Origin of the sequence: Vibrio sp. 99K-1 (genome assembly GCF_013114585.1) — a bacterium.
Lineage (GTDB): Bacteria > Pseudomonadota > Gammaproteobacteria > Enterobacterales > Vibrionaceae > Vibrio > Vibrio chagasii_B.
Genome location: NZ_VTXF01000022.1, coordinates 1 through 57,400, shown reverse-complemented (window position 1 = coordinate 57,400; position 57,400 = coordinate 1). Strand labels below are relative to the sequence as shown.

The window sequence follows — 57,400 nt, the reverse complement described above, 5'->3', positions numbered from 1 at the left end:
GAGTGAGCTTCGCCGCCGCTTTCCTGTTGATATTGTTGTGATTGTTGGGTCTGCACTCTCTATTGCTCAACTGATGATTTCATCTGGCTTATCTGAACGTATGGGGCAGATGTTTATGGAGGCCTTTAATGGCTGGGGCGTATTTGGTGCCTTGGTCGCGACTTATCTGATGACTCTGATTCTGACTGAGTTAGTCACCAATAACGCCGCAGCGGCACTCTCTTTCCCAATCGGCTACAGCATGGCGGTAGGCTATGGCGTTGACCCAATGCCATTCATCATGGCGGTATTGTTTGGTGCGAGTGCCAGTTTCATTTCGCCATACGGCTACCAAACTAACTTACTTGTTTATAGCGTAGGTAATTATCACCTCACAGATTATCTGCGCATCGGTATCCCAATCTCGATTGTTTACTCGGGCTTGGTACTGACCCTAATTCCTTACTTTTTTCCATTTTAATGCTGTTTATTTAAAGGACTATTTATGACCGCAGTACTCAAACACAAAGATGAGAATGTTGTGTGGCATCAACACTCGATTGATAAAGGATTCCGCGCGGATCTGAAATCACAAAAGCCTGCTGTGCTTTGGTTTACTGGATTATCTGGTTCTGGTAAATCGACAGTAGCTGGAGCACTTGAGAATCGCTTAGCGCAACTTGGTTACCATACCTATTTACTGGACGGTGATAATGTTCGTCATGGTTTGTGTAGTGATCTTGGCTTTTCTGAGCAAGACCGTCGAGAGAATATTCGTCGTATCGGTGAGTTAGCTAAATTGATGGCTGATGCTGGTTTGATTGTACTGTCTGCGTTTATTTCTCCTCACCAAGCTGAAAGGCAGCTGGTACGCGACTTATTGCCTGAAGGGGAGTTTCTTGAAGTGTTTGTGAATACACCATTAGAGGTGTGCGAACAGCGTGACCCTAAAGGCTTATATAAGAAAGCACGTGCGGGAGAAATTCCTAATTTCACGGGGATTAGTTCGACTTACGAAGCGCCACAGAACCCTGAGATTGATCTACCTGCAGGAGAGAAGACGATCGATGAATTGGTAGAGTTGTGCATTGATGCGTTAGAGAAGCGTAACATTTTAGCCAATTGAGACCGCTGGTATGACTAAGGCTGCCCATCAGCATGTCTGCTTGTTCGCCAAAAGCAGTGCAGCCTTACTCTACCGAGACAAGAAACCTATCCTCTAGATTCTCTTTTTTCTTCTCAATATTTTTCAGTTTTTACACCGTCTATTATCTAGACGGTGTAGTTCACACTGCTTTTCACTTCTGTCTGAACCGTGAATTTTTGGCTCAATAGCGCAATTAATTGGTCGTAATAAGGCATGTTGGGTTTATTGCCAAGCAAGGTACACAGTTCGTTGCCAGTAGGGCTGAATCGGTAGTACACCAACTTCACGCCTTTTGATAGCGGCGCCAGTGACATGCTCTTACCTTGATACGTCAGATGCAATGCAGGGTCGAAGTCGATCTCTCCAGACTCTAGCTCCGTGCCTAGAATAATGCCAAGTTCAATCAAGTGGAGAAGACTAGAGTAGGGCAGGTTATGCCCACCAAGGTTAATGGTGTTGGTGGTGTCTCTTTTACCAAAACTGAACAGCCCTGCGTGAGACTTAAAACCAAGTAGCAGTTTTTTACTGTTGTCACTACCAAAGCTACAACCCAGTGAAGCAGCTCTTTGCAAGGTCAGTGCTTCCTTTGGTGTCATATCTTTTAGGATTTGTAGCGCCTTCATCGACGTAGAGCCTGGGTTGGTGACTTCTCGTTTCAGCACCTGAGCCCACAGCCTTTGCATTGATGTGTTGTGGATCTCTTGTGCCATATCGAAAAAGCGGTACAGCCAGTCCTGATCTGGATCTCCAGCCGCTTCATCTTTACATGAAGAGTGGGCCAGTTTCAGGATCTGCTCTAGGTTCTTCTGGCGCAGCTCCTTACGTTTCTTCTCTCGCAATAACGCTCGCTCAATCAGAGTGCTAGCGGCTTTATCGTTCGTTTTTTCGCTATGACTAATTAAGGAATCTAAACCGAAGCTTTGGGCAATGTGCAGCATTCGACTGGCACTGTCGGCAATATGAGGCTTTTTCTCATGCTTGTGCTGTGTGTCGCTAGCATGCTCAATGATCACTGGCTGTTTGGTTTCTGACATAAGAGTACCGTTAGGAGACGAATCAATACCAATCGTAGTCATTGCTCTCAAGGCTTTTCCCTACGCTATTGCTGATCACTGACTTACTGTGATTGGTATAACTGTCTAAAATGTAACTCTTTATCTGATTGGTGGCTAGATTTTGCGTGCAGAGTTGAAGACTTCAACAAAATTTTACTTTTGATAATGATAATAAAATGTTAAATTTGTTGTAATTATCAAGGAGGAGTTATGAATCAAGTCAATGATAACAAGCTGAAAAAGCAGCTTGGTATAGGTTTATTACTCGCGACTTATGTGGGTGTGCTAGCTTATTTATCTAATTACATTGCGTAATTTAGAGGAACAATATCGTTATTAAACTGTTATTGAATAACTTGGTTTATTCAGTGACGGCGGCTCATCGCTGAGCCACCCTCCAAACGACTACATGTCGTCGTATTCTTCAATTGCAGTACCTTCAATCAGATAGCCCGTTTGCGCTAGATCGTGACTGATAGATTCTGTTTTCAGCGTACCTACCAAATAGATCACATCCCATAGTTGCTGGATTGGCGCGCCCTTAGGGAACTTAACGTAAATAATTTGGTTCGGTGGCGGTGGTGGAACATGGATACATGCACCAAAGTACGGTACTAACAGAAACTCAGTGATCATATTCTCATCGCCTTCCAATGGAATCACAAACCCTGGGATCTTAACCTTACTGCCGTTTAACTCCGGACGAACCGCTCCAAGTGTCGACTGTTGAGGCTTTTCCATACTGTTATGGTCAACCATCGGCATGCCAAACGAATCTAGTTGAGCGCGCTCTGATTCTGGAATCAAATCAATCCATTCGAGTGTTAATACCGATTCCTCATTCTGAGGTGTTTCAGCGTGAGCTGTACTGATAAATGGGAACATCATTAGCCCAAGTATCAGTAGGAATTTGCGTTGCATCGTAGGTTCCTATTTTAGATTCGAATCGTCATGCCATCAGACAATGACTGGCGGTAAGCCCTGAAAGCGGGAATGAAGCCGATAATTATTCCGGCAATTTGCACCAGCATAAGCAATTTCCACTCGTGTGGTGTGATTGCGGATATCGATATGTTGATACCATAACTTTGTTGCACAATAGGAGCAACTACTGCGATCAGAGCAAACAACACTGCAACGCCTAATGTGATGCCTAAGAAGGTCAGAGCACTGGCTTCACTAATCAGCAAACCAAATACATGGCGAGGCCTTGCGCCCATTGCACGCAGGATAGCCATCTCGCGACGTCTTTCTTGCAAGCTCGTTAGTAGGCTACTCAGCATTCCTAGTAAACCGGCAACCACTACAAACCCTGAAACAATGAGCAATGCTTGCTCTGCTACGGCCATCATGCCCCATAATTCATGCAGAGCAATGCCCGGCATAATTGCGCTTAACGGTTCTTGACGGTAGTTATTGATTTCTCTTTGCAGTGCGAAGGTTTGAATCTTTGAGTTCAAACCAAGCATCATCGCGGTGATTTGCTGAGGCTGGAAATCGTAGGTTTTCAAGGTTTCGGCATCTGGGGTATGCCCTAGGTTGGCACCCGACTCCCAACCAACGTGAATTGCTTCGATCGCTTCTAACGATACATGCACGGTTTTGTCTACTGGCGTTCCTGTTGGTGCGAGTATTCCGACAATCTTGAAGGGTAGGTTATCGTGTCGGCTGAACGCCACATCACTGATACCGTGTGCAAGAATGATTTGATCGCCAATCTTGTAATCTAACTTTTTCGCGACATCGGCACCAATCACCACATCAAATAGTTCATTAAACTCTTTACCTTGCTGGAAAGTAAGGGGTTGCTTACTTCCATAGCGGTAGTTTTCAAAGTAGCTATGGTTAGTACCCATCACACGGAAGCCTTTATGAGAATCACCCAATGAAATAGGGATCGCCCACTTTACGGCTTTGTGTTGGCTAAATTCTTGATAGCTTTTCCAGTCGATATTGTTGGTCGCATTGCCAATTCGAAATACAGAATAAAGCAGAAGGTTTACCTGGCCAGAACGGCCACCGACGATCAAGTCAGTACCTGAAATAGTATTGGCAAAGCTGCTCTTGGCTTCGGTTCTCACGCGCTCTACGCCGAGCAATAGAATGACAGACACTGCCACGGTAAGAATGGTCAGAATAGCTGTGGCTTTACGATTGAGTACGCTTTTTAAGGCTAAGTGAGTAATTACTTTCATACGACAACCTTAGCTTGGTTAACGGTTTTTAAATCTATGGTTCGAGTGAACAATTTTTCGAGTGTTGGATCGTGACTCACAAAGATAAGAGTAGAACCAGCTTGGTTAGCTTGTTCTAGCAACAGTTCGATAAAGGCTTCTCGGTTGTCATGATCCAATGCGGATGTTGGTTCATCTGCAATGATGATTTTAGGTTGGCCAATTAGGGCACGGGCTGCGGCGACACGTTGTTGTTGGCCAATACTCAGCTCAGTAACAGGTTTATCCATTAGGGCTTGAGGCAGCTTTAGTCGTAGTAATAAATCTTGAGCAGTGGCTTGTAGGCTGTTCTTACTTTCTGTGACTTGTTGTTTGCGAATAGTTGAGAACTGGCAAGGAAGCGTCACGTTATCGATTACTGATAGGTAAGGAAGCAGATTAAATTGCTGGAAGATATAACCTATATGGTCGGCTCTGAATTTGTCTCTTTGACGAGGTGTAAGCTGAGTCAGATCTTGACCTAAAATAGAGACTTCACCTTGCTCGGCTTGGTTGATTCCAGTCAGCAGCCCTAGCAATGTAGACTTGCCACAACCACTTGGCCCTTTTATGAAGAGGTGCTCTTGAGCTTGGATGTGCAGAGAAGGGATCTCTAGTGTTGGTGGTAATTCAGGCTTCCAACGAAAGCTAATATTTTCGAGTTTGACCACAAGTGATGAAGTGTCAGAAGACATGCGAGCTCCAATAATTAAAGCGGTGTATCTACTGGACAGCAATTAGAAGCATAAATTCCCTAGAGCACACCGATTTGAACAGCCAAGTAAGTAGGCACTTACTTGGCTGCTTATTTACGTTTAATCCGATCTAGGAGTGGTTAGAATCGAAAACTAATGCGCTCTGCGTTAAGAACTTCTTGTACTTGAGCGGTATCTGTTAGTAGGTTCACCGTCATTTTTTCAGTGTTGCTGAACTTAGAGAACCACTGAGTGTTAACTGTGTCTAGCTTAGCTACATCTGAACATTGGTAGTGGTACTCAACCGTGAACTCACCGTGGCCACCTTCAGAGTGGTCATGATCTTCATGATCGTGGTGGTCGTGACCTTCGTGGTCGTCATGATCATGTTCAGCGTGGTCATGGTCTTTGTGGTCGTCATGATCGTGCTCAGCGTGGTCATGGTCTTTATGGTCATCATGATCGTGCTCAGCGTGCTCATGGCCTTCGTGGTCGTCATGATCGTGTTTAGCGTGGTCATGGCCTTCGTGGTCATGTCCTTCATGCTCATTATGATCGCTTTCTAACGTGTTCGACACTGATTTAAATTTCAGAGTACAGTTCGCGTTGTTAAAGCTAAATAGCTCGTCTGGCTTGTTTAGTTGCGCGATAGCTTGTTCAAACACTTTCTTTTGCTCTGCTGTTTCTGGAGCATGTTCAAAGCCAACTACGTCTGCACCCGGGGCTGTCACTTCAACAAGCAGTTCTTGTCCGTCTTGAGCAATGTTTACTTCAACCTGACCATGCACGTGTGCACCGTGAGAGCGGAACTCTTCGTTAGCTAGAACATTAGTAGAGACAGTCATGCCGATAACAACGGCTAAAATAGAAGGTTTCATGTTTTTTTCCTGAATAAAGGTTAATTAAAAAGTAGTGGTAATTAAATAGTTTTGACAGGAGGAGAGCGCGCTAGATAAGCGAAATACAGGCGCTGTAGTGAGGTTACTGACTCCGTGATAACAACAGTAAACTCTGAATGAAACTCTGGAACTTGTGGTAACGAGTGCGAGGTAATGAACTGATTTATGGAAAACAGCTCACAGTGGTGTGAGGTGTGATGCTCTGGGTCAATATCCACCATATGTGTTGCTGCCAACACGCTTAGCATGAGCATAAGCCCAAGCAAGAAGCCTGTTTTTCGTTTCACATTGTTGGGTGTGTCTTGCCACATCAGGATGATTAACCACAGAATTAAAAAAGGATACTGTTATAATATAACAATATCCTTTGATAAGGTCTCGAAAAAGACGAGAATATCTGATTAAAGGCTCGCTTTAATCAATTCAATAACTTGCGTTACCTCTGATTCGTTAAGTGCGCCTTCTTTCACAAACAAGATTTTACCTTGTTTGTCTTGCACGATAATTGCTGAGCTCTCTTCTTTTAGAGCCCATGACGAAGCAACGGTGCCATTTTCATCCAAAACCATAGACGACCATGGAAATTCTTCTTTGCTGCTTTCAGCTGATGATTTTACAAAAGAGCCTGTGCCCCAAATTGCATCATCTTGGTTGATAATGGTGGTGGTTTGGTAGCTATCTTCTGAAAATTTGGATGCTGTAATTGCTGCCATCAGTGGTGCATTAAGCTCTTTAGAGCTGCTGCGGCCAGCAATCGCTTGAACGACACGGACTTTACCCAGAAGATCCTTGGTTGCCCAAGCTTGATATCCTGTAGCTCCGTCTTTTAGTACGATTTCACCATAGTTGCTAACATCAACGGCAGGAAGAGTTGAACCTACAGATAAGTTGTGAGCATTGGCGAAGAGTGGAGAGGCTGCGGCTAATAAAGCCAGTAGAGTTTTGTTTTTCATTATATTTTTGTTCCGCTTGTTGGTTTGCATTGGAAGTATAATATGAAATTTGAAAAATGCCTCTTTAACTTTTTTATCGTACGATGTAGAAATAAGTTGCAGGCTTGTTACCAAAGGGTATAATGCAACGATATCAAGATGAACAACAGATTATCTTGCTGTTTGCTAAAGGAATTAGCGATTAAATGTGCTTAGAATACGGTCGTGTTCAGGTGCGTGACAGTAGTACTCAAATGGAATTGAGGTTGTAATATGTTAAGAAAATTTTCTACTTACCGCCCACATCAGGTGGCGCGTTTCGTTAAAGTCCTATTCAAAGGCCAGTTTGCCATCGAAGGTGTCGGAGAGTTCCGTTTCGACCATGGTAAAGTGCTGCTCCCTGAAGTTTCAGATAAACAAAAGCTCACTATTTTTAAAGAAGTTAACGGCACGATTGCTGCTATGCCGATGTAATTAAGCTTTATTGATTGGTCTTGCTTCAAATAGATTAACAGCGAAAAGGGCTTCCGAATGGAAGCCCTTTTTTATGGATATCGTTTAAGGTAGTACAGCCTGACTGCCCTTTATTGTGGTGGGAAGCAAACGCCTGTTCCGCCCAATCCACAGTAGCCGTTAGGGTTTTTGGCTAGATATTGCTGGTGGTAGGTCTCAGCAAAAAAATATTTCCCTGCAGGCAGAACTTCCGTTGTGATTTCGTTGCCTAAAGAATCGGTAATGGCTCTTTGGTAATCTTGGCGAGATTGTTCAGCAATGGCTTGTTGCTCTTCACTGAAGGTGTAGATAGCCGAGCGGTATTGTGTACCTAAATCATTACCTTGGCGCATCCCCTGAGTTGGGTCATGACGCTCCCAGAAGGTCTCAAGTAGTTGTGCTAAAGACGTTTTCTCGCTATCAAAAATGACACGAACGACTTCAGTGTGGCCAGTTTGTCCGGTACACACTTGTTCATAGGTTGGATTTACTGTGTAACCGCCAGCGTAGCCCACTGATGTAGAAACCACACCGTCCAATTGCCAGAACAGGCGCTCAGCGCCCCAGAAACATCCCATACCTAATAACACTTGTTGTTGGGAACCAGAAGGAGCGGCGAGTAAGTCAGTTTGGTTAACGAAATGGCGCTCAGTAATTTGAATTGGAGCTGCATTTCCCGGTAATGCGGTTGCTGCGGAAACCAGTTGTTGTTTGTTTAGCATGTTATATTCCTTTTCGCATACGTTTACCGTGTCGGCTTTTGTAACTGTAGGCGTATTTAGCTCTTGGTTCGTATTAAATAAGTCTTTAAATTAGACCGTGTTATTACAGGATTTCTTACAGACTCAATGCCTTTTTAGCGGTATTATTTCTTTTTGATTATTAACGTATTGATAACTTCTTCACCAATTAAGCATGATAAGAAAAACTTTACCAGTTCTGTTTGGCACTCTATTGTCATCGACGCTCGCTTTTGCTGACGTTTCCCTTGAGATTAAAGGGCTTGATGGAGCGCTAGAAGATAATGTTGATGCTTATCTAAGTGCTGTGCCTGAAGAAGAATATGCGATTTCATTAAGGTTCCAGTCTCGCGTGGAATCTATGATTAAAGAAGCACTCAATGCGTTAGGTTACTACCAACCGACTATCACTTTTTCTCACTCCCAAGATGAAACTGAACTGACTGTAACTGTTGATCGGGGAGAGCCCGTTCTTATTTACGAATCAGACATCGTGCTGAGCGGGGAAGCCAAAGATGATCCAGATTTTTTAGCCTTGATTGCTAAGAGTAAGCTATCCAAAGGTTCGATTCTCAATCATGGTAACTACGACTCTTTGAAATCATCGATGCGCAACCTTGGATTAGCCAAAGGTTACTTCGACGGCTCGTATGAGCTCAGTAAGCTAGAAGTGGCTCCTGAGTTGAATCGAGCTTACATTCGCCTTCACTACAACAGTGGTATTCGTTATCACTTTGGCACTACCACGGTAACGGGCAGCCAAATAGAAGATGATAGGGTTCAATCGCTCAAGCCGTTTAAAGATGGTGAACCTTACTCGATTACTAAGGTTGGCGAGTACAACCAAAACCTGTCCAATACCGATTGGTTCTCTTCGGTTTTTGTTGAACCAGATTTAAGTCAACTGGGTGAAGGTCGAGAAATTCCAATGAAGGTTAGCCTTGCTCCTCAAGCGCGTAACCAAATTGAAACGGGTATCGGTGTATCTACCGACCTTGGCGTAAAAGGCACCCTGAAGTGGAAAAAACCTTGGGTTAATGAACAAGGCCATAGCTTCAATAGCAGCCTGTCGATTTCTAAACCTGAACAGACGATTACCGCTACCTATAAAATCCCTCTGGATGACGTGCTGAACGACTACTATCAAGTTAAGTACGGTATGAAAAACTTGGATAACCGTGACACCAAAAGTTTGGAATCGAACCTAGCGTTAGAAAGGTATTGGCGCCTTGATAATGGCTGGCAGCGCACCGTGTTCATTCGATACTTGGTTGAAAACTATGAGCAAGGTTTACAAGACGATTTGGCGCAATTCGTCTTGCCGGGTATTTCGTTTTCACGAACTCGAACTCGTGGTGGTTCGATGCCAATGTGGGGGGATAAACAAACCATCATGGTTGAGGCGGCTGATGACACCTTATTGTCGGAAACCAAGGTGGTACGTTTTCAAGGACAAACGGCTTGGATTCGTAGCATTGGTAATAACCATCGTGGTCTAACCCGCCTTCAATTTGGTGGTAACTTTGCCGATGAATTTGAGAAACTGTCTCCCTCGCTCAGATTCTTTGCTGGTGGTGATAACAGTATTCGAGGCTATGGCTATGAGTCGATCTCTCCTCGAGATGAAAGTGGTGCACTAACCGGTGCAAAGTTCATTGCAACCAGTTCATTTGAGTATCAATACCGTTTGGTTGGAAATTGGTGGGGAGCGGCTTTCTACGATATTGGTGATGCATTCAATGATACGCCAGAATGGAAGCACGGCACCGGTGTCGGTGTTCGTTGGGCATCGCCGGTTGGCCCTGTCAGTTTAGATTTTGCTTGGGGCCTAGATGCGAAGAAAGGTGACGAGTTCCAACTGCACTTTAGTTTAGGGCCAGAATTATGATCAAAGTGATGGGCAAATGCATAAAATGGACGTCGATTTTCTTGACGTCTATTTTGCTGTTGTTGATAGCCCTACTCGGTTTTGTACTGTTTACAAACCCTGGCTTAAACACTGTGTTGTGGGGCGCTGAAAAAGCTCTGCCACAACTTAAAGTGGGGAGCACAAAAGGTGCTCTGTTCCCGAACTTCACACTTAATAATGTTCAATTCAAAGATGATAGCCTCCATATCGATACCACAGTGGAAAAGCTGGTATTGGCTATTAATCCTCGCTGTTTACTCGACCCTAAGTTGTGTGTCGACCGCTTAGCGATTCAAGGTTTGGACTTCGCATTTACGGAATTACCTCCAGCTTCTGCAGAAGAGACAGAGCCGACTCCGCCAGTGACATCGCTGAAAACACCGCTACCAATCGTGATCAATCGTATTGCTTTGTCTGATATCAAACTGAATATCTTGGGTCATGAGATTGAATGGGGTTTGTTTTCAACTGCTTTGAGTATGCAGGGTGAAAAGCTGACGGTATCGCCAACCCTGTTCAATGACCTTAAAGTAAAAATTGCTGAATCGACGGAAGAACCACAGGCAGAACCTGTCGAACCAGAGCCTGCGGTGAAAACAGCAATTGAGCTGCCTGAGGTCTGGATTCCGTTACAGATTGTGTTAGAGCGCTTTGATTTAAATCACTTCACCTTAGTGCAAGAAACCCCAATTGTTGTCAATCATCTTGGACTCGAAGCTCAAGCGGGCGGGCATAAAGTGGATGTTTCAACACTTGAGCTCGATATACCGCAGGCGAGCGCGAACCTTTCTACTAAGGTTGAGCTTAAAGATGGTTATCCTTTAGAGCTTTCATTGGATGCTAAGGTGAAGGACACCGACCTTGCTGGTCAGAAGTTATCACTGAAAGCACAGGGGAGTGTGGCTAAGCTGCAGCTCGACTCGCAGTTTTCTGACTTGATAGAAGCCAAGCTCTCTGGAGAACTTCAACCTTTAGAGCCGACGCTGCCATTTGATTTACTGTTAGAAGATGGACAAGCACAATGGCCCCTAACTGGTAAAAGTGATTACCAAGCCGAAATTGAGCGCTTTAAGGCTGATGGCTCATTAGATGGCTTTAATGTTCAGCTCAAGGGCGAAGCCGATGGTAATGAAATCCCAGCTCTAGTCATCGACCTACAAGGTAAAGGTACCACTGAGCAAATAGAGCTTGAGCGACTGAAACTGAACACCTTGGGCGGTGAGCTCAATGGTGCGGTCAAAGCTAACTGGGCAAAGCTCGTTAATTGGCAAGCGGATGTGACCCTTAAAGATATTCAACCTGGTCTGCAGTGGCCAGAAGCTGAGGGCAATATTAGCGGTAGTTTAGTCACATCGGGTGAATTGACTGAGGCTGGGGGCTGGGCCATTGAGCTACCTCAGCTTGATATTGAAGGTATCTTGCGTGATTACCCGTTAGATATCGAAGGTCAGTTGTCGGCATCTGATCGCAGCGCCAGCGGTGAGCCTAAACTGAAAACCAGTGGTTTGAGTTTGGCGCACGGTGTGAACTCGATTAAGGCTCAGGGGCAGCTTGATAAACAGTGGGATATGGGTGTTGATATTTATTTCCCTGAGCTGGTGAAAAGTGTTCCTGATTTGAAAGGACAAGTGATTGGTAACATCCAACTTAGCGGTCCAACTCAAGAGCCTAAGGTCGACCTGACACTGAATGTAAATAAGGTGGACTGGAATAACGAGGCAACGCTTGAGTCATTATCACTTAATGGTTCTGTGGTCCCACTTCCGTTACCCGAAGCGCAAGCTGACCTTGCTTTAAAGGCTAAAAATTTAACTTATCAAGAACAAAACGTCGAAAGCATTGATTTGACCGTGAGTGGCGGTGAGAAAAAGCACACTGTGACTCTAGATGTGATATCTGACATTGTCTCTACAAGCCTAGCAATTTCTGGCGAGTTGATTCAGAAGCCTTCTCTCATTTGGGATGGCTCGTTAGACCGAGTAAAAGTCACCACTCAACAAGGCCCTTGGGTGCTTGATAAACCTGTCTCTATTAAGGCGGATGTCGACAATCAGTTTGCTGATGTTCAAGCGCACTGTTGGAAGCAAGCTGGTTCGAGTGTGTGTCTGGGCGAAGACATCCGTGCTGGGAAGTCGGGTGAGGCTAAGATTGCAATCAATCAGTTCGACTTCGATCAGATTAAAGCCTTTGTTCCAAAAGAGACTGAGCTACAAGGCTTAGTAAATGTTAAAGCTCATGCTAAGTGGTCGGAACAAGGCCAGCCAGAGGTAACAGTAAACCTTGATATGCCAAAAGGTCAGGCTGTACAGCAAGTCGGTGAGCCAATCACAATCGGTTGGGAGAGCATTGCCCTAAATGCTCAATTGAAAGACAACAAGCTAGATGCAGACTTCAAACTGGATGTTTCCGATAACGGTGACCTGTCTGGTACCGTGTCGCTGCCTGATGTTCTTGCACAAGATAAAATGGTCGATGCTGCGATTAAGTTGACGACCTTCCATTTGGATTTCTTACAGCCAATTTTAGGTGAATACAGCTTGTTGAAAGCCGACCTTGCGAGTGACCTGCAGGTGAAAGGTTCTTTGATGCACCCTCAAGTTTTTGGTCAATTCTCTGTGGATGGAATTCAAGTCAAAGGTGATGTAACTCCTATTGATGTGAAGGATGGCCGCATTGCTCTCGACTTTAATGGTTATAGCGCCAAGCTTGACGCTAACGTGGAAACACCAGATGGTCAGTTGGATATCGAAGGCTCTGGTGAGTGGCAAGATCTCCAAGCATGGCATTCGAATGTTAGGGTGTTTGCTGATGAGTTGATGGTGGTTGTTCCACCTATGGTCAAGGTTAAGGTCGTCCCTGATATGACCATAGACGTTACGCCTGAGCTTGCAAAAATTACTGGTGACATTGCATTACCGTGGGGCCGCATTGTCGTTGAAGACTTGCCACCGTCTGCAGTTGGTGTTTCTTCTGATCAGGTTATTTTGAATAAAGACCTGCAACCTGAAGGTGAATCGACCATTCCATTTAATGTGATGACCAATATTAATATTTCAATCGGTGATGACTTTAAATTGTCCGCTTTCGGCCTTGAAGGTGAATTGGTCGGTAAACTGAATGTGGCTCAAAAAGACCAAGGCCCGTTTGTGACGGGCGAGGTCAACATCGTTAACGGTACCTACCAATCGTTTGGACAAGACCTGCTTATCGAAGAGGGAAAAATCTTAATGAATGGGCCACCGGACCAGCCATACGTTGCGATCAATGCGATTCGTAACCCTGACAATACTCAAGATGATGTGACAGCTGGTATTCGAGTGACAGGGCCAGCGACAGAGCCAGCCATTGAGATTTATTCTGATCCTGCGATGCCGCAAGCAAATGCTCTTTCATACATCTTGCGGGGTCAAGATATTGATGGCGAGTCGAATGGCTCAATGACAACGACCTTAATTGGCTTGAGCTTAGCGAAGAGCGGTAAGGTCGTTGGTGAGATTGGTGAGGCCTTTGGTGTACAAGATTTGCAACTGGATACCGCAGGCTCTGGCGACGACTCACAAGTCACGGTAAGTGGTTACATCCTGCCTGGTTTACAGGTTAAGTATGGCGTTGGTATCTTCAATTCGCTTGGTGAGTTTACCGTTCGTTATCGATTGATGCAGGATCTCTACGTTGAAGCCGTTTCGGGTCTCGACAGCGCGGTCGACCTTCTCTATCAATTTGAATTCGAGTAGAACAGTTTGAGCTCGATCGGCAATGTTTTAGCTATTCATTTAACGCGCTTGCGTGAATGGCTTGTGGGGGGGTTATGAAGCATCTTGTTTTTGTTTATGGAACCTTGAGACAGGGTCAATCGAATCATCATTATTTGAAGGGCTGTGATTTACTTGGGCGATTTGATACTCCTGAGGAATACGCTCTTTTTGACCTAGATGCCTATCCCGCGATGATTTTTGGAAAGAAAAGTGTCGCTGGGGAAGTCTATATGATTAACGATGAAGTCTTGGCTTCGCTCGATCGGCTAGAAGATGTGCCTGTCGAGTATCGTCGCGAGCATATAGAGACTATATTTGGGTTAGCATGGGTATATTTGTATCAGCTTGATCTAACAGCTAATAAAGAAATACTTTCGGGTGACTGGTGTCAGCGGAACAATGATTCCTAACTAGTTAATCACCTTACGAGACAACAAAAAGCCAGCACTGAGGTGCTGGCTTTTTTAATGGTGTTTATTTGAGAATGAAGCGAGAGGGTTACTCTGGGTTCAGCTCTAGGAACTCTTCTACTTTACGAACCATGTTTGTTGAACCAACGAAGAAAGGTACACGTTGGTGCAGCTCAGTTGGTTTGATGTCCATGATACGTTGTGCACCGTCTGATGCAATACCGCCAGCTTGCTCCATAAGGAAAGCAATAGGGTTGCATTCATAAAGCAAACGCAATTTACCTTGAGGGTGGCTCTCTGTACTTGGGTACAAGTAGATGCCGCCTTTTAGCAAGTTACGGTGGAAATCAGACACAAGAGAACCAATGTAACGTGACGTGTAAGGGCGGTTATCGCTTGGCTCACTTTCCTGACAGTATTTGATGTACTTCTTAACACCGGTTGGGAAGCGGATGTAGTTACCTTCGTTGATCGAGTAGATCTTGCCTTCGTCTGGAATCATCATGTTTTCATGAGATAGACAGAAAGTACCCAGAGATGGATCGTAGGTGAAACCATTTACGCCAGCACCAGTTGTGTAAACCAGCATGGTTGAAGAACCGTAAATTACGTAACCGGCAGCTACCTGTTTGTGACCTGGTTGCAGGAAGTCTTCTTGAGTCGGTGGTGTTCCGATTGGAGAGACACGGCGGTAGATAGAGAAAATCGTACCAACCGATACATTTACATCGATATTTGATGAACCATCAAGTGGGTCCATCAACACGACGTATTTTGCGTTTTTGTTGAGCTCTTTATTGAAGGCAACCGCTTCGTCTTCTTCTTCACTTGCTACACCACAAACTTGGTCACGAGCTTCTAGAGCCGCTTTAAATTTGTCGTTCGCATAAAGGTCTAGCTTCTGCTGCTCTTCACCTTGAACGTTGTCTGTACCAACAGCGCCAGTAATGTCGACAAGACCTGCTTTGTTGATTTCACGGTTAACAATTTTTGCAGCAAGACGAATTGATGACAAAAGGGATGATAGATCACCACTTGCATGGGGAAAGTCACTCTGTTTCTCAACAATGAACTCACCAAGGGTGCGCATCTCAGACATGTTATTTCCTTAAACTTCTCTGAATATTAGGGGGGATTTGAGCACCATAGAATTTGCCTCTTAAGTGGGCTTTATTCATCTAGACGCTTACCTAAATTCTAAGGCTTAGATCTTTTTAATGGTAATGAACTAAGCGACACAGATCTCACTTACTATGTCGACTCAATTTGTTTTGCATTGCTGCTCGCTTTTAAGCGTCATTTAATGATAATGAGTACAAGCCGTTTTAATTAGGCACTGTTTATTTAGCCAAGCGTTTTGGAAGCAATTTATGCATATTCATATCTTAGGAATTTGTGGCACCTTCATGGGTGGTGCTGCGGTATTGGCTCGTCAATTAGGTCACAAGGTTACGGGTAGTGACGCGAATGTTTACCCACCAATGAGCACCTTGTTGGAGTCGCAAGGGATTGAAATTATTGAAGGGTTCGACCCAAGCCAACTAGAGCCTAGGCCTGACCTGGTCGTTATCGGTAATGCGATGAGCCGTGGTAACCCATGTGTTGAGTATGTTTTGGATAACAACCTTAGATACACCTCTGGTCCACAATGGCTGCAAGAGTTCTTACTGCATGACCGCTGGGTTCTTGCGGTGTCCGGTACTCACGGTAAAACCACAACTTCCAGTATGTTGGCTTGGATCTTAGAAGACTGCGGTTATGCGCCAGGCTTTTTAGTTGGTGGGGTATTGGGTAACTTTGGTATCTCTGCTCGCTTAGGTGACAGCATGTTCTTCGTGGTAGAAGCCGACGAATACGACAGTGCTTTTTTCGACAAACGCTCTAAGTTCGTTCATTACCATCCAAGAACCTTGGTAATGAATAACCTTGAGTTCGATCATGCCGACATTTTTGACGATCTTGAAGCGATCAAACGTCAATTCCATCATTTAGTGCGAACTGTGCCTAGCAATGGTCGTATTTTCTCACCCAAGCAGGATACTGCTATTCAAGATGTTCTATCTCGTGGCTGTTGGAGTGAGACTGAATCGAGTGGCGAAGCTGGCGATTGGGATGCCAAAAAACGAGTTAAAGACGGCTCTAAATTTGAGGTCTACTTCCAAGGCGAATGTGTTGGTACGGTAGACTGGGACTTGGTTGGTGATCACAACGTCAGCAATGCTCTTATGGCGATTGCTGCGGCAAGGCATGTGGGTGTGACGCCTGATTTAGCGTGCGAATCGTTGGCGAAATTCATCAATACTAAACGTCGTCTAGAGTTTAAAGGCGAGGTAGCTGGTGTGTCTGTTTATGATGATTTTGCTCATCACCCAACGGCGATTGAACTTACGCTCGGCGGCTTACGTAATAAGGTCGACTCGAAAAAAATCATTGCCGTTTTAGAGCCTCGTTCCGCCACCATGAAACGTGGTGTGCATAAAGAAACCTTGGCTGATTCGCTTAAACAAGCGGATTCCACCTACTTATTCCAACCGGACAACATTGATTGGTCGGTGCAGGATGTCGCAGATGCTTGTCATCAGCCTGCACATGTTAGTGACGATATGGATGTATTTGTTGCTAAAATTGTCTCAGAGGCGCAAGCGGGCGACCAAATTCTGGTAATGAGTAATGGTGGCTTTGGTGGTATTCACCAGAAATTGTTGGACGCGTTAGCTCTTAAAGGTTAACCCTGTCCACGACTTTATAATTGAAGTAACTGAGAACATGACAAAACACGATAAAGCGATAACTCTTGCTTTTACTGGCGCATCTGGTGCGCCTTACGGACTGCGCTTGCTTGAATGCTTGTTGGCAGCAGACTATCAGGTCTATCTGTTGATCTCGTCGGCAGCGCGAGTGGTGTTGGCTACTGAGCATGAGCTTAAGTTACCTGCTGGGCCAGATGCGGCAAAGCAAGCCTTGGTTAAGCACTTGGGCTGCGATCCAGAAAAGCTGGTGGTATGCGGCAAAGATGACTGGTTCTCTCCAGTTGCATCAGGTTCTGCAGCGCCGAAGCAGATGGTGGTCTGCCCATGTTCTGCGGGCAGTTTGGCATCCATTGCTCATGGGTTATCGGATAACCTGATTGAGCGCGCAGCAGATGTGGTGATGAAAGAGCGAGGCCAGCTGTTATTGGTGGTTCGTGAAACGCCATTCTCAACGCTACATCTAGAGAACATGCACAAGCTATCGACGATGGGTGTGACGGTCATGCCAGCCGCACCGGGTTTTTATCACCAACCTAAGTCAATAGAAGACCTGGTCGATTTCATGGTGGCGCGCATTCTGGACCATCTTGGTATTGAGCAAGGTTTAGTGCCTAGATGGGGCTACGATCAACGTAATTGATCCAAACTTGATAGCTTATTGTTAAAAATCGAATTACAATTCTGAACACTCATCGGGGAGCACACCATTCAAATAATGAATGCGAGCTGAGATCAAGCAGGTGCTTGGGACCCGTAAACCTGAACCAGATAATGCTGGCGTAGGAATTGAGTTAGGAACAACCTCTATCGTTCTCCTCCCTCAAACCTGTGCCGCTCAGACCATGGAGAGCGTCCAGTGAAATTCACATTAACTACCCTTGCTGTTACTACAGCGATCTCTTTTTCTGCCTTTGCTGCAGACGATACGTTAACCGTCTACACCTATGACTCTTTTGCTGCGGATTGGGGTCCTCGTCCTGTCGTAGAGAAAGCGTTTGAAGAAAAGTGTGGCTGTGATGTGAATTTTGTCGCGCTCGAAGATGGTGTCTCTATCTTGAACCGTTTACGCCTTGAAGGCGGCAACAGCAAAGCTGACATTGTATTGGGCCTAGACAATAACCTCATGGCTGAAGCGAAAGCGACTGGCTTACTGGCTGAGCATAATGTTGATACATCATCAGTAACACTGCCAAATGGTTGGGACGACAATACATTTGTCCCTTACGACTTTGGCTACTTCGCTTTTGTCTACAATACAGAGAAGCTAGCAAACCCACCGAAAAGTCTGAAAGAGTTGGTTGAGCAACGTGAAGACCTGAAGGTTATCTACCAAGATCCACGTACTTCAACACCGGGTCAAGGCATGATGCTTTGGATGAAATCGGTATACGGTGATGAAGCGACAGCGGCATGGAAGAAGCTAGCTCAGAAAACGGTGACGGTAACTAAAGGCTGGTCTGAAGCTTACTCTATGTTCCTAGAGGGCGAATCTGATTTAGTATTGTCTTACACCACTTCTCCGGCTTACCACATCATTGCGGAGAACGATTCTAAGTACGCAGCTGCGAACTTTGAAGAGGGACATTACACTCAAGTGGAAGTGGCAGCAAAGGTCAAAGGCAGTAAGAATGAAAAGCTTGCTGATGAGTTTATGGCGTTTATCCTAAGTGATAAATTCCAATCGGCGATGCCGACAGGCAACTGGATGTACCCAGTGACAGATGTTGAGCTACCTAAAGGTTTCGAACAACTGACGGTACCTCAGCAAGCGTTAAGCTTTAGCTCTGAAGAGATCGCCGAGAAGCGTAGGCCTTGGATTCGTGAATGGCAGAGTGCGCTTACTTTTTAATTTACTTTTAAAAGAATGAACGGCCTGTATTTAAAGCCATTCTTTATGTTTGGAATGGACTTTTTACGGTAATAATCAATTTATGATAAAGAAAACGCCTAAGGTCGGTATTTGGGTTGCGATACTCATTACCGCCTTCGTGGTTTCAGCAGTAGGGGCATTGCTTAGCAATGCCCCTTCTCTTGATATCAGCCAAGTATGGTCCGATCCCTACTATTGGCATGTAACGAAGTTCAGTTTTTATCAAGCGACACTCTCAACGGTGCTGAGTGTTGGCTTTGCTATACCTATTGCACACGCCCTGTGTCGCAGACAGTTTTTTGGGCGAGCACTACTGTTAAGGCTCTTTGCGTCGACCTTAGTTCTGCCTGTGTTGGTCGGTGTATTCGGTTTGTTAGCGATTTACGGCAACAGTGGGTGGTTAGCTAAATCCTTGGCGAACTTCGACATTGAGCTCCCATTCTCTATTTATGGCCTGAATGGTATTTTGTTGGCACACGTCTTCTTCAACCTGCCTTATGCTAGTCGCTTACTTCTGCAAGCGTTAGATACCGTGCCTGCAGAGCAGCACAAGTTGTGTGCGCATTTAGGCATGAGTCATTGGAATAAATTCAAATGGGTTGAATGGCCTCGCTTAAGACAACAGTTACCCCATGTATGTGGCTTAGTCTTCATGCTGTGCTTTACCAGCTTTGCAACTGTGATGGCGCTGGGCGGTGGGCCTAAGTCAACCACTATTGAGCTCGCTATTTATCAGGCGATTAAATTCGACTTTGATCTGCAAGCGGGGGCTTTGCTGGCGATATGGCAAATGCTGTTATGTGGCTTGTTAGCGGTGAGTATTCAGCGCCTATCTAAGCCTATCTCAGTGACGGCGAGTCAGCTGTCGGAAGAGAAGTATTTGGTTAAGGACAGCTGGTGGTCAAAAGCTTGGGATAGCTTTTGGATCATCATGGTATCAATACTCGTATTACCGCCACTGTTGATGGTGCTTGTTAGTGGTATTAACGCTCAAGCCTTGACAGTACTGAGCAGTGAGCCATTTTGGGCGGCGCTGATGACGTCGGTGAGAGTCGCTTTATTGGCGAGTGTTATTGCTGTTGGCATAGGTATCGCTATATTGCTCACGAGCCGAGCATGGCGCTTGCAAAATAAGACGATCAGAGCCGATAAAATCGAGCTGATCGGCACTATTATCTTGGTGACGCCGGGATTAGTGATCAGCACAGGTATCTTCTTATTGCTACGTTCATTTACCGATGTGTTCAGCTTGGCTTTCTTTATTGTGATTGCCGTAAATAGCCTAATGGCGCTGCCTTATGTGATTAAGACACTTGCCCAACCTATGTTGCATCTGTCTCAGCAATATCAATATGTGTGTGCCAGTTTAGGTATGACTGGCTTTACTCGCTTTAGGTTAGTGGAGTGGCGTGCATTGCGTAAACCGATGGCGCAGGCTTTCTCAATCAGTTTTATGTTGGCGATGGGCGATCTAAGCGCGATTGCCTTGTTTGGTAGCCAAGACTTTAGAACCTTGCCTTTGTATCTATTCCAATTGTTAGGTAGCTATCAAATGGAAGCGGCTGCTGTGGTGTCAGTGAGTTTGCTGTTACTGAGTGTTGGCAGCTTTAGCCTGATTGAATTTTTGTTTACTCGAAGCTCAAAGCTAAAGAGTTAAGGAACCTATGATGTTAGTGATGAAAGATGTGGATTACCACTACCACCAAGAGTTGTTTAGTTTTGATTTCCAAGCCGAGCAGGGTGATATTGTTGCTCTGATGGGGCCAAGTGGTGCGGGTAAATCAACGCTACTCGCATTGGTTGCTGGGTTTATTGAGCCAACATCGGGTGAGATTTCAGTGGCCGGCCAGTCGCTTATTGGCAAAGAAGCACATCAGCGACCTTTGGCAATGCTGTTTCAAGAACACAACCTATTTGCTCACCTCACGGTACGTGAAAATATTGGTTTAGGGTTGCATCCTGGGTTAAAGCTTACCGCAACCCAAAAGCAATCTGTGGAACAAGCCGCAGCGCAAGTTGGTGTTGCTGAGTATTTGGATCGATTGCCTGAGCACTTATCAGGCGGTCAACGCCAACGTGTCGCCTTAGCGCGTTGTTTTGTTCAGCCTCATGATATTTGGCTGCTTGATGAACCTTTCTCTGCGCTTGATCCTTTGCTGCGAGAAGAGATGCTTAGCTTAGTGAAGCGATTAGCGGCAGAGCGAAATATTACGGTTTTGATGGTGACGCACCATTTAGGTGATGCGCGTAGCATTGCGAATAAATTTGTGTTCGTTGCTTTGGGGAAGGTATTGGTTGAGGATTCAATTGAGGTACTCACTGTCGACCACCCTCAGCCAGAGCTCAGCTCGTTTGTTGGAGCTGGCGAGTAGTACTCAATGAACAACAGAATCAAAAAAGACCTAGCGTGTGCTAGGTCTTTTTATAGGGAGCTGATAACACGATGACGGATTAGTCGTCTTGTTTTAGCTCTTTCAGAATTTGGAAGATCTCACGGAAAGCCTTTGCTGGCTTGTTTGCTTTCTTCTCTTTGTTAGCTTGGCGAGCAAGTTGACGAAGACGTTGACGGTCTGCTTCAGGGTACATTTCCATGACTTCTGAAATAGCAGCATCACCTTCTTCAACGATACGGTCACGCAGTTGCTCAAGCTTGTGTAGCTCTGCTGTTGCTTGTGAGTGCTTGTTACGTACCTTGTCCAAAGCCGCTTGAATCGGCTCTGGGTCGATGTTACGCATGATCTTACCAATGTATTGAAGCTGGCGACGTTTTGCTTCGTTTTTAAAGCGCTGTGCGTCTTTAATCGCGAGTGCCAAATCTTCAGACAGAGGGAATTTCTCTAATACTGATGGCTTTAGGGTAACAAGTTCTTCCCCTAGTTTCTGTAGGGCTTCCATGTCCGTTTTCATTTCGGTTTTACTTACCCAGATGATTTCTTCTTCTGGTTCCCATGGAGCTTTTTGGTTTTTGCGAGCCATCTTTTCTGCCTATGTCACTATCTCAAACGAATATATTGCCTATTTTAGCAAGAATCTTGGGGAGAAAGCGAAATTCTTGTTATCCTACGTAATATTGACCTACAAAATTAGAATAGATATGGATGTAAAACAGCAAGTCGCCCAGCAAAGAGTTGATCTAGAAGCCGCAGTTGCAAAAGCGTTGGACATGGCCTCTGTGAGTGCCGACGCCGCTGAGGTCGCTATTACTAAGTCAACGGGTTTGAGTGTTTCAACACGCATGTGTGAAGTGGAAAACGTTGAATTTAATAGTGATGGTGCGCTAGGCATTACTGTTTATCGCGGCCAGAAAAAAGGCAGTGCATCTACATCTGATCTGAGTGAAAAAGCGATTGCTCAAACAGTCGCAGCTGCACTCGATATCGCTCAGTACACCTCGGAAGATCCGTTCGCTGGCCCTGCAGCAAAAGAATACATGGTGAAAGAGATTCCAGACTTGGACCTTTTTCACCCTGATGAACCAAACCCAGACTATGCCGCTGAGATTGCGATTGCTGCTGAGAAGCAAGCATTAGCTTATAGCGACAAGATCAAACAAAGTGATGGCGCGAGTTACGACAGCCACTATGGTGTTAAGGTCTATGGTAACAGCCACGGTTTGCTAGCAAGTTATGCATCTAGCCGTCATAGCACGAGCTGTTGCGTGATTGGTCAGGGTGCTAATGGTGAAATGGAACGTGACTACAGCTATACCGTTGCACGTCACCGTGATGAGCTAAGGACGCCTGAGCGCGTAGGTCAAGAAGCAGCAGAAAAGACCATTAGCCGCTTAGATGCTAAAAAGCTAGCAACAGGTCAATACCCGATCATGTTCGCCAATGATGTAGCGACTGGCCTTATTGGTCACCTAGTGATGGCGATCAGCGGTGGTAACCTGTATCGCAAAGCATCCTTCCTATTGGATCATCTAGGTCAGAAAATCTTGCCAGATTGGTTCAATATCTTTGAGCGCCCACATATCTTACGTGGCTTGGCGTCGAGCCCATTTGATAGTGAAGGGGTATTTACTCAAGATCGTGAAATCATCACTGACGGTGTTTTAGCCACTTATCTACTAACGAGTTACGCAGCACGTAAAATGGATATGACACCGACAGGTCATGCTGGTGGTATTCATAACTGGTTCGTTAAGTCGACAGGTCAAAACTTTGAGCAGATGCTGAAAGAGTTGGGTACTGGCTTCCTCGTAACTGAAGTGATGGGCCAAGGCGTAAATACTGTCACTGGCGATTATTCTCGTGGCGCTGCAGGTTTCTGGGTTGAGAATGGAGAAATCCAATACCCAGTATCGGAAGTGACGATCGCGGGTAACCTAAAAGACATGTTCAACCAGATCGTTGCAGTGGGTAACGACGTTGAAACACGCTCTCAAATTCAGACGGGTTCTATCCTGCTTGAGTCTATGAAAGTGGCAGGTGAGTAATTCACTTAACGCCAACTTGAAGAACTAAAAAAGGGAGCCGATGGCTCCCTTTTTGTATTCAGTGTTTCGCAGTTAAAGTGACTTATGACGACAACTTAGATAAGTATGGTCGCTAAGCCTAAGAACACCGATAGGCCAATAACATCAGTTACTGTTGTGAGCGCCATACCACCGGCTAGGGCTGGGTCGATATTCATCTTCTTCAGCATCACTGGAATGGTTACACCAGCGATACCTGCCACAATCAAGTTGGTCATCATTGCTGCTGAGATGATGCCTCCCAGTATCCAGTTGCCTTTCCAAGCTACCACAATACCACCAATGATAACGGCCCATAGAACGCCGTTGAGGAAGCCGATAGCTGCCTCTTTGAATAGTAGTTCGCGTTTGTTACTGTCACCGATGTGACCAAGTGCTAAACCACGAATCACTAGAGCAACGGTTTGGTTACCAGCAACACCACCCATCGACGGTACAATCGTCATCAGAACCGCAATCGCAGCCATTTGGTCGAGCGTTGCTTCAAACATGTTCGAAACAGATGCGGCAGCAAGCGCTGCTAGAACGTTAGCACCAAGCCATACGCTACGACGACGAGCCGATTTTACGACCGGTGCGAAGGTATCTTCGTCATCGTCCATACCTGCCATACTCATCATCGAGTGTTCGGCATCTTCACGGATAACATCAACCACGTCATCGATGGTGATACGACCAACGAGATGTTGGTTGCTATCGACAACCGGTGCTGAAACCCAGTTACGACGCTCAAATAAGCTCGCGATATCCGACGCGCTGGTCTCTACTGAGATGGCTTCATCTGCATCGTCCATCACTTCTGAAACGGCGATATCAGGCTGAGTCGTAATCAGTGTCGTCAGTGACAAGTTACCAATAAGGCGCTCTTCTTCATCAATGACATACAGAGCATCGGTTGCATCAGGCAGTTCGCCACGCATACGTAAATAACGCAATACAACATCGACATCGACATCACCACGAATCGTGATTACGTCGGTATTCATGATCGCACCGGCAGAATCTTCTGGGTACGACAGGGCGGTTTCAACTAGTGCACGATCGGCGGAGTCCATTTGAGAAAGGACTTCGCGAGATACATCGTCGGGCAGGCTTCGAAGTACGTACGCGACGTCATCGGTCTCCATGCCTTCGGTTGCTTCGGCCAAGGTCTCTGGTGCCATTTTTGACACAAGAGCATCTTTGACGTCTTCGTTTAGTTCATCAAGAATTTCACCGTAGTCTTCTGGATCGGTGAGTTGCCAGAGTACGTCACGACTTTTGCGAGGGGAGGCTTCTAAAAGGTGTGCAATATCCTCAGGTTCCATGTCCTGAAGTTGTCGGCGTACGTGAACAAATCGGCCGTTTTCTAGGGCTTCGCTGACTTCTTGGAGGGTTTGGTGAGCTTGGTCGAATTCTAATTGCTCTGCCATATTTTCCTCCTATCTCATTATTCTTACAATGCTTGGAATAGTAACTTAATTCTAGGGCTTATTTAAATCATAAACTTAGGTAGAACTAAGATTTAATATAGGTTGGTTCACCGTTTGAGTTTGCGGTGTTGTGAGTAAAGCGTCTTGGCTACTCACCCTCATCAAATTTATCTTCGATAAGGTGGCAAACGGCATCAAGTGCTTGTTGTGAATCAGTACCCGAAGCTTGAATCGTGATGTGTTGGCCTTGGGCTGACTCCAGCATCAATAGTCCCATTACGCTGTCTGCGGTGGCACTTTTATCTTCTTCACTATGAATTGTGATAGTGGCATCAAAGCTTTGTGCAAGCTCAACCAACTTTACGGCCGCTCTAGCGTGAAGACCCAAACGGTTTTGGATCAGTACAGTTCGAGTTAATTCCATGGTTAGCCCTGTTGATGCTTCTCTAAAGAGGCATGTCTGATTTGAACTTGATGACCAAGTTGTTCGAAGTATTCGCCAATTTTCTGCGTTAGATACACCGAGCGGTGCTTACCACCAGTACAACCAATGGCTACCGTTAGGTAACTGCGATTGTTTTTCTCTAACATTGGTAGCCACTGCTCAACAAAGCCTTGAATCTGTTGTTTGAGTTCAATCACTTCTTGATGCTGCTCTAGGAAGGAGTGAATCGGAGCATCAAGGCCTGTCATTGGTCGTAAGTCAGGTTCCCAGTGAGGGTTTGGCAAGAAGCGAACATCAAACACGTAGTCGGCATCGCTTGGCAGACCAAATTTAAAGCCGAAAGATTGAAAGACAATGATTAGTTCTTGCTTCTCTTTGCCTTCGACTTTAAAGCGCACTTTTTCACTCAACTCGTAGAGGTTGCAGTCACTGCTATCAATCACAATGCTGGCTTGCTCTGCTAGAGGGCTGAGAAGTGTCTTTTCTAAATCAATAGCCTGCTCCAGAGAAAGTTTCTCTTGGCCAATTGATAAAGGGTGGATTCTGCGGGTTTCGCTGTAGCGCTTAAGGAGTGTCTGCTTGCTGGCATCGAGGAACAATACATCAACATCGATGTTTGTAGCTAACTCGAGTTGCTCGAGCGTGTCGGTGACTAACTGAGGCTCTTTCGGTAGGTTACGTATATCAATACTTACCGCAACGTTTTGGTTGCTTTCGCGTACCGATTCGACAAAGTTGTTGAGCAGGTTTACTGGTAGATTATCGACACAGTAATACCCCAAGTCTTCTAGGACTCGTAACGCAACACTTTTACCGGCCCCTGATTGGCCACTAACCACGATTAATCGCATGTTATTGCTCGCAAGTTGGCACTTGAATCATGATGTCGTAAAGCTCTTGATCGCTCTGAGCATTACGCAGCTGTTTAAGAGTCTGCTTGTCGTTTAGTCGTTCTGCCATACAAGAAAGGGTTTTTAGATGCTCTTTGCACTGTTCGCTAGGAACAAGCAAGGCAAATAGTAGGTCGACAGGACGGTTATCAATCGCATCAAATTCGATCGGATCTTGGCATTGCAGCAATACAGCGATGGCTTTATCACTGACATTCATACGAGCGTGAGGAATGGCGATACCATTACCAATACCGGTACTGCCCATCTTCTCGCGGCTCAACATGCACTCAAATAGCTCTGTTGAATCTTGACCACAGCTCTCTGCTGCGATTTGACTGATGAGCTCAAGGGCTCTTTTTTTGCTTGTGCATTGGACTGCACTTTTGGTGCAGTCCAATGAAAGTACTTCGCTTAATTGCATGTTAGTGACTACTTAGCTTTTCTTTGTGCTTGTTGAGTTGGCGGACGAGTTTATCAACCAATGAATCAATCGCAGCATACATGCTTTCATCTGTTGCTGTTGCATGAATCTCACCTTGATTTACATGAAGGGTCGCTTCTGCAATTTGATTGATTTTCTCAACTTTTAATACAACCTGAACACTATTGATATGATCAAAGAAGCGCTCAAGTTTGTCGAATTTGGTGTGAACATAGTCTTGCATTGAATCGGTAAGATCAACGTGATGGCCTTGAATATTGATTTGCATAGACTTTCCTTTTCAGTTGGTGCCTGATAATAGCTATTAAGCAAAAAGCTATTAAATTAGCTTATAGCAGGCGTTTACGCTGACTCGATGGGGCAATGCCCAGAGACTCACGGTATTTCGCTATCGTACGTCTAGCTACCTGAATTCCTTGGTCAGCCAGTAAAGCAGCTATCTTGCTATCACTGAGAGGCTTAGCGGTATTTTCTGCCGCAACAAGCTTCTTAATGAGTGCTCGAATTGCTGTCGATGAACATTCGCCGCCATTGTCAGTACTGACATGGCTCGAGAAAAAGTATTTCAGTTCGAAGATGCCACGAGGTGTATGCATGAACTTTTGAGTCGTCACACGAGAGATCGTGGATTCGTGCATATCAACGGCTAAAGCAACATCGTTGAGTACCATTGGCTTCATCGCTTCTTCGCCATGTTCGAAGAAATCGCGCTGATGTTCAACAATGCATCGCGCAACTTTGAGTAGCGTCTCATTTCGGCTTTCTAAGCTTTTGATTAACCATTTCGCCTCTTGCAAGTTTGAGCGAATGTATTGGTTATCAGCGCTATTGCCTTTACTGCCTAAGTCGGCATATTGCTGATTGACTTTCAGCTTTGGCACACTGTCCGGGTTAATGGTCACTAACCATTTACCTAGGTCTTTAAATACCGACACATCAGGAACCACATATTCGGTTTCGTCTGGCGTAATCTTGCTGCCAGGTCGTGGGTCCAGTTGTTGAATGAGCTGCAGAACCTCACGTAGCTCTGCTTCCTTCAACTTAGTTTCTTTGATCACGAGTTTGTAATCACGGTTACCGAGTTGGTCAATATGGCTAGTAAGCACTAACTTAGCTTCTTCAAGCCAAGGTGTGTCTTGTGGGAAAGTCGCCAGTTGTAGCAGTAAGCAATCTTGAAGATTTAGTGAACCAACACCCAATGGGTCAAACTGTTGGATTCTTTTGCGCACAGCTTCGATTTCATCAAGCTCTACGTCTTCACTGTCGAAGTTTTCAAGGATGTCTTCACAAGATACGGTGAGATAGCCATAGTCATCGATGGCATCGATTAGCGCGAATGCAATGCTTCGGTCTGTTTCTGTGAATGGTGTGAGGTCGAGTTGCCAAAGTAGGTAATCGTGCAGGCTTTGGGTGGTTTCACCTTGATATACAGGCATGTCGTCATCGATAGCAATACCAGTGTTACCTGTATTTGCGCTGTAGACATCTTCCCAAGTTGTGTCGATCTCGAGCTCGTTACCAATCTCTGATTTTTCGATTAAGTCTGAGCTGTCAGGTAAGTCTTGCTCTGCGGCTTCAACTGTTTCTTTCTCGTCACTGCTAGGCTTTTCTTCCGATGATGGCGTTTCTTCATTGCCTTCTTCGACATCGAGTAGTGGGTTAGATTCAAGTGCTTCTTGGATCTCTTGTTGCAAATCTAAAGTAGACAACTGCAACAAACGAATCGCTTGCTGCAATTGAGGAGTCATTGCTAACTGTTGGCCTAGCTTAAGTTGTAATGAGGGTTTCATTCAGTGTTACTTACCTAGTTATTATTCTTAGAACTCTCGATACTCTCTATATAATCATAGACGGAATTGTTCGCCTAGATAAACTTGTTTAACTTGTTCGTTATTGAGAACATCTTCAGGAGTACCCTCTGCGATCAGGTGTCCTTGGCTCACGATGTAGGCCTTTTCACACACGTCTAATGTTTCACGAACGTTGTGGTCGGTAATCAAAACCCCCAAACCGCGATCGCGCAGGTGTTCGATGATTTTCTTGATATCGATAACCGAGATCGGGTCAACACCAGCAAACGGTTCGTCTAGCAAGATAAACTGAGGGTTTGCTGCAAGGGCGCGAGCGATTTCAACACGACGACGTTCACCACCCGATAGGGCCATACCATTACTGTGACGGATATGTTGGATGTGGAACTCTTCTAGAAGGTCTTCTAGCTTATCCTGACGCTGCTCATTGGTCATCTCATCACGGGTCTGTAACACCGCCATGATGTTGTTCTCTACAGACAGCTTGCGGAAGATAGACGCTTCTTGAGGCAAGTAACCAATACCAAGTCGCGAACGGCTATGCATTGGTAAGATACTGATATCTCGGTCATCAATGCTGATGGTACCTTCGTCACGTGCAACTAAGCCTACAATCATGTAGAAAGAAGTCGTTTTACCGGCACCATTAGGACCAAGCAAGCCGACAATCTGGCCTGACTCAACCTGCAGGCTTACGTCAGTCACTACTTTACGTTTGCTGTATGTTTTCGCTAGGTTTTGTGCTTTTAGAACGGCCATGGCTACTTATTCACTTCCGTTGGTTGTAAAACCGTTGATACTCGTTTGTTCTCACCACTGTCAGCGACTAGCTTCTGAGAGCCAATCTGGTAAGTGATTTTAGAGCCTCGGATGATACTGCCATCTTGAGATAGCATCGCATTCTTGGTCATGATCAGTTTGTCAGCAACAAGCTGGTAATGTAGGTCGTCAGCTTCACCGTAGAGCGTCTTTCCATCATCAGTCAGTTGAGAGAAGGTCGCCGGTTTACCGAAGCCTTGAATCTCTTCAATCTCACCATTTACGGCGTTGCGGGTAACAATCACTTTATCGGCATTGATATTGATGCTGCCTTGTTTCAGGTTTACATCACCGATGAAGGTTACTTGGTTACTTTTCATATCCAATTGCTGGCTGTCTGAGTCAATGTAGACAGGTTGCTCGCTATCCGAAGATAGGGCGTAGACATTTGGTGCCGCAAGAGTCAAAGCGAATAAACTAAGGTGTAAGAGTTTCATATCTACCTTGAACAGAATTAAAGAGAGTCGCATTGTTGGTACCGAAGTTACCTTTTATTGCTTGACCCTCATTTTCAAAAAATGTACCGATCATATGGACCGGAGTATCTGAATAAAAATCTCGGCTTTTCAGCTCAATCACCATTTTTTCAGTGGTCATTGTATCGAAGCTTGCCCCTGGCAGTAGATTCTTTGCCACAACGTTGTCATAAAAAGTGACAACCTGATTTTCATCCATAATCGCGCGATCAGCGGTGACTTGCCATTCAATCGTATGTCCTTCACGGAATACCGAGAGGACAGGGTTTTGAAAGTGCGTGTCGCCAACCACCGAGAAGTGTTCTAAATACGTCGATTCAACTTGGTAGCTGCGAATGCCTGATTCATCGTAACTGATGTTGTTTAGGCTGTTGCCGCTAAAAGCAGGTAGCTCCAAATTCGGAGCCACTTGTATCGTCGATGTTTGCTCTTTGTCGAACAAGTAGTAGGTCGACCAAGAGGCAATAAATATTAGTATTAAATAGATAATACGAGTAAAACTCATATGCTTAAACCTTTATGCACGTCGAGTTCATTTCTTGCTTGTAAAATAAGGTCGCAGACTTCACGTACTGCACCGTGACCACCGTTGATGGTTGTCACATAGTTTGCTCGCTGTGCAAGTAGCGGGTGACCATCTGCTACACAAACTTTCAAGCCAACTTTTTCCATTACCGGCCAGTCGATCAGATCATCGCCGATGTAACCAGTGTTCTCAGGATTAACAGAAAGCTTATCGCAAATGTCTTGGTAAGCCTTAACTTTATCGTCTTGGCCTTGATAAATAAGTTTGATACCGAGAGCCGTCATTCGATTTTCAACAATCTGAGATTTACGGCCTGTGATGATTGCGATTTCAATGCCCGCGTTCATCAGTGATTTGATGCCGTAGCCGTCACGAGTGTGAAAGGTTTTCAGCTCTTCACCATTGTTGCCCATGTAGATACGACCATCAGAGAATACGCCGTCTACATCGCAAATTAGGAGTTTGATGTCTTTTGCGATAGCAAATACATCTGAGTCAACAGTGCCGTAGAGAGTTTCGACTGTCTGTGTCATTACATTACTCCAGCTTTCAATAAATCATGCATGTTTAGAGCACCAACTAGTTTGCCATCTTGGCATAGCATCAAGCCATTGATGCTTTTAGCTTGCATTAAGTTTAAACCCTCAACCGCAAGCATGTTCGGATCGGCAACGGTAGGGTTTAGCGTCATCACATCGCCAATTTGAGTGCTATGAATATCAACGCGTTTATCTAAGATACGACGTAAATCACCATCGGTAAAAATACCGGCCATTTGACCATCTTGATCAACGATGGCTGTCATGCCCAAGCCTTTCTGAGATATCTCTAGTAAAGCATCTCTTACTAAAGCATCAGGTGCAACGACAGGGAGTGCATCGCCTGTGTGCATGATGTCGTCTAGTTTCAATAGTAGCTGACGACCTAAAGCGCCACCTGGGTGAGATAGGGCAAAGTCTTGAGCCGTGAAGCCTCGAGCTTGTAAAAGTGCAACGGCTAATGCATCACCCATTACTAGGGTAGCAGTGGTGCTGGTTGTTGGGGCTAAACCTAGCGGACACGCTTCTTCCGGCACCGAAATTTGTAAATGGATATCAGACAAGGTCGCCATATTCGATGCAGGCTTACCTGTCATGCTGATGATCTTGATGTTCAAACGCTTCAACACAGGAAACAAGCTAAGAATTTCACCTGATTCACCTGAGTTCGATATTGCAATCACGATATCACCCGGTTCGATCATGCCTAAGTCACCGTGTGCCGCTTCACCTGGGTGAACGAAGAAAGCTGATGTCCCCGTACTTGCTAGCGTTGCTGCGATTTTGTTGCCGATATGGCCGGATTTACCCATGCCCATCACAACCACTTTACCCTTGTTGTTTAGGATTAAGTCGCAAGCTTTGCAAAAATCATCATTAAAATATTGGTCCAATTGAGTGAGACCTGCAACTTCGGTTTCCAAAACTTGTTTGGCAACACTGCGATAATCAAATGGCTGAGACATCAAATACTCCAAGTACGGAAAGTTAAGTCAACAATTAAGCCGACATGTTCATTAGTAGGTAGCTTTGGTAAGCCACAAACGTCACGATTAACACGCCACCTTCAATACGATTCACACTGCGTGATTTACCTAGCGCCATCACAACAAGTAGCAGAGATACACCTAGCATGACCCAGAAGTCACGACCCATCGCAAATTCGCTCAAGATAGAAGGGTTTAGGATGCCTGGAATACCCATAACAGCCAGAATATTGAATACGTTTGAGCCAATGATGTTACCCACGGCCATATCGTCTTCGCCTTTCATTACACCAGCAAGTGATGCAGCAAGCTCAGGTAGGCTGGTACCAACGGCAATAATGGTTAAACCGATAACAAGGTCGCTCATGCCGAAGAACTTAGCGATGATCACGGCATTATCAACCAGCATATCAGCGGCTAAAGGAAGAATGATAAGACCAATTACTACCCACATTGCAGCTTTCGGGTTACTAACACCCTCTGGAATCTCTGATTCTTGTTCATCAAGAAACGCATCGCCGTTCTTTTTCTCACTGCGGCTGATTTGCAGCATGGCAAACAAAAACGCACCGAACAGAACAAATAGCAATACGCCTTCGTAGAAACCTAAGTGGTTATCCCAAAGCAGTGCGCCAGCTAGTAAAGTGACACCAATCATGAGTGGTAGTTCACGGCGAATCACAGCGGAGCTGATTGATAGCGGCTTGATAAGCGCAGTGATACCTAAAATTAGCGCAATGTTGGCAATGTTTGAGCCTAAAACATTTCCGACCGCAGTATCTGTTTTGCCATCAAGTGCAGCGGTTGCAGAAACCATCATTTCTGGAGCTGAAGAGCCCATTGCAAGAATCGTCATACCGATAACTAATGGTGAGATACCGAAGTTGCGAGCAAGAGCTGCGGCGCCGTAAACCAGCTTATCTGCACTCCACACCAAAAAACCTAGACCGATAATAAGAAACGCAATCGCTTCAAGCATGATGATTCCTAAAAAATTAATAAAAAACGGAGAATTAACCGCTAATTTTGACCTGTTGGTAGATAAAAGGGAAGTCACTCAGCAAATTAATTACCACTTAGCGACTGAGAAAGAGATCTGAAAAGATAATTTTCTAATGCTTTCAAATCCCTGCATAGATTCCTGTTTAATATGAATTAATTGAACAGTGCTTTTAATTCTAAAGTAGACTCATTATTATTGCAGCCATAATTGGCGTTTTTTAAAGCAAGGAAACTACAAGAGTATGTCGAATACTGAACTTGTAAAAGTTAAGAACCTTAGCTTCTCACGCGGTGATCGCGTTATTTTTGACGACATCAGTTTAGAGGTCCCTCAAGGCAAGATTACTGCCATCATGGGGCCATCAGGGATCGGTAAAACAACTTTACTGCGTTTGATTGGTGGACAATTGCCTCCAGATAACGGTGAAGTTTGGTTTGATGGCGACAATATCCCAACTCTATCTCGTCGAAAGCTTTATCAAGCACGTAAAAAAATGAGCATGCTTTTTCAATCGGGTGCACTTTTTACGGATCTCAATGTGTTTGATAATGTGGCGTTTCCACTGCGTGAGCACACTGAACTTAACGAAAAATTCATTCGTACCATCGTGTTACTTAAGCTTGAGGCTGTAGGGTTACGTGGTGCAGCGCAGTTAATGCCAAGTGAGTTGTCTGGCGGAATGGCAAGGCGTGCCGCATTGGCGCGTGCTATCGCGCTGGATCCTGAACTTATCATGTACGATGAGCCCTTTGTCGGCCAAGACCCAATTACAATGGGTGTGTTGGTTGAGCTCATTCGTAACCTCAATCAAGCCTTGGGCTTAACGTCTATCGTCGTTTCTCATGATGTTCCTGAGGTGATGAGTATCGCGGATTGGGTTTACCTACTCGCAGATGGCAAAATCATTGCTGCTGGGTCACCGGAAGAGTTGTACAACAATGACGATCCGAGAGTGCAGCAATTTTTGCAAGGCGAAGCTGATGGCCCTGTGCCATTTAGGTTCCCAGCGCAAAGTCTTGAAAAGGATTTGTTTTAATATGATTGGTAAAACTATTGCAGGTGTCGGTAAGCGAACACTTGCGATCTGTGAGTCATTTGGTCGAGCAAGCCTGATGTTATTCGGGGCTTTGTTTGGCATCCCGCGACTAAAAAACTTCCCTTTATTAGTTAAACAACTTTATAGCGTTGGCGTTCAGTCATTGGCTATTATTTTAGTTTCGGGCTTGTTCATTGGCATGGTATTAAGCCTGCAAGGTTATGTCGTGTTAATTGACTACGGCGCTGAGGGCAACCTTGGCCAAATGGTCGCGCTTTCATTACTACGAGAGCTTGGCCCTGTGGTCACGGCGCTGCTGTTTGCAGGTCGCGCGGGTTCAGCACTGACGGCTGAAATCGGTTTGATGAAAGCAACGGAGCAGATCTCCAGTTTAGAAATGATGGCCGTTGATCCTCTAAAGCGCATTATTGCACCACGCTTGTGGGCTGGACTTATCTCTATGCCTCTACTGGCGATGATCTTTATGGCGGTCGGTATTTGGGGCGGCCAGTTAGTCGGTGTTGATTGGAAAGGTATTGATCACGGCAGCTTTTGGTCAGCGATGCAGTCTTCTGTTGAGCTAGGTCGAGATATCGGTAACAGCATGATCAAATGCATGGTCTTTGCCATCACCGTAACCTGGATCGCTCTTTTCAATGGTTATGATGCGGTACCGACCTCTGAAGGTATTAGTCAAGCAACCACACGTACAGTAGTACACTCTTCTCTAGCGGTATTAGGGCTAGATTTTGTTCTTACCGCATTGATGTTTGGGAATTAATCATGCAACAAACTCGAAAGTTAGAATTATGGGTCGGCACCTTTGTTATAGCCGGAATTTGCGCAATCTTAATCATGATCTTTCAAGTCGCTGACGTAAAAGGGCTGGGTTCAAACCATACTTACAATCTGAAAGCGACCTTTGACAACATTGGTAGCCTAAAAGTTCGTTCTCCAGTGAAGGTTGGTGGCGTAGTTGTTGGTCGTGTGAAAAGCATTGAGCTTGATACCGAAAGCTATCTGCCTGTGGTTGAAATGTCGATTGATGCGAAGTACTCACAGTTTCCTGATACCTCTAGTGCTCAAATCTTAACGTCAGGTTTAATCGGTGAGCAGTACATCAGTTTAGTTCCAGGCTTCATTTTTGACGATGAAGAGATGTTGGTTGATGGTGATTCGATTGAAGACACTAAATCGGCATTGGTACTCGAAGATTTGATTGGCCAAGTGCTCTATAGCGTTGGCGGCTCTGATGACAATAACGCTGAGGAATAAGATGATGTTGAAAACGATGAAACACTTGAAAATAGGTTTTTTCGCTGTAATGGCCTTGTTGGTTTCAACTCAAGCTTTTGCGGATGCAACTATTGATAAAACGCAGCCTTACCAAATGATGACGCAAGTCGCTGAGGTGGCATTTGAGCGTTTGAAGAGCGAACAAGACAATATCCACAAAGATCCAGAATTACTCAAGGTGATCGTGGAAGAAGAGTTGATGCCTTATGTGAATGCTCAATATGCAGCACTTAAGCTGCTTGGGCCAAACTTGAAAGGCGCAGATAGAAAAGATGTGCGTGTATTTATCGACTCATTCCGTAAATACTTGGTTTCTTCTTACGCGCAAGTGCTGACTCAATACACAGATCAGACAATTGAATTTGGTCCTGAGCCAAAAATCAAAGCAGACAGTCGTATTACCAGCATCAAGGTCGATATCATCGATTCACCACGACCTAACATCAAACTTGAATTTAAGCTTCGCAAAGACAAAAAGTCTGGCGAGTGGAAAGCATTTGATATGGTTGCGGAGGGGATCAGCCTGCTGTCGAGTAAGCAATCAGAGTGGAATACTAAGATTCGTCAAGACGGTATCTTAGCGGTTGCTGACGAGCTAGAAAAACTGGCTGCACAACCGATTCGCTTTGAGAGTAATAAATAATGAGCCAATCTCAATGGCAAGCGCTAAGCTCTAAAGAGTATCAGCTTATCGGAGATATTGACCGAGACAGTGTTCCTGCAATCTGGCGTATATTGGAAAAGTGGCAAACAACGGAATCGAGCGTTGAAATTGACCTTCGCCATATAAATCGAGTCGATTCAGCAGGAATGGTGATGCTAATTCACTTATTAGAGCATGCAAAAAATCAAAACTGTCATATAATGCTCAGTTTCGTGCCAGAACAATTACGAACGTTGTTCCAATTGAGCAATATCCAGCCAATGATGGCAGAACACATAAAAAATTAGGCAGGAGCTATTTGTGGACAGCACAAAAGTACAAGAATTATTAGCAGAGGCACTGAACCTTCAAGAAATTATCGTGAAGGGTGAAGGCAGTCATTACGAAGTTGTTGCGGTTGATCCATGTTTTGACGGCATGAATCGAGTTAAGAAGCAGCAACTAATCTACGGCCCACTAATGGAATACATTCAACGCAATGACATCCATGCTCTTTCTATCAAGGCATTTACGCCGGAAGAGTGGGAACGTGATAAGAAACTGATGTCACTTTAAGGTTTATGATGGAAAAGTTTCGAGTTATTGGATCAGACAAGCCGTTAAGCGGTGAAGTGACGATCTCTGGCGCAAAGAACGCTGCGCTACCAATCCTATTTGCTTCAATTCTTGCTGAAGAGCCAGTGGAAGTAAGTAACGTTCCTCATCTACGTGACATCGATACTACGATGGAACTGCTAAAGCGTTTAGGCGCGAAAGTATCACGTAACGGAAGCGTTCATGTTGATGGCAGCGAAATTAATGAATTTTGTGCGCCTTACGATTTAGTAAAAACAATGCGTGCTTCTATCTGGGCTTTAGGTCCTCTCGTTGCTCGTTTTGGTGAAGGCCAAGTGTCACTTCCTGGCGGTTGTGCAATTGGTGCTCGCCCTGTTGATCTGCATATCCATGGCCTAGAGCAACTAGGTGCAACCATTACATTGGAAGATGGTTATGTGAAAGCAAGTGTTGATGGCCGTTTGAAAGGCGCGCACATCGTGATGGATAAAGTAAGCGTAGGCGCTACGATCACTATCATGTGTGCAGCAACACTCGCAGAAGGTAAAACGGTATTAGATAACTCAGCGCGTGAGCCTGAGATTGTTGATACGGCTGATTTCCTTAACAAACTGGGTGCTAAGATTTCTGGCGCAGGTACAGATACGATTACTATCGAGGGCGTTGAGCGTCTAGGTGGTGGTCAACACTCTGTGGTTGCAGACCGTATTGAAACGGGTACTTTCCTTGTTGCTGCAGCGGTTTCTGGCGGTAAAGTCGTTTGTCGTAACACTAACGCTCATCTTCTTGAAGCTGCCTTAGCGAAGCTTGAAGAAGCGGGTGCGAAGGTTGAAACGGGCGAAGACTGGATCAGTCTTGATATGACAGGTCGTGAGCTTAAAGCGGTGAAAATCGTAACGGCACCACACCCTGGTTTCCCAACCGACATGCAAGCTCAGTTTACTCTGCTTAACATGATGGCGAAAGGTAGCGGTGTGATCACTGAAACCATCTTCGAAAACCGTTTCATGCATATTCCTGAACTTCAGCGAATGGGTGCAAAAGCGGAGATTGAAGGTAATACAGCTATCTGTGGTGAAACCGAGCAGTTGAGCGGCGCTCAAGTAATGGCAACGGATCTTCGTGCATCAGCGAGCCTTGTTATTGCTGGTTGTATCGCACAAGGCGAAACCATCGTTGACCGTATCTATCACATCGATCGTGGCTACGATAAGATTGAAGATAAGCTTTCAGCGCTGGGCGCAAACATTACCCGATTTCGTGACTCAAACTAACTTAGGTTAGTAAATTCATGAATCAGTAAAATGAAAACACAAAAAGTCGGAACCTTGGTTTCGGCTTTTTTATAGTTGTATTTACCGCAAGTGAACCTGTTTGCTTATTATAAAGTGAATAGGTGGGTAAGCTTTGCGGTTGTGAGGAACAAAATGATAGCAATATTACGTATTTTCGCATTGGCGATATTTGCGATTCTTATGTTTGTATTCGGCTGTGGCTATTGTCTACTTAGCCCACGTAACCCAAAGCACGTATTTACCTTTGGTCGTTACTTCGGTCGTATGTCGAAAGTGTTTGGTATCAAGCTAGAGCTGCGTATCCCTGAAGATGCTTACTCTCGTGGTCAACATGTTTATGTTGCGAACCATCAGAATAACTGGGACCTGTTCACGGTATCATCGGCTGTGACGCCTAAAGTGGTAACTGTTGGTAAGAAAAGTCTAGCGTGGATGCCTCTGTTTGGTCAGCTTTACTGGTTGACGGGTAATATTCTAATCGACCGTGCAAACCGCAGCAAAGCGGTTGGTACGATTGATCAAGTGGTCGATAATCTGAAAGGCAGCGATGTTTCGGTATGGATGTTCCCTGAAGGAACGCGTTCAAGAGGCCGTGGTCTGTTGCCATTTAAAACTGGCGCTTTCCATGCGGCAATTGGCGCAGGCTTACCTATTATACCTATCGTATGTAGCTCTACAGGTGGCGTTAAGCTAAACCGTTGGAACAATGGTCATGTGATTGTGGAAATGCTAGCCCCAATTAATACCGAAGGTTACGACAAGTCGAATGTTCGTGAATTAGCAAACCTAACTCGTGAACAGATGGCGGCTAAGTTGGAAGAGCTAGACAAAGAAGTGGTTGAGCTTAATAAGAAGTAGCTTAAACGCAGAAAACAAATAATAAAAAAGGTTGCCCAGTTGGCAACCTTTTTTGTATCTAATCAGTGCTTAGCTCTGCATTAAGCCACTGACTAAATAGAGTGGAACCTATTTGCGAACTGCAATAGCTTCGATCTCGATACCAACATCTTTTGGTAGACGAGCTACTTCAACACATGAACGTGCAGGGTAGTTTGCAACGCCGTGCTCATCAAAGAATTTACCGTAAACTTCGTTTACTGTGCCGAAGTCGTTTAGGTCTTTAACGAATACAGTTAGCTTAACGATGTCTTTTACAGTCAGGCCAGAAGCTTCTACAACCGCTTTCACGTTGTCTAGAGATTGGCGTGCTTGCTCTGCGATATCAGCAGATACTTCACCAGTTGCTGGGTTTACTGGGATTTGACCAGAAGTCAGTACCATGTTGCCAAGGTCAACGCCTTGTACGTATGGGCCGATTGCAGCTGGAGCCGATTCTGTGTGAAGTACTTTAGTCATTGGTTTATTCCATCAGTTATTAGATAAAAATCGTTTTTCAGTGTGCCTACAAACCGTGGCTAGGTAAAGCGCAAAATACCCCGCACGGGCGAGGTATTTCATAGTTTTTACATTAATCACGTGCTACGCGAAGCTTATCTTTCTGTCACGATCTCGCGAGAGAAGACTTTTTCGCAGTACTTACATTTCAGGCGAATATCTTCATTCTTCTCAAAGATCTTAAAGCTGCTCTCAACCGGCTCGTTGTGAGTAATGCAGTTGGTGTTTGGACACTCAAACACATCGTTGATTTGCTCAGGTAGTTCAAGCGCTAGCTTCTTAACCACTTCGTAATCTTCGATTTGGTTTACCGTTGCGTGAGGTGCGTACAGTGCTAACTTGTTTGCTTGCTCTTCGGTGATAAACACATTCTCAATTTTAAGTAAGTCTTTACCGCCAAGTGCTGAAGAAGGCAGGTTTAAACCAATAGTGACACGCTGATGAGAGTTGTGCATATCAAACAGTTTTAGCACCTTGATCCCGATGTTTGCTGGGATGTGGTCGATAACGGTACCGTTCTTGATTGCTTCAACTTTTAATTGAGTCTCTTTAGACATGATATCTCTCCTCTACAGCGTTTCGTTAAGAACAAGGGCTAGTAATGCTTCACGCGCGTAAACACCATTTTCAGCTTGCTGGAAGTAGTAAGCGTAAGGTGTTTTATCGACATCGACAGTGATTTCATCAACGCGAGGAAGCGGGTGCAGTACCTTCAAGTTATCACGTGCATTTTCTAATAGAGCAGCCGTTAGGATGTAGGCTGACTTGATGTGTGCGTATTCCGACTCATCAAAGCGTTCTTTCTGTACGCGAGTCATGTATAGAACATCCAGCTCAGGAATCACATCTTCCATGTCGGTCAGGAGTTGGTATTTGATGCCAGCTTCGTCAAGCTCTTCACAGATGTAATCAGGCATAGCCAATGCTTCTGGCGCTACAAAGTAGAAACAGATGTTATCGAACTTAGCCAGTGCTTGAGTCAGAGAGTGAACCGTACGGCCGTATTTAAGGTCACCAACGAACGCGACATTAAGGTTGTCTAGGCGGCCTTGTGTCTCAGCGATAGAGAATAGATCAAGCAGGGTTTGTGTTGGGTGTTGGTTAGCACCATCACCAGCGTTGATTACTGGTACACCGTTAGAGAACTCAGACGCTAGGCGCGCTGCACCTTCTTGAGGGTGACGCATTACGTACGCATCAACGTATGAAGAGATAACCTGTACTGAGTCTGCTAGCGTTTCGCCTTTTTTCGCCAGTGAGGTGTTACCGCCGCTGTCGAAACCAATCACATCACCACCGATGCGTTGAATCGCAGTTTCAAAAGAGAGACGAGTTCGCGTTGAAGGTTCGAAGAAGCAGCTAGCCACAACTTTGTTCTTGATAAGTTCTGGGTTTGGTTCTGCTTTAAGCTGACCAGCCGTTTGAACAATTAATTCTAGCTCTTCACGAGAAAGCTCTGGAATTGAGATGATGTGCTTTTGATAGAGCGAATTCGCCATGATCTTCTTCCCCACAATAATGTATTGGCCACAAAAAAGCCCCCCATAATGGGAGGCTTTAAAAAAGTGCTGAAAAGCAGAATAGACCGCCTGGCAAGCATGCTAGCTTACGAGCAATATTAGGTGTTTTCACAATTTTATTATGTGTGATCACAATATTGGTTGGCGTCATTTTCACTACTCTCAGACAAATTGCCGAGAATTATACGCTTTCAATTTGTGAGCGCAAGCGATTACATCAAGCTTTTGTTTACTTTCACTATTCTCAATTAACCGAGTGTTGCGACCATGACAGCTTTGATGGTGTGCATGCGATTCTCCGCTTCATCAAACACGATAGAGTAGTCAGATTCAAACACTTCATCCGTCACTTCCAAACCGTTCATGCCATATTTGTCAGCCACCTGCTGACCGATGACGGTCTCATTATTGTGGAAAGCGGGTAAGCAGTGCATGAATTTCACTTGAGGGTTGCCCGTTAGCTTAATCACATCCATATTCACTTGATATGGTTTCATCACTGCCACACGTTCGTCCCAAGCTTCTGGCGCTTCGCCCATCGATACCCAAACATCGGTGTAGAGGTAGTCACAGCCTTTTACGCCTTCAGCAACGTCTTCAGTCAGCGTGATTCTAGCGCCGGTACCTTGCGCGATAGCTTGGCACTCTTCGACAAGCTGCTCTTCTGGCCAGAAAGCTTTTGGCGCGACAAGGCGAATATCCATGCCCATCTTGGCAGCCCCTACTAATAGAGAGTTACCCATATTGTTACGAGCATCACCTAGGTAAGCAAAGCTGATTTGATGTAGCTGTTTACCGCGACCATGTTCGATCATTGTAAGGAAGTCAGCCAAGATCTGAGTTGGATGGAATTCATCGGTTAGGCCGTTCCAAACTGGCACACCAGCGTATGCGCCAAGATCTTCGACAATGCTTTGACCAAAACCACGGTATTCAATGCCGTCGTACATACGACCTAATACACGAGCCGTATCTTTCATTGATTCTTTCTGACCAATCTGAGAACCAGAGGGGCCTAAATAAGAGACTTGAGCACCTTGATCAAAGGCCGCTACCTCAAAAGCACATCGAGTTCGAGTTGATGCTTTTTCAAAGATCAAAGCGATGTTTTTACCGTTAAGCTTTTTCTGCTCTGTACCTGCATACTTAGCCTTTTTCAGGTCAGCAGACAGATCGAGTAAAAACTGAATCTCTTTAGGAGTAAAGTCGAGAAGTTTTAGAAAGTTACGATTGCGAAGATTAAAGGCCATCTCTCGCTCCTTGTGTATATAGAATCAATGAATAACTCAGTTAAACATAAAAATGCTATATTTGTGAATATTTATTTTATTTATTTGACAAAAAAGGCCAGTACGATGGTACTGGCCTAGATAAGTTATTGTGCTTGCTCTATTGAACTATCAGCTTAGATGCCGTCTCTTTCGATAGGACAGCTCATACAACGAGCACCACCACGACCACGACCTAACTCGTTGCCTGGAATTGTCAGAACTTCGATACCTGCTTTGTCGTACTTCTCGTTGGTGTAAACATTGCGTTCATAGCCGATAACAGTACCCGGTTTCACTGTCAGTACGTTGTTAGCGTCATTCCACTGCTCGCGTTCAGCTTCATAGTTGTCACCGCCAGTTGTGATTATCTTCAGCTGATCAAGGCCTAGGGCCCCTTCAATTGCTGACAGGTAGTTTTCCGCTTTCTCTACACGCATCTCACCATTTTCTTTTGGTGTTAGGCGCCAAGTATCTAGATCTTTGCGAACAATCTCTGGGTAGACTGAGAAAGTGTCGATATCCATGTGGGTCATCACCGTATCAAGGTGCATACAAGAGCGGTGTTTTGGTAAATCGATAGCAATCACTTCGGTTGCTTGACCCGAACGGAACAAACTCGCCGCTAGGTTTTCGACACCTTGTGGTTTAGTACGCTCAGAGATACCAACCAGTACCGCGCCTTTACCGATAACCAGTACGTCACCGCCTTCAATATTGGCGTTGTCGTAGTGCAGATCTTCATCACCGAAGTACTTGATGAAGTCTTGCCCGGCAAACACAGGGTGCCAGCGGTAGATAGCACGCAAGTGGTTTGTTTCGCGTTGACGAGCTGGTTTCATCATTGGGTTCAGCGATACACCGCCATAAACCCAGCACGAGGTATCACGCGTAAATAGGTGGTTCGGCAGTGGTTCGATAACGAAATCAAGTGGGCGATGCATTTTAGGTAGCATCGACGATGATTTGATTGGAAGCTCAGAATAAGCCAAGCCACCGAGTAAGATAGTTGCTAGATGCTCATTATCCATTTGAGCAAGATAGCTTCTTAAGTCACGGGCAAAAGTCGGCCCATAACGGAAATCTGAGATTTGAGTATTCAGCAGCCACTCGCGAGCCTGAGGTACGGCAAGCGTTTCGACAAGCAAGTCGTGTAGCAGTAGTACTTCTACGTCTTGACTACGCAGTGTCTCTGCAAAAGCATCATGTTCTTCACCAGCAGCTTCAACAGCAAGCACATCATCAAATAGAAGATCATGGCAGTTTGAAGGGGTGAGGTGGGTGAGTGCTCTTTCAGGTCTATTTAGGAGAACTCGTCTTAATTGACCGACTTCGGAGCCAACGTACAGCTTACTCATTTTGCATCCTTACTATTAATCCAGCGTCTATTTATGACAAGCTTGGCCGTAATATGCAAGTTTTGGCGGTTGCGTAAATACAAAGTATTTTTTGAATTTACGGTATTAAAAACCGGATTAATTTGAATTTTCGGGGTTAAGTACTAATTGAGCGTGTATCTCATGGAACAACTGTTTTGAGGATCTATGCTTGATTTAGTGTGTGCGAGAAATCTATTTTGCTTATTATTCGTGACTTTTTATTCACTATTATTCACTTTTTGATAGCAAGCTGGGATTTTATGCACCTTGAAACGGGTTGAACGTATGCATCTGTGGTGACTAAGCACGCAATTTCTATTCAAATACGTTTGAAGCGACAATAAAGATGAAATGCTAAAACAGACGTCAGTTAATAAAATGTTGAAAATTTGTTTCTGTGATTTTGATTTCACTTTTGAATTGATATTGACCCCGCTATCTAGCGATAAACTTGCCTTTCTAAGCCTGATCTGGGTGGCTTTTCTGGACGATCCGTGCCATATTTCGTGGCAATCAAATTTGATCTTTTCATAGTCAACACTCTGGAGCAGACACATGTCTCACGAAGATGAATATCTATCAGTAGCGGAATTAATTGAATTTCAAAAGGAAGAGACTCGCGACATCATTGCAGCACTAATTGAAGATGGTAGCGATCCTGAAGCTCTATACGATATCGAGCATCACCTATTTGCTGAAGATTTCGAAGTGCTTGAGAAAGCCGTTGTTGAAGCATTCAAAATGGGCTTTGAAGTGCTTGAAGCTGAAGAGACAGAAGACGAAGATGGCAACAAGCTACTTTGCTGTGATGCAACCATGCAGTCCGCTCTAGATGCTGAAGCGATCGATGCGCAAGTTGAGAAGCTTGTGAACCTTGCAGAGAAATTCGACATTATCTACGACGGCTGGGGCACTTACTACGAAGGTGAAGATGCTATCTACCCTGACGAAGATGATGAAGGCGAAGAGTAATTTCTTCCCAGCTTGAAAGAATGCCAGCCTAGAGCTGGCATTTTTTTATCCTCAGAAAAATAAATGTCTTTAAATGCATTCATTCATTATAATGCGGTCAAAATTGATCTGGCTCAAGGAATGATATGCGGTTACTTCTCGATGGTCTTTGGCAAATTTCGCCACTGACGGATCTCTCTATCCCACAAGATGACATTACCTTTCCTGCTGCATTAAGCTCAAAGCTCCCTGATAGCTTAAGTGAAGATGAAATCGCAGAGCAAGAGTGGCACCTGATGCATGACATCGAAGTTGATGATGCTATGTTGGCGTGTCCATTCGTTGAGTTGGTCGTAGCGGGTGTCGATTACTTTGCTGAAGTGCGACTTAATGGCGTCGCCGTGTTTGATTGCGATGGTAGCCAAGCTGAATATCGCAAAGATATCCGCCCTTATATGCAGTCTGGTCGAAACCGTTTTGAGATCCTGTTCCTTGAAGAAGAGGAGAGCCTGTTACTCGAGGAAGATATGGATGAGTCTTTATCTTCACAGGCTATCACTAAATCTGATTCACGCATCGGGATTTGGCAAGCGCCGTACCTGCAGTTCGTTCGAAACGTCAAACTAGAACAAGTCGTCACAGAGCAGATCTGGCACCACGGTGGTGGCTGTGAGTTTAAAGTGGATGTGATTTATCAGACGTTAAAAGCAGGTTTGGTATCTGCATCAATTAAGTTCAATGGCATGACACTCGTGATGCCAATAGACGTGCGAGCTGAGCATACCGGCGTTGTGTTTCAAGTGGAGGCTCCTATGGTATTTAACCTTGAGAAGCCTAACCCTAAGCACTTATACCAGTTAGAAGTTGAACTCGATGGGCAAAAAGAGAGCTCTTTTGTTGCCTTAAATCCAGCATCTTGCGTGAGTAACTTTTTACGTTAAAAGCTAGCAACTAGCGTCTGATACTTATAACGCTTTGGCCATGACAACTTCACAAGCATCATGGCCTGTTTCTCCCCAAGCTGAATCAAGGTGTTCAAACTCCAGTTTTTCATAGAGTTTTACTGCAGCACCCAAGCATTCCGTTGTTTCCAAGTACATGTGCTGGTAACCAAGTTGCTTAGCCAGTGTTAGGCTTTGAGCTACGATGCGCTTTGCCAAACCTTGCCCTCGGGTTTGTGGTAGGAAGTACATTTTCTGTAGCTCACACACATCTGCTCGGCCTGCTAATGGTGCAAAACCACCACCACCTACTACTTCACCTTGATATTCGATCACCCAATACATTGCGTTCTCTTTGTTATAGACAGAGTACATGTCATCAAGGGTAGGATCAGCCACGCCATAGCCTTTATCTTCGGTTAGTCCATGCTCCGCTGAAACCTTGCGAATCACTTCGGCTAACTGCGGGTTATCTGATTGAGTGAGTGGGCGAAGTATGAACTCCTCAGCTTGGCAGACCTTCGCTAACCCTTTTAAGTAAGTTTCCAGTCCAACTTTCAGCTGTTCTTGCTCATCCTCATTGAGAGTCAGCAGCATGTCTTCGAAAAAGGTGTTTTGTTGCACGTCTAATTGACTCAACATGTTTTGCCCAAGAGACGTCAGTGTCACCAATTGGCTGCGTTTGTCTTTTGGATTTTCGATAGTCTCTACCAACTCAAGTTTGCTGAGGCCAGCCACCGTTCGACTGGCATTAGATTTATCGACATTGAGCTGTTGTGCTAATTGATTGATGGTTAAAGGTTGGAGTTGGATCTCTCCTAATGCATGAGCTTGGACAGGAGTGAGCGTAACCTCGCCACATTGTTTATCAAGCATACCCAGTAAGCGCACGGCTTGGCGGGAGTATTGTCTTAGTTTTCGAGCATCCATAATTTTTACCTTTAAATAAAGTTGCGCACCGCAATTAAATTAATTGCGGTATGCAACTTTGTCAATGGTAAATTCTCTTAATTAAGCATGTTGGTGCAAACAGAACTGAGGTTGGGTTGTTTGGCTTTCTGCTTTTCGTAGCCACACTTTCTCGTGGAAGTAGTAAGCAACTGTATTTAAAGTTGGCTCAAGCAAAGCCATCACGCCGCCGATGAAGGCATCACCAGTCAACAAGTAGACGACGGTAAAGGCAACACTAAAGTGAATGGTCGCAAAACTTGCTGTTTTTAACTTTGTCATCCACTGACGAGTTTTAAGCGCTGGAACTTGAGCCCACGCCTTTTCATGAAAATAGAAGGCAACCGTATTCACAGAAGGCTCAATCATAGCGATTAAGCTACCAATTAAGATGTCGCCTGTTAGTACGTAAGCGACACTGAATGCGATAGTAAAATGTAATGCAGCAAAGGTTAGTGTCTTTTTCATGATAATTACTCAGTCGTTGTGTTGTTTCGATAGGTCCATTATTGAGAATCATTATCATTAAATCTAATGGGTAGTTAAGATTGTTTTGATAGGCAAAAGCTATCAATTAACTTGAGTGAGTCTGATCGAACTGGACTGGAGCTTGGGGTATAAAAAAAGGCTGACCATTAAGGCCAACCTTTTTATCTAGAGCGAGAGGGTCGAAACCTCCTCGTTCATTCAGTTTTAAAGTGCAGCGATGGTCGCTTTTTGCTCTTCAAGCTTAACAAGAGTCTCTTGGTAGCCTTCGAGCTTCTCACGCTCTTTCGCGATAACCGCTTCTGGTGCTTTAGCAACGAAACCTTCGTTACCTAGCTTGCCTTCGATACGCTTGATTTCGCCGTGAGTTTTCTGCACTTCTTTATCAAGGCGAGCAAGTTCTGCGTCCTTGTCGATCAGACCGGCCATTGGGATCATCAGCTCAGATTGACCCACTAGCTTAGTCGCACATGCTGGAGTCTCAGCATCTTGAGCAAGAACAGTTAGGCTATCTAGCTTAGCAAGAGAGTTCAGAACAACCTTGTTTGCTTCGATACGCGCAGCGTCTTTCTCACTAGCAACTTTGATCATTACTTCTAGGCCTTTGCTAGGTGCAATGTCGTATTCCGCACGTAGGTTACGGATAGCAGTGATGAAAGTCTTAACCCATTCGATATCTTCTACGATCTCAGCGTTGAAGTTCTCTTCGTTAAACTGAGGAAGCGCTTGAGTCATGATAGTGTCGCCTTCAACACCATCTACTAGCGGCTTAACGCTCTGCCAGATAGATTCAGTGATGTAAGGAAGTACTGGGTGAGCAAGACGCAGTGTTTTCTCTAAAACAGTGATCAGCATGTAGCGAGTTGCTTGTTGCTGAGCTTCAGTGCCTTTCCATAGAACCGGTTTAGTTAGCTCTAGGTACCAGTCACAGAATTGGTTCCAGATGAATTCGTAAAGCGTGTTTGCTGCCATGTCTAGACGGTAGTTGTCTAGGTGAGCATTAAACTCTTTCGCTGCTAGTTCAAACTGAGATTCAATCCACTTATCCGCTAGAGAGAATTCCATGTTTGCACGGTCTTCAGCTGATAGTGACATGCCACAATCGTGCTCTTCTGTATTCATCAGTACGTAACGGCTTGCGTTCCATAGCTTGTTACAGAAGTTACGGTAACCTTCAAGACGCTTCATGTCCCAGTTGATGTCACGGCCAGTTGAAGCCATAGCAGCAAGAGTGAAACGCAGTGCATCAGTACCGTATGGTTCGATACCGTTCTCGAAAGTCTTACGCGTGTTCTTCTCGATCTTCTTCGCTAGCTGAGGCTGCATCATGTTGCCACAACGCTTCTCTACTAGAGACTCAAGGTCGATACCATCGATCATGTCGATAGGGTCAAGTACGTTACCCTTAGACTTAGACATCTTGTCGCCGTTTTCGTCACGGATTAGACCCGTTACGTAAACTGTCTTGAATGGTACTTGTGCTTTACCATTTTCGTCTTTGTTGAAGTGCATGGTCATCATGATCATACGCGCAACCCAGAAGAAGATGATGTCGAAGCCAGTTACTAGAACGTCTGAAGGGTGGAATGTCTTCAGGTCTTCAGTTTGCTCTGGCCAGCCTTGAGTACCGAATGTCCATAGTGCAGAAGAGAACCATGTATCTAGTACGTCGTCGTCTTGGCGAAGAACAACTACTGGTGCAAGGTTGTTGTTTGCACGTACTTCTTCTTCAGTACGGCCTACGTATACGTTGCCGTCGTTGTCGTACCATGCTGGGATACGGTGACCCCACCAAAGCTGACGAGAGATACACCAGTCTTGAATGTCACGCATCCAAGAGAAGTACATGTTTTCGTACTGCTTAGGAACGAACTGGATATCACCATCTTCAACCGCTTTAACAGCAGGTTCAGCAAGAGGTGCAGCACGTACGTACCATTGGTCAGTTAGCATTGGTTCGATAACCACGCCACCACGGTCGCCGTAAGGAACCGTTAGGTCGTGATCTTTGATCTCGTCAAGAAGACCAAGTTCTTCGAATTCAGCAACGATCGCTTTACGAGCAGCAAAACGCTCCATGCCGTGGTACTTAGCAGGCAGTTCTGTAGAGTAAACATCGCTAGCTTCACCATTAGTAGTGAATACTTCAGCCGCATCACGGATGTCTGCGTTGAAAGTTAGGATGTTGATCATTGGTAGGTTGTTACGCTTACCAACTTCGTAATCGTTAAAGTCGTGAGCAGGGGTGATCTTCACACAACCTGTGCCTTTTTCCATATCTGCGTGCTCATCGCCTACGATAGGGATAAGGCGGTTTACGATAGGAAGTAGGATTTCTTTACCGATAAGATCTTTGTAACGTGGATCTTCTGGGTTTACAGCAACACCAGTATCGCCAAGCATTGTTTCTGGACGAGTTGTCGCAACAACAATGTAGTCTTTGCCTTCAGCTGTCTTTACGCCGTTTGCTAGCGGGTAGCGGAAGTGCCACATGTGGCCTTTTTTGTCTTTGTTTTCAACTTCAAGATCAGAAATTGCTGTGTGCAGTTTTGGATCCCAGTTTACTAGACGCTTACCACGGTAGATTAGGTCATCTTCGTATAGGCGAACAAACACTTCTTGAACAGCGTTAGATAGGCCATCATCCATAGTGAAACGCTCACGGTCCCAGTCTACCGATGCGCCTAGACGACGAAGTTGCTTAGTGATTGTGCCACCAGATTCGTTTTTCCATTCCCAGATCTTGTCGATGAAAGCATCACGGCCGTAATCGTGCTTAGTTTTGCCTTCTTCTGCCGCGATCTTACGCTCAACAACCATTTGAGTTGCGATACCAGCGTGGTCAGTACCTACTTGCCAAAGCGTGTTCTTGCCTTTCATACGCTCAGCACGGATTAGAGTATCCATGATAGTGTCTTGGAACGCGTGACCCATGTGTAGGCTACCAGTGACGTTCGGTGGCGGGATCATGATGCTGTAAGCTTCTTTTGATGTGTCACCGTGTGGCTTAAAGTAGCCTTTCTCTTCCCAAGTCTGATACAGAGCTTGTTCGATTGATGTTGGGTTGTATGTCTTTTCCATAGTGCTCTTAAACGGATACTGTGAATGGTTAATCGTGGTCAAACTTCATAAGTGAAGCTTCTTGAATCTAAATTCAAAGATAGCTTTATCTATGAGGTTTGACTATGGATGTTGAATCTCGATAGTCTGTAGCTGATATCCAGCCTGACGGTAAATTTTATACCTTTCTCGAGCGAGTTGCTTAGCTTTTTCTTCGCAAGGGACGAAGTCTATCACCTGAGCAAAGGCGTTCGCAAAGGTTGTATGATTATCGGCCAGATTAATTACTAGCTGACGATTCCAATTATGCTTTACACCTTGGTAACCAATCTCAATATTGGTTGAATACTTCGGGCCTTCGCCAACCAAGTTATGCGCAATAAATTCACTGGGATCGACTTGCCAGAAAACTTCTGCGATACGCTCGGCATGGGTTTTGTCATTACAGTTGAGATAAAGTTTAGCGCCTTGTTTTGCAAAGTGCTGAGCAAGAAACAGCACATAGTTAGCGAAACCTTCTTCACTCGCTTGCGGGCTGTCTGATGACACTATGTAAAACGTAGCGGTCTGCATACTTAATACTCGAACTGTAAATCGTGGCTATTTATCTTACTTGGTCAATAGACTCTCACAAATAGCGCTTATTAAAAAAGGGCCCGTAGGCCCTTCTTATTATTTTGAAGATTGCTCTTCAGTCTCTTGGCCGCTGCGGTTCAATAAGAATTGGACTAGCATTGAGACAGGACGACCTGTCGAGCCTTTTGCTGCGCCAGATTTCCAAGCTGTACCTGCGATATCTAGGTGAGCCCAGTGGTATTTCTTAGTGAACTTAGACAAGAAACAACCTGCAGTGATAGTACCGCCTGGGCGGCCGCCGATGTTTGCCATATCAGCAAATGGGCTGTTTAGCTGCTCATGGTACTCGTCTGCCATTGGTAGACGCCATGCACGGTCACTTGCTTGCTCAGAAGCGTTGACTAGCTCGTGAGACAGAGGATTGTGGTTCGATAGAACGCCACTGATGTGGTGACCCAGAGCAATAACACACGCGCCAGTTAGTGTTGCAACGTCAACCACGCAATCTGGTTCAAAACGCTCAACGTAAGTTAGCGCATCACAAAGAACCAAGCGACCTTCAGCATCAGTGTTTAGGACTTCAACTGTTTGGCCTGACATCGTCGTTAGGATGTCACCTGGGCGGTAAGCGTTGCTACCTGGCATGTTTTCACAACCAGCAAGAATACCGACAACATTGATAGGCAGGTTCAATTTAGCTAGCGCTTTCATTGTACCGAATACAGACGCAGCACCACACATGTCGTACTTCATCTCATCCATACCTTCACCTGGCTTAAGTGAGATACCGCCTGAATCGAACGTTAGGCCTTTACCAACAAGTACAATCGGTTTTGCATCAGAATCTGGTGCGCCTTTGTACTCCATGATAGACATCATAGATTCGTTCTTTGAACCACGACCCACCGCTAGGTAAGAGGTCATGCCCAGTTTTTCCATCTCTTCTTCACCGATGATCTTAGTCGTTACGGTTTCGAAGTCGTCAGCTAGGCGACGAGCTTGAGAGGCAAGGTAAGCTGGGTTAGCGATGTTTGGTGGCATGTTGCCAAGGTCTTTAGATGCTTTTACACCTGAAGCAATAGCAAGACCGTGAGCAATCGCTTTTTCACCTAGGCTCAGTTCACGACGTGTTGGTACGTTGAATACCAATTTACGTAGTGGGCGACGAGTCTCTGGCTTGTTGCTCTTGAATTGGTCAAATGTGTAAAGACCATCTTTAGTCGCTTCTACCGCTTGACGAACTTTCCAGTAAGTGTCGCGGCCTTTAACGTGCAGTTCTGTTAGGAAACATACGGCTTCCATAGAACCTGTTTCGTTTAGTGTGCTGATGGTTTTCTGAATAATTTCTTTGTATTGACGCTCGCCTAGCTCACGCTCTTTACCACAGCCTACAAGTAGAACACGTTCTGAAAGTACACCAGGTACTTGATGCAGTAGTAGCATCTGGCCAGGTTTACCCTCTAGATCACCGCGACGAAGCAGTGAACTAATATAGCCATCGCTAATCTTATCTAATTGCTCGGCTACTGGAGAAAGGCGGCGCGGTTCGAATACACCGACAACGATACATGCGCTGCGTTGTTTCTCTGGGCTGCCACTTTTTACACTGAACTCCATGCGTACTCCTACATCCTGAAGACAAATCGAACTAAATGTTAGATAATGGGTTCTTACTTGTTGGATCCTATAATGGAACTAACCTTAAAGAAGAACGCTAACACTTAGCTAAAAATTTAAAAAAATAAAAGGTTCAACGGGAAATTATAGTGATTCAATCAAAAAAACAAGTTTTGTATAGGTAATTTGAGCGTGATTATTGTTAGATATTTGATCCGCGAGACAATCAAGAGCCAATTTGCGATCTTTTTTGTTCTCTTTCTCGTGTTTCTCAGCCAAAAATTCATCAGTGTGTTAGCGGACGCCTCTGATGGTGCTATCCCTGCGAGTCTAATCTTGTCGATCGTTAGTCTAAATATGCCAGCGATGGGCTTATTGATGCTTCCGCTCAGTATCTATATTGGTATTTTGCTCACTTTTGGTCGTCTTTACGCTGAAAGTGAAATAGTGGTCATGAACGCGACCGGTATAGGTAACAAATTCCTGATTCAATCGGCACTCTACTTAGCTTTGATTACTGCGTCGGTTGCCGCTTTTAACTCATTCTGGTTATCTCCTTGGTCGCAAGACAAGGTTGAACAGATGTATGAGGAAGTGGCAGCAGAGAACAGTGTTGATTTGCTACCAAAGGGTAAATTTGAAGGAACGCCAGATGGTTCGTCTGTGGTGTTCATCGATGATATTGATGGGAATAAGCTAGAAAACGTGTTCGTTGCTCAAATGCGTCCGCGTGATTCTGTGCTTCCAAGTGTAATGTACTCGAAGTCGGGCGATGTAAAAGAGCTCAGCGATGGCCGCCAAGTCATCGTGATGTACGATGGTACTCGTCATGAAGGTGTTCCAACTCGTCTTGACTATATGGTGACACACTTCGAAGAGTATGAAGGCTTGATTGGTCAGCGAGAAGTTGAGAAGAAAGGTCGTGACTGGGAAGCGATTCCGACACTTGACCTTGTTGGTAACCCAAACAATAGCGCAAAAGCTGAATTGCAATGGCGTATTTCATTGGTACTCTGTATTCCGTTGTTGACCATGCTTGTTGTGCCACTCTCGGCGGTAAACCCAAGGCAGGGACGTTTCGCTAAGATTGGTCCTGCGATTTTGATTTATCTGACCTACTTCTTGGCAATCAGTGCAACCAAATCAGCAATAGAAGAGGGCAGTATCCCTGCAGTAGTCGGCATGTGGCCAATCAATGCATTGTTGTTAATTGTCGCGATTGGTGCAAACTTTATGGATAGCGTGCCAGTAAGGCGTTTGAAAGAAAAATTCAAGAATAAGAGGTTGGCTTAAGCCGTGTTTAAGATTCTCGATTTATATATAGGCAGAACAATCATCGCAACCACGTCACTTGTACTGGTGACGTTTGTTGGCCTTTCAGGGATCATCAAGTATGTAGAGCAGCTGAGAAAAGTTGGTCGTGGTACCTACGATCTGCTTCAAGCTCTGTACTTTGTTTTGTTAAGTATCCCACGTGATATCGAAATGTTTTTCCCAATGGCAGCTTTACTTGGTGCATTGATCGGATTGGGTATGCTTGCGGCGAGCTCTGAGTTGGTAGTAATGCAGGCGGCGGGTTTCTCTAAACTTGATATCGGTTTCTCGGTACTTAAGACAGCGATTCCATTAATGATAGTGGTGACGCTATTAGGGCAATGGGGCGCGCCTCAAGCGCAAAAGATGGCTCGTGACTTAAGAACCATATCGATTGCAGGGGGGAATATCATCTCCACGCAAAGCGGTGTTTGGGCTCGTGATGCCAATGATTTCATCTTTATTGTCAAAATCGACGATGACAAGCTATATGGCATGAACATGTGGCGCTTTGATGAAAATAAGGCTCTGAAAACCGCTATCTATTCTAAAGAAGTGGATTACGTTGGAGACAACGTTTGGACGATGAAAGATGTTGTTGTTACTTCTTTTGAAAATGAACTGCAGATAACGAAAGAGAATTTGCCAACATACACTTGGAAAACATCACTTGCACCAGACAAGCTTGCGATCGTGACAGTGAAACCAGAAGAGCTGTCATTGAGTGGTTTGTATGATTACGTATCTTATCTGAAAGCTTCAGAACAAGATGCTGCGCGTTACGAGTTGGCGTTGTGGAGAAAGATAACCCAGCCAATCTCTATCGCGGTGATGATGTTGATGGCGCTGTCATTTATCTTTGGTCCACTGCGTAGTGTGACCATGGGGGCAAGGATCCTATCTGGTGTTATCGCAGGCTTTACCTTCTATATATCAAGTGAGTTCTTTGGCCCTGTGAGTTTGGTGTATCAGATACCGCCGGCCTTTGGTGCGTTAGCCCCAAGTGTCGTATTCCTCGGAATAGCCGTGATGCTCTTGAGGCGGAAACTATAAATAAAAAAGGAAGGCATAACGCCTTCCTTTTTTTATCTTGATTGAAGCTGTTTAGAAGCACTATCGCGCTTGAGGTAACACAACCACTTCGGTCTTCGCCCAGATATCGTGAAAGCCACGCTTTTGAGGATCTAAGGGAACGCATAGGTTGGCTAAACCAAAACCAGAGGTTCCTAAGCGAATAAGAGCTTGAGTGACAGTAATCGCAGAACCATCTTTGTTCTGAACGCGGAGTTTCCACGCTCTCATTCCCAGAGTTTGACCCGCTCGAGTCCAGAAGAACACAAAGAAGTAAACCCAAACCGCTACTAGATAAAATGTGTAAACCGGGCTCCAGATAGGGTGGTTGGTTAGGAAGTCACTGACATCGGCATAACCACTGTGGTCAAAAATGCCAAGAGCCATAAGCGCATGCAGTAAAGCGATAATGACGCCAGCTGCCATCATTTCAATAGCGATCACGATAAGAGCGTCATAGAACAAAGCACCGAATCGGCGCATCATTCCAGCTGGTGGCAGTGTGTTGGTAGATGTCATGGTGTTATTACTTCTTCTAAAATTTAGGCGTCAGAATATAGTTTAAGGCAGAGCGTGAAAAGAGACATGACGCACAGCTTATGACTTAGTGGCGAAATTATCGGCAAACACACGTGAATTCAAGTTTTTATGCTTGCCACATCAGCTTGCTTACGTATAATGCCAAACATCGACAGGGCAATGCCCACGATAATGCCGGTATGGTGAAATTGGTATACACGACGGATTCAAAAATTCCTAAGTTACTGATTTATAAAGAATTTTTATGAAAAGCCTCGATTTTTATCGGGGCTTTTCTATATTCAGAATATGTGAAAATACAACCTCCATCACACTTCAAAATAACCCTTCTTAATTTCTTTTATTTTTCTTCTACTGACAACTTCCTGTCCAACTTCAACATAGAGCAACAAAACCTGAACCTAAGCTTTACTGGCCACTGCGGTTAAAGCAGTAAACCGAAAAGCGTTACTGCGTTTCCAATTTGGAATATCTTCAAAGCTTGATGGTTAGATGCTCAAGACAGCAAAACCGAAAAGGTACTGTCACGCTACTGTCGTATGGTAAAAGGACAGTTGAGAATAGTTCCCTGATAGGTGAAGTGCAGTTAAGGTAACTCGACTACTTATACAATGTAACTTATGTTCAACTAGCTAGGAGGTTTCCAGTATTGTGGGTGCTGATCATCATTAGTTCGAGATTTCTCCAAGAATACTTTGAAAATCTCTTCAGATAAGATCTGTTTTTGCGCTGGAGTACATTTTAAATATTGTTCAAAGAGATACATTACCTGATCATCATCCAATTCCATTCTGTAGGTTTGCCTCCTCTAACAAAACATAATTTATTATTCATTCACAATAGGTTAGTACAAAATCTAACTTTCGTCATTCAATGACGTTTAACATCTAAGGATATGTATTCATTATTCAATTAGGTATGTTAGCTATCAAAAATAGCCCTCAAACCCTATTAAGTGATCTTAGCTTCGGTTTTAGATGCTTTCATACCGCTTTACAACCAAAAAATAGCTAATTAAGAACGTTGGTTTTTTGAATGAACCAGTTATGAGGACAAAACTAGCCACAAGTCTCTATCTAATAACTCCCACTCCTGTGCAACTTGAAAACATAAAGGAAAGCTGAGGAGTCCCATGTTAGTTGGAGAGCTGCCTAACTTAAATTGTACCGGATGGTAATGCCTTCAAGTGGTTTAGCACGTTTCTGGACAGAAACGCGTTAGTGTTTAAGTTTTAACGCACTCGATATAGATTGGGATAAGGATCTTGAAGCATTAAACGTTTGTTAAATTACAAATCTGACGAGTCTACTTTCTCACCGAGTAGCTCTCTAAAATCAACTTCAAGCTCACTTAGTGTTTCTGATAAATCACCATGAATACGCTTGAATTTTGAGGAAAAATTGTGATTATAACTGTGGGACTCTAGCTCACCTATAGTTCGTTCAACTTCAGTACAGAATCGACTAATTTTAACTGCAGTTGAAAACTTTATGAATATTCTTCTTTTAGGAAAGAAGTCATTGACAGCTCTAAGTGCATTTTTTGCTGCCTGCAAATTATTATCTAAACTATCCTCGGATTGAAAGGCTAAGTCTGCTACTGAATTAAATGCATCACGCAATAGCATATAAGTTTCCGAAATAACTTCAGCTCTCTTTTCATGTAGTTTGGCAAACTTGATTTGATGCTCATAAGATAACCTATTTAGCTCATTTCGATAGCGTTCCAAATCATGAGCATAACCAGACTTTTCTTTTTCTAATATTCGGTTAGCCCACGTTTTTGCTAGAAAAGAACTACAGGCAAAGATTATAACTGAGGCACCACCAACAGCAGTTATACCTGCTGTAATGATTTTAAAAACATCATCCCAACTCAAATTCATACCTCTTGTAATTTAACGCCCGCTTAAGTAGTGAGCAACACCATACATAAGCCTCTGCATTCCATCGTAAACACTTTACGCGACGCATAGTAAAAGCGCCACGTGTTGCGAATGATCTTCACCCGATAAAATGGACACCCTATCTTCATTAACCCGTCATGACTTCATATTCATGCGGGCTTCGATATCCAAGACTTGAGTGCAGTCTATAACGGTTATAAAAATGCTGGATATAACCGACAAGTTTATCTCTAAGCTGCTTCTCACTTTTAAAGCTATTTTTCCTAATCATGTCGCCTTTGAGCGTATGGAAGAACGACTCCACCTCTGCATTATCAGTACAATGACCTGGGCGATTCATGCTTGGGACAATTCCATTTTTTGATAGTAAAGCTTGAACTTCATGGGCTCGATATTCAGAGCCTCTGTCAGTATGAAATAACAGGCGCTCTTGTGGCTTTCGATTTCTAATGGCCATTCTCAGCGAACTCATCGTTAGTTGTGTACTCTTCTTACTACCAAGCGACCAACCGACGACTTTACGCGAGTAAAGATCAATAACGACCGCTAGATACATCCAACGTTTGCCTTGCCTGATATACGTTAGGTCTCCAGACCACTGTTGATTAACTGCCGTTGGTTTTGGTGTGTCTTTTTTAATATTCTTAATCGATTGATAGAACCGATGTAGCTTGGCCATTTTCATGTAAATGCGATAACTTCGTGCTCTTAGCCCTTGCTCTCTCATGATCCGAGCCACACGCTTTCGGCTAACCAAAACTCCTTGGCGCCTCAGTTCTGCATGAACTCGTGGGCTACCGTAGGTCTCTCGACTCTGGGTAAACACTTTAATTATACGCTTCTTCAAAGCCTGCTCTTCTTGATCGTAGCGGCTTGGTTCTCTATCAAGCCATGCGTAGTAACCCGA

General features: G+C 44.7%; 59 protein-coding genes and 1 riboswitch (1 of these 60 cut by a window edge). Of the genes, 24 read left to right on the top strand and 35 right to left on the bottom strand.

The window, feature by feature from the left end; genetic code table 11:
- Positions 1 to 460 carry the 3' portion of an SLC13 family permease gene (locus F0228_RS17510; RefSeq protein WP_008220492.1) on the top strand. 1,265 nt of this gene lie to the left of the window's left edge, so the window shows 460 of its 1,725 coding nt (coding positions 1,266-1,725); its start codon lies off the left edge, out of view; the stop codon is at positions 458 to 460.
- A gap of 24 nt (positions 461 to 484) precedes the next feature.
- Positions 485 to 1,105 (top strand): adenylyl-sulfate kinase, encoded by a 621-nt coding sequence (gene cysC / locus F0228_RS17505; protein WP_008220490.1) that lies wholly within the window; start codon positions 485 to 487, stop codon positions 1,103 to 1,105.
- Between the two features lie 146 nt (positions 1,106 to 1,251).
- On the opposite strand, the gene F0228_RS17500 is transcribed toward cysC, so the two are convergent.
- The 7 genes from F0228_RS17500 to F0228_RS17470 form a co-directional block, all read right to left on the bottom strand.
- Positions 1,252 to 2,160 carry a TIGR03899 family protein gene (locus tag F0228_RS17500; RefSeq protein WP_032498533.1) on the bottom strand — a complete coding sequence of 303 codons (909 nt, stop codon included), beginning with the start codon at positions 2,158 to 2,160 and terminating at the stop codon, positions 1,252 to 1,254.
- Positions 2,161 to 2,586: 426 nt separating this feature from the next.
- Complete coding sequence (locus F0228_RS17495) at positions 2,587 to 3,102, bottom strand: DUF3299 domain-containing protein (protein ID WP_061033917.1); 516 nt, start codon at positions 3,100 to 3,102, stop codon at positions 2,587 to 2,589.
- Positions 3,103 to 3,116: 14 nt separating this feature from the next.
- Positions 3,117 to 4,376 (bottom strand): ABC transporter permease, encoded by a 1,260-nt coding sequence (locus F0228_RS17490; protein WP_008220483.1) that lies wholly within the window; start codon positions 4,374 to 4,376, stop codon positions 3,117 to 3,119.
- Entirely contained in the window at positions 4,373 to 5,089 is a 717-nt protein-coding gene (locus tag F0228_RS17485) for an ABC transporter ATP-binding protein (RefSeq protein ID WP_061033916.1), read from the bottom strand. Before F0228_RS17485 ends, F0228_RS17490 begins: the two co-directional genes overlap by 4 nt.
- Positions 5,090 to 5,229: 140 nt before the next feature.
- Positions 5,230 to 5,967: a DUF2796 domain-containing protein gene (locus F0228_RS17480; RefSeq protein ID WP_061033915.1), complete on the bottom strand. Its 738-nt coding sequence runs from the start codon at positions 5,965 to 5,967 to the stop codon at positions 5,230 to 5,232.
- Between the two features lie 41 nt (positions 5,968 to 6,008).
- Positions 6,009 to 6,299, bottom strand: a complete 291-nt coding sequence (locus F0228_RS17475) for a DUF2607 family protein (protein WP_061033914.1) — start codon at positions 6,297 to 6,299, stop codon at positions 6,009 to 6,011.
- A 90-nt stretch (positions 6,300 to 6,389) separates the two neighbouring features.
- Positions 6,390 to 6,941 carry a YtfJ family protein gene (locus F0228_RS17470; protein ID WP_061033934.1) on the bottom strand — a complete coding sequence of 184 codons (552 nt, stop codon included), beginning with the start codon at positions 6,939 to 6,941 and terminating at the stop codon, positions 6,390 to 6,392.
- 252 nt (positions 6,942 to 7,193) lie between these two features.
- Between F0228_RS17470 and F0228_RS17465 the strand changes: the two genes are divergently transcribed.
- Entirely contained in the window at positions 7,194 to 7,394 is a 201-nt protein-coding gene (locus tag F0228_RS17465) for a DUF1107 family protein (protein WP_008220470.1), read from the top strand.
- Positions 7,395 to 7,504: 110 nt separating this feature from the next.
- Here F0228_RS17465 and msrA read toward each other — a convergent pair whose 3' ends face one another.
- Entirely contained in the window at positions 7,505 to 8,134 is a 630-nt protein-coding gene (gene msrA / locus F0228_RS17460; protein WP_171731122.1) for a peptide-methionine (S)-S-oxide reductase MsrA, read from the bottom strand.
- Positions 8,135 to 8,327: 193 nt separating this feature from the next.
- Here msrA and F0228_RS17455 point away from each other — a divergent pair, with 193 nt between their 5' ends.
- The 3 genes from F0228_RS17455 (at position 8,328) to F0228_RS17445 (ending at position 14,226) form a co-directional block, all read left to right on the top strand.
- Positions 8,328 to 10,040, top strand: a complete 1,713-nt coding sequence (locus F0228_RS17455; RefSeq protein WP_116871606.1) for an autotransporter assembly complex family protein — start codon at positions 8,328 to 8,330, stop codon at positions 10,038 to 10,040.
- Entirely contained in the window at positions 10,037 to 13,795 is a 3,759-nt protein-coding gene (locus F0228_RS17450; RefSeq protein ID WP_171731123.1) for a translocation/assembly module TamB domain-containing protein, read from the top strand. Before F0228_RS17455 ends, F0228_RS17450 begins: the two co-directional genes overlap by 4 nt.
- A gap of 74 nt (positions 13,796 to 13,869) precedes the next feature.
- Positions 13,870 to 14,226: a gamma-glutamylcyclotransferase gene (locus F0228_RS17445; protein ID WP_171731124.1), complete on the top strand. Its 357-nt coding sequence runs from the start codon at positions 13,870 to 13,872 to the stop codon at positions 14,224 to 14,226.
- Positions 14,227 to 14,314: 88 nt separating this feature from the next.
- Here the strand turns inward: F0228_RS17445 and fbp are convergent, their stop codons facing one another.
- On the bottom strand, positions 14,315 to 15,325 hold the full coding sequence (gene fbp / locus F0228_RS17440; protein ID WP_116871609.1) for a class 1 fructose-bisphosphatase: 1,011 nt from the start codon (positions 15,323 to 15,325) through the stop codon (positions 14,315 to 14,317).
- Positions 15,326 to 15,596: 271 nt separating this feature from the next.
- Between fbp and mpl the strand changes: the two genes are divergently transcribed.
- The 5 genes from mpl (at position 15,597) to thiQ (ending at position 21,218) form a co-directional block, all read left to right on the top strand.
- Positions 15,597 to 16,955, top strand: coding sequence for a UDP-N-acetylmuramate:L-alanyl-gamma-D-glutamyl-meso-diaminopimelate ligase (gene mpl, locus F0228_RS17435; RefSeq protein ID WP_171731125.1), 1,359 nt, complete (start codon positions 15,597 to 15,599; stop codon positions 16,953 to 16,955).
- Positions 16,956 to 16,992: 37 nt separating this feature from the next.
- Positions 16,993 to 17,616 carry a flavin prenyltransferase UbiX gene (locus tag F0228_RS17430; RefSeq protein ID WP_171731126.1) on the top strand — a complete coding sequence of 208 codons (624 nt, stop codon included), beginning with the start codon at positions 16,993 to 16,995 and terminating at the stop codon, positions 17,614 to 17,616.
- Between the two features lie 43 nt (positions 17,617 to 17,659).
- Positions 17,660 to 17,779, top strand: a riboswitch (TPP riboswitch).
- 53 nt (positions 17,780 to 17,832) lie between these two features.
- A complete protein-coding gene (gene thiB, locus F0228_RS17425) occupies positions 17,833 to 18,825 on the top strand; it encodes a thiamine ABC transporter substrate binding subunit (protein WP_171731127.1) in 993 nt (330 codons plus the stop codon).
- An 82-nt stretch (positions 18,826 to 18,907) separates the two neighbouring features.
- Entirely contained in the window at positions 18,908 to 20,503 is a 1,596-nt protein-coding gene (gene thiP / locus F0228_RS17420) for a thiamine/thiamine pyrophosphate ABC transporter permease ThiP (RefSeq protein WP_171731128.1), read from the top strand.
- A 10-nt stretch (positions 20,504 to 20,513) separates the two neighbouring features.
- On the top strand, positions 20,514 to 21,218 hold the full coding sequence (gene thiQ / locus F0228_RS17415; protein WP_061033907.1) for a thiamine ABC transporter ATP-binding protein: 705 nt from the start codon (positions 20,514 to 20,516) through the stop codon (positions 21,216 to 21,218).
- 79 nt (positions 21,219 to 21,297) lie between these two features.
- Here thiQ and yjgA read toward each other — a convergent pair whose 3' ends face one another.
- Positions 21,298 to 21,822: a ribosome biogenesis factor YjgA gene (gene yjgA / locus F0228_RS17410; RefSeq protein WP_008220444.1), complete on the bottom strand. Its 525-nt coding sequence runs from the start codon at positions 21,820 to 21,822 to the stop codon at positions 21,298 to 21,300.
- 118 nt (positions 21,823 to 21,940) lie between these two features.
- Here yjgA and pmbA point away from each other — a divergent pair, with 118 nt between their 5' ends.
- On the top strand, positions 21,941 to 23,284 hold the full coding sequence (pmbA, locus tag F0228_RS17405) for a metalloprotease PmbA (protein ID WP_171731129.1): 1,344 nt from the start codon (positions 21,941 to 21,943) through the stop codon (positions 23,282 to 23,284).
- Between the two features lie 95 nt (positions 23,285 to 23,379).
- Here pmbA and mgtE read toward each other — a convergent pair whose 3' ends face one another.
- The 12 genes from mgtE to F0228_RS17345 all read right to left on the bottom strand — a co-directional run bounded on the left by mgtE (position 23,380) and on the right by F0228_RS17345 (position 32,651).
- Complete coding sequence (gene mgtE / locus F0228_RS17400; protein ID WP_004738711.1) at positions 23,380 to 24,735, bottom strand: magnesium transporter; 1,356 nt, start codon at positions 24,733 to 24,735, stop codon at positions 23,380 to 23,382.
- A gap of 148 nt (positions 24,736 to 24,883) precedes the next feature.
- On the bottom strand, positions 24,884 to 25,159 hold the full coding sequence (locus F0228_RS17395) for an HPr family phosphocarrier protein (RefSeq protein ID WP_008220439.1): 276 nt from the start codon (positions 25,157 to 25,159) through the stop codon (positions 24,884 to 24,886).
- A gap of 2 nt (positions 25,160 to 25,161) precedes the next feature.
- Complete coding sequence (gene rapZ, locus F0228_RS17390; protein ID WP_102424948.1) at positions 25,162 to 26,031, bottom strand: RNase adapter RapZ; 870 nt, start codon at positions 26,029 to 26,031, stop codon at positions 25,162 to 25,164.
- A gap of 1 nt (position 26,032) precedes the next feature.
- Positions 26,033 to 26,494, bottom strand: a complete 462-nt coding sequence (ptsN, locus tag F0228_RS17385) for a PTS IIA-like nitrogen regulatory protein PtsN (protein ID WP_004738707.1) — start codon at positions 26,492 to 26,494, stop codon at positions 26,033 to 26,035.
- A gap of 1 nt (position 26,495) precedes the next feature.
- Positions 26,496 to 26,783, bottom strand: coding sequence for a ribosome hibernation promoting factor (gene hpf, locus F0228_RS17380; RefSeq protein WP_008220435.1), 288 nt, complete (start codon positions 26,781 to 26,783; stop codon positions 26,496 to 26,498).
- A 61-nt stretch (positions 26,784 to 26,844) separates the two neighbouring features.
- Positions 26,845 to 28,305 carry an RNA polymerase factor sigma-54 gene (locus F0228_RS17375; protein WP_105025877.1) on the bottom strand — a complete coding sequence of 487 codons (1,461 nt, stop codon included), beginning with the start codon at positions 28,303 to 28,305 and terminating at the stop codon, positions 26,845 to 26,847.
- Between the two features lie 54 nt (positions 28,306 to 28,359).
- Positions 28,360 to 29,085: an LPS export ABC transporter ATP-binding protein gene (gene lptB / locus F0228_RS17370; RefSeq protein ID WP_004738702.1), complete on the bottom strand. Its 726-nt coding sequence runs from the start codon at positions 29,083 to 29,085 to the stop codon at positions 28,360 to 28,362.
- Between the two features lie 2 nt (positions 29,086 to 29,087).
- Positions 29,088 to 29,582 (bottom strand): lipopolysaccharide transport periplasmic protein LptA, encoded by a 495-nt coding sequence (lptA, locus tag F0228_RS17365; RefSeq protein WP_004738701.1) that lies wholly within the window; start codon positions 29,580 to 29,582, stop codon positions 29,088 to 29,090.
- The gene (gene lptC, locus F0228_RS17360; protein ID WP_008220430.1) at positions 29,563 to 30,126 is read right to left on the bottom strand and encodes an LPS export ABC transporter periplasmic protein LptC; all 564 of its coding nucleotides are present in this window, start codon (positions 30,124 to 30,126) and stop codon (positions 29,563 to 29,565) included. The genes lptA and lptC overlap by 20 nt, the downstream gene beginning before the upstream one ends.
- A complete protein-coding gene (gene kdsC, locus F0228_RS17355) occupies positions 30,123 to 30,680 on the bottom strand; it encodes a 3-deoxy-manno-octulosonate-8-phosphatase KdsC (protein ID WP_061033902.1) in 558 nt (185 codons plus the stop codon). The genes lptC and kdsC overlap by 4 nt, the downstream gene beginning before the upstream one ends.
- The gene (kdsD, locus tag F0228_RS17350) at positions 30,680 to 31,651 is read right to left on the bottom strand and encodes an arabinose-5-phosphate isomerase KdsD (RefSeq protein WP_008220426.1); all 972 of its coding nucleotides are present in this window, start codon (positions 31,649 to 31,651) and stop codon (positions 30,680 to 30,682) included. The genes kdsC and kdsD overlap by 1 nt, the downstream gene beginning before the upstream one ends.
- A gap of 34 nt (positions 31,652 to 31,685) precedes the next feature.
- On the bottom strand, positions 31,686 to 32,651 hold the full coding sequence (locus tag F0228_RS17345) for a calcium/sodium antiporter (protein ID WP_008220425.1): 966 nt from the start codon (positions 32,649 to 32,651) through the stop codon (positions 31,686 to 31,688).
- Positions 32,652 to 32,916: 265 nt separating this feature from the next.
- Here F0228_RS17345 and mlaF point away from each other — a divergent pair, with 265 nt between their 5' ends.
- The 8 genes from mlaF (at position 32,917) to F0228_RS17305 (ending at position 38,379) form a co-directional block, all read left to right on the top strand.
- The gene (mlaF, locus tag F0228_RS17340) at positions 32,917 to 33,711 is read left to right on the top strand and encodes a phospholipid ABC transporter ATP-binding protein MlaF (protein WP_008220421.1); all 795 of its coding nucleotides are present in this window, start codon (positions 32,917 to 32,919) and stop codon (positions 33,709 to 33,711) included.
- Position 33,712: 1 nt separating this feature from the next.
- Entirely contained in the window at positions 33,713 to 34,492 is a 780-nt protein-coding gene (gene mlaE / locus F0228_RS17335; RefSeq protein ID WP_004738692.1) for a lipid asymmetry maintenance ABC transporter permease subunit MlaE, read from the top strand.
- Positions 34,493 to 34,494: 2 nt separating this feature from the next.
- On the top strand, positions 34,495 to 34,986 hold the full coding sequence (gene mlaD / locus F0228_RS17330) for an outer membrane lipid asymmetry maintenance protein MlaD (protein ID WP_061033901.1): 492 nt from the start codon (positions 34,495 to 34,497) through the stop codon (positions 34,984 to 34,986).
- Positions 34,987 to 35,035: 49 nt separating this feature from the next.
- Positions 35,036 to 35,650, top strand: a complete 615-nt coding sequence (locus F0228_RS17325) for a phospholipid-binding protein MlaC (RefSeq protein WP_116872052.1) — start codon at positions 35,036 to 35,038, stop codon at positions 35,648 to 35,650.
- A complete protein-coding gene (locus F0228_RS17320; RefSeq protein ID WP_061033900.1) occupies positions 35,650 to 35,958 on the top strand; it encodes a lipid asymmetry maintenance protein MlaB in 309 nt (102 codons plus the stop codon). The genes F0228_RS17325 and F0228_RS17320 overlap by 1 nt, the downstream gene beginning before the upstream one ends.
- A 13-nt stretch (positions 35,959 to 35,971) precedes the next feature.
- Positions 35,972 to 36,226 (top strand): BolA family iron metabolism protein IbaG, encoded by a 255-nt coding sequence (gene ibaG, locus F0228_RS17315; RefSeq protein ID WP_004738686.1) that lies wholly within the window; start codon positions 35,972 to 35,974, stop codon positions 36,224 to 36,226.
- A gap of 8 nt (positions 36,227 to 36,234) precedes the next feature.
- Positions 36,235 to 37,500, top strand: coding sequence for a UDP-N-acetylglucosamine 1-carboxyvinyltransferase (gene murA, locus F0228_RS17310; RefSeq protein WP_008220410.1), 1,266 nt, complete (start codon positions 36,235 to 36,237; stop codon positions 37,498 to 37,500).
- Between the two features lie 153 nt (positions 37,501 to 37,653).
- Positions 37,654 to 38,379: a 1-acylglycerol-3-phosphate O-acyltransferase gene (locus F0228_RS17305; RefSeq protein WP_171731130.1), complete on the top strand. Its 726-nt coding sequence runs from the start codon at positions 37,654 to 37,656 to the stop codon at positions 38,377 to 38,379.
- 108 nt (positions 38,380 to 38,487) lie between these two features.
- On the opposite strand, the gene F0228_RS17300 is transcribed toward F0228_RS17305, so the two are convergent.
- From F0228_RS17300 to arcA, 5 genes are all read right to left on the bottom strand, one after another.
- A complete protein-coding gene (locus F0228_RS17300; protein WP_004738682.1) occupies positions 38,488 to 38,877 on the bottom strand; it encodes a RidA family protein in 390 nt (129 codons plus the stop codon).
- 134 nt (positions 38,878 to 39,011) lie between these two features.
- On the bottom strand, positions 39,012 to 39,473 hold the full coding sequence (gene pyrI / locus F0228_RS17295) for an aspartate carbamoyltransferase regulatory subunit (protein WP_004738681.1): 462 nt from the start codon (positions 39,471 to 39,473) through the stop codon (positions 39,012 to 39,014).
- A gap of 12 nt (positions 39,474 to 39,485) precedes the next feature.
- Positions 39,486 to 40,415, bottom strand: a complete 930-nt coding sequence (pyrB, locus tag F0228_RS17290) for an aspartate carbamoyltransferase (protein ID WP_004738679.1) — start codon at positions 40,413 to 40,415, stop codon at positions 39,486 to 39,488.
- Between the two features lie 269 nt (positions 40,416 to 40,684).
- Positions 40,685 to 41,686, bottom strand: a complete 1,002-nt coding sequence (locus F0228_RS17285) for an ornithine carbamoyltransferase (RefSeq protein ID WP_171762534.1) — start codon at positions 41,684 to 41,686, stop codon at positions 40,685 to 40,687.
- A 155-nt stretch (positions 41,687 to 41,841) separates the two neighbouring features.
- A complete protein-coding gene (gene arcA / locus F0228_RS17280; RefSeq protein ID WP_017632293.1) occupies positions 41,842 to 43,062 on the bottom strand; it encodes an arginine deiminase in 1,221 nt (406 codons plus the stop codon).
- 576 nt (positions 43,063 to 43,638) lie between these two features.
- On the opposite strand from arcA, the gene rraB reads away from it, so the two are divergent.
- On the top strand, positions 43,639 to 44,055 hold the full coding sequence (gene rraB / locus F0228_RS17275; protein ID WP_017633027.1) for a ribonuclease E inhibitor RraB: 417 nt from the start codon (positions 43,639 to 43,641) through the stop codon (positions 44,053 to 44,055).
- 125 nt (positions 44,056 to 44,180) lie between these two features.
- Entirely contained in the window at positions 44,181 to 44,975 is a 795-nt protein-coding gene (locus F0228_RS17270) for a hypothetical protein (protein WP_171762533.1), read from the top strand.
- 24 nt (positions 44,976 to 44,999) lie between these two features.
- On the opposite strand, the gene F0228_RS17265 is transcribed toward F0228_RS17270, so the two are convergent.
- The 5 genes from F0228_RS17265 to pepA form a co-directional block, all read right to left on the bottom strand.
- Complete coding sequence (locus tag F0228_RS17265; RefSeq protein WP_171762532.1) at positions 45,000 to 45,905, bottom strand: bifunctional helix-turn-helix transcriptional regulator/GNAT family N-acetyltransferase; 906 nt, start codon at positions 45,903 to 45,905, stop codon at positions 45,000 to 45,002.
- An 81-nt stretch (positions 45,906 to 45,986) separates the two neighbouring features.
- Positions 45,987 to 46,391 carry a DUF2061 domain-containing protein gene (locus tag F0228_RS17260; protein ID WP_171762531.1) on the bottom strand — a complete coding sequence of 135 codons (405 nt, stop codon included), beginning with the start codon at positions 46,389 to 46,391 and terminating at the stop codon, positions 45,987 to 45,989.
- Positions 46,392 to 46,616: 225 nt separating this feature from the next.
- Positions 46,617 to 49,490, bottom strand: a complete 2,874-nt coding sequence (locus F0228_RS17255; RefSeq protein WP_171762530.1) for a valine--tRNA ligase — start codon at positions 49,488 to 49,490, stop codon at positions 46,617 to 46,619.
- 102 nt (positions 49,491 to 49,592) lie between these two features.
- Positions 49,593 to 50,042: a DNA polymerase III subunit chi gene (locus tag F0228_RS17250; protein WP_171731152.1), complete on the bottom strand. Its 450-nt coding sequence runs from the start codon at positions 50,040 to 50,042 to the stop codon at positions 49,593 to 49,595.
- A 99-nt stretch (positions 50,043 to 50,141) separates the two neighbouring features.
- Entirely contained in the window at positions 50,142 to 51,662 is a 1,521-nt protein-coding gene (gene pepA / locus F0228_RS17245; RefSeq protein ID WP_004738667.1) for a leucyl aminopeptidase, read from the bottom strand.
- 192 nt (positions 51,663 to 51,854) lie between these two features.
- On the opposite strand from pepA, the gene lptF reads away from it, so the two are divergent.
- Both lptF and lptG read left to right on the top strand, forming a co-directional pair.
- Positions 51,855 to 52,955, top strand: a complete 1,101-nt coding sequence (lptF, locus tag F0228_RS17240; RefSeq protein WP_032498526.1) for an LPS export ABC transporter permease LptF — start codon at positions 51,855 to 51,857, stop codon at positions 52,953 to 52,955.
- 3 nt (positions 52,956 to 52,958) lie between these two features.
- A complete protein-coding gene (gene lptG / locus F0228_RS17235; RefSeq protein ID WP_061033892.1) occupies positions 52,959 to 54,029 on the top strand; it encodes an LPS export ABC transporter permease LptG in 1,071 nt (356 codons plus the stop codon).
- A 60-nt stretch (positions 54,030 to 54,089) separates the two neighbouring features.
- Here the strand turns inward: lptG and F0228_RS17230 are convergent, their stop codons facing one another.
- The 3 genes from F0228_RS17230 to F0228_RS17220 form a co-directional block, all read right to left on the bottom strand.
- Positions 54,090 to 54,566, bottom strand: a complete 477-nt coding sequence (locus F0228_RS17230) for an RDD family protein (RefSeq protein WP_004738663.1) — start codon at positions 54,564 to 54,566, stop codon at positions 54,090 to 54,092.
- Positions 54,567 to 55,875: 1,309 nt separating this feature from the next.
- On the bottom strand, positions 55,876 to 56,466 hold the full coding sequence (locus tag F0228_RS17225; RefSeq protein WP_171762529.1) for a hypothetical protein: 591 nt from the start codon (positions 56,464 to 56,466) through the stop codon (positions 55,876 to 55,878).
- Between the two features lie 154 nt (positions 56,467 to 56,620).
- The coding region (locus F0228_RS17220; RefSeq protein ID WP_171762528.1) for an IS3 family transposase at positions 56,621 to 57,400 on the bottom strand (780 nt) is incomplete at its 5' end.

Coding starts and splice junctions, on each gene's coding strand:
- cysC (WP_008220490.1), top strand. CDS start 485: ATGACCGCAGTACTCAAACACAAAGATGAGAATGTTGTGTGGCATCAA.
- F0228_RS17500 (WP_032498533.1), bottom strand. CDS start 2,160: ATGTCAGAAACCAAACAGCCAGTGATCATTGAGCATGCTAGCGACACA.
- F0228_RS17495 (WP_061033917.1), bottom strand. CDS start 3,102: ATGCAACGCAAATTCCTACTGATACTTGGGCTAATGATGTTCCCATTT.
- F0228_RS17490 (WP_008220483.1), bottom strand. CDS start 4,376: ATGAAAGTAATTACTCACTTAGCCTTAAAAAGCGTACTCAATCGTAAA.
- F0228_RS17485 (WP_061033916.1), bottom strand. CDS start 5,089: ATGTCTTCTGACACTTCATCACTTGTGGTCAAACTCGAAAATATTAGC.
- F0228_RS17480 (WP_061033915.1), bottom strand. CDS start 5,967: ATGAAACCTTCTATTTTAGCCGTTGTTATCGGCATGACTGTCTCTACT.
- F0228_RS17475 (WP_061033914.1), bottom strand. CDS start 6,299: ATGTGGCAAGACACACCCAACAATGTGAAACGAAAAACAGGCTTCTTG.
- F0228_RS17470 (WP_061033934.1), bottom strand. CDS start 6,941: ATGAAAAACAAAACTCTACTGGCTTTATTAGCCGCAGCCTCTCCACTC.
- F0228_RS17465 (WP_008220470.1), top strand. CDS start 7,194: ATGTTAAGAAAATTTTCTACTTACCGCCCACATCAGGTGGCGCGTTTC.
- msrA (WP_171731122.1), bottom strand. CDS start 8,134: ATGCTAAACAAACAACAACTGGTTTCCGCAGCAACCGCATTACCGGGA.
- F0228_RS17455 (WP_116871606.1), top strand. CDS start 8,328: ATGATAAGAAAAACTTTACCAGTTCTGTTTGGCACTCTATTGTCATCG.
- F0228_RS17450 (WP_171731123.1), top strand. CDS start 10,037: ATGATCAAAGTGATGGGCAAATGCATAAAATGGACGTCGATTTTCTTG.
- F0228_RS17445 (WP_171731124.1), top strand. CDS start 13,870: ATGAAGCATCTTGTTTTTGTTTATGGAACCTTGAGACAGGGTCAATCG.
- fbp (WP_116871609.1), bottom strand. CDS start 15,325: ATGTCTGAGATGCGCACCCTTGGTGAGTTCATTGTTGAGAAACAGAGT.
- mpl (WP_171731125.1), top strand. CDS start 15,597: ATGCATATTCATATCTTAGGAATTTGTGGCACCTTCATGGGTGGTGCT.
- F0228_RS17430 (WP_171731126.1), top strand. CDS start 16,993: ATGACAAAACACGATAAAGCGATAACTCTTGCTTTTACTGGCGCATCT.
- thiP (WP_171731128.1), top strand. CDS start 18,908: ATGATAAAGAAAACGCCTAAGGTCGGTATTTGGGTTGCGATACTCATT.
- thiQ (WP_061033907.1), top strand. CDS start 20,514: ATGTTAGTGATGAAAGATGTGGATTACCACTACCACCAAGAGTTGTTT.
- yjgA (WP_008220444.1), bottom strand. CDS start 21,822: ATGGCTCGCAAAAACCAAAAAGCTCCATGGGAACCAGAAGAAGAAATC.
- pmbA (WP_171731129.1), top strand. CDS start 21,941: ATGGATGTAAAACAGCAAGTCGCCCAGCAAAGAGTTGATCTAGAAGCC.
- mgtE (WP_004738711.1), bottom strand. CDS start 24,735: ATGGCAGAGCAATTAGAATTCGACCAAGCTCACCAAACCCTCCAAGAA.
- F0228_RS17395 (WP_008220439.1), bottom strand. CDS start 25,159: ATGGAATTAACTCGAACTGTACTGATCCAAAACCGTTTGGGTCTTCAC.
- rapZ (WP_102424948.1), bottom strand. CDS start 26,031: ATGCGATTAATCGTGGTTAGTGGCCAATCAGGGGCCGGTAAAAGTGTT.
- ptsN (WP_004738707.1), bottom strand. CDS start 26,494: ATGCAATTAAGCGAAGTACTTTCATTGGACTGCACCAAAAGTGCAGTC.
- hpf (WP_008220435.1), bottom strand. CDS start 26,783: ATGCAAATCAATATTCAAGGCCATCACGTTGATCTTACCGATTCAATG.
- F0228_RS17375 (WP_105025877.1), bottom strand. CDS start 28,305: ATGAAACCCTCATTACAACTTAAGCTAGGCCAACAGTTAGCAATGACT.
- lptB (WP_004738702.1), bottom strand. CDS start 29,085: ATGGCCGTTCTAAAAGCACAAAACCTAGCGAAAACATACAGCAAACGT.
- lptA (WP_004738701.1), bottom strand. CDS start 29,582: ATGAAACTCTTACACCTTAGTTTATTCGCTTTGACTCTTGCGGCACCA.
- lptC (WP_008220430.1), bottom strand. CDS start 30,126: ATGAGTTTTACTCGTATTATCTATTTAATACTAATATTTATTGCCTCT.
- kdsC (WP_061033902.1), bottom strand. CDS start 30,680: ATGACACAGACAGTCGAAACTCTCTACGGCACTGTTGACTCAGATGTA.
- kdsD (WP_008220426.1), bottom strand. CDS start 31,651: ATGTCTCAGCCATTTGATTATCGCAGTGTTGCCAAACAAGTTTTGGAA.
- F0228_RS17345 (WP_008220425.1), bottom strand. CDS start 32,651: ATGCTTGAAGCGATTGCGTTTCTTATTATCGGTCTAGGTTTTTTGGTG.
- mlaF (WP_008220421.1), top strand. CDS start 32,917: ATGTCGAATACTGAACTTGTAAAAGTTAAGAACCTTAGCTTCTCACGC.
- mlaE (WP_004738692.1), top strand. CDS start 33,713: ATGATTGGTAAAACTATTGCAGGTGTCGGTAAGCGAACACTTGCGATC.
- mlaD (WP_061033901.1), top strand. CDS start 34,495: ATGCAACAAACTCGAAAGTTAGAATTATGGGTCGGCACCTTTGTTATA.
- F0228_RS17325 (WP_116872052.1), top strand. CDS start 35,036: ATGGCCTTGTTGGTTTCAACTCAAGCTTTTGCGGATGCAACTATTGAT.
- F0228_RS17320 (WP_061033900.1), top strand. CDS start 35,650: ATGAGCCAATCTCAATGGCAAGCGCTAAGCTCTAAAGAGTATCAGCTT.
- murA (WP_008220410.1), top strand. CDS start 36,235: ATGGAAAAGTTTCGAGTTATTGGATCAGACAAGCCGTTAAGCGGTGAA.
- F0228_RS17305 (WP_171731130.1), top strand. CDS start 37,654: ATGATAGCAATATTACGTATTTTCGCATTGGCGATATTTGCGATTCTT.
- F0228_RS17300 (WP_004738682.1), bottom strand. CDS start 38,877: ATGACTAAAGTACTTCACACAGAATCGGCTCCAGCTGCAATCGGCCCA.
- pyrI (WP_004738681.1), bottom strand. CDS start 39,473: ATGTCTAAAGAGACTCAATTAAAAGTTGAAGCAATCAAGAACGGTACC.
- pyrB (WP_004738679.1), bottom strand. CDS start 40,415: ATGGCGAATTCGCTCTATCAAAAGCACATCATCTCAATTCCAGAGCTT.
- F0228_RS17285 (WP_171762534.1), bottom strand. CDS start 41,686: ATGGCCTTTAATCTTCGCAATCGTAACTTTCTAAAACTTCTCGACTTT.
- arcA (WP_017632293.1), bottom strand. CDS start 43,062: ATGAGTAAGCTGTACGTTGGCTCCGAAGTCGGTCAATTAAGACGAGTT.
- rraB (WP_017633027.1), top strand. CDS start 43,639: ATGTCTCACGAAGATGAATATCTATCAGTAGCGGAATTAATTGAATTT.
- F0228_RS17270 (WP_171762533.1), top strand. CDS start 44,181: ATGCGGTTACTTCTCGATGGTCTTTGGCAAATTTCGCCACTGACGGAT.
- F0228_RS17265 (WP_171762532.1), bottom strand. CDS start 45,905: ATGGATGCTCGAAAACTAAGACAATACTCCCGCCAAGCCGTGCGCTTA.
- F0228_RS17260 (WP_171762531.1), bottom strand. CDS start 46,391: ATGAAAAAGACACTAACCTTTGCTGCATTACATTTTACTATCGCATTC.
- F0228_RS17255 (WP_171762530.1), bottom strand. CDS start 49,490: ATGGAAAAGACATACAACCCAACATCAATCGAACAAGCTCTGTATCAG.
- F0228_RS17250 (WP_171731152.1), bottom strand. CDS start 50,042: ATGCAGACCGCTACGTTTTACATAGTGTCATCAGACAGCCCGCAAGCG.
- pepA (WP_004738667.1), bottom strand. CDS start 51,662: ATGGAGTTCAGTGTAAAAAGTGGCAGCCCAGAGAAACAACGCAGCGCA.
- F0228_RS17230 (WP_004738663.1), bottom strand. CDS start 54,566: ATGACATCTACCAACACACTGCCACCAGCTGGAATGATGCGCCGATTC.